Annotated in this window: 54 protein-coding genes (2 of these 54 only partly in view); 21 read left to right on the forward strand and 33 right to left on the reverse strand. The window is 65.6% G+C overall.

The window, feature by feature from the left end:
• The 5 genes from KW836_RS26510 to KW836_RS26530 form a co-directional block, all read left to right on the forward strand.
• Positions 1-553, forward strand: partial view of a UDP-2,3-diacylglucosamine diphosphatase gene (locus KW836_RS26510; protein WP_175122903.1) — the 3' portion only. 320 nt of this gene lie to the left of the window's left edge; the window shows 553 of its 873 coding nt (coding positions 321-873); its start codon lies off the left edge, out of view; the stop codon is at positions 551-553.
• 125 nt (positions 554-678) lie between these two features.
• Complete coding sequence (locus tag KW836_RS26515) at positions 679-2,394, forward strand: acyl-CoA synthetase (RefSeq protein WP_218345200.1); 1,716 nt, start codon at positions 679-681, stop codon at positions 2,392-2,394.
• Between the two features lie 2 nt (positions 2,395-2,396).
• On the forward strand, positions 2,397-2,918 hold the full coding sequence (locus tag KW836_RS26520; RefSeq protein WP_175122905.1) for a gamma carbonic anhydrase family protein: 522 nt from the start codon (positions 2,397-2,399) through the stop codon (positions 2,916-2,918).
• An 85-nt stretch (positions 2,919-3,003) separates the two neighbouring features.
• Positions 3,004-3,936 carry an Hsp33 family molecular chaperone HslO gene (gene hslO, locus KW836_RS26525; protein ID WP_218345201.1) on the forward strand — a complete coding sequence of 311 codons (933 nt, stop codon included), beginning with the start codon at positions 3,004-3,006 and terminating at the stop codon, positions 3,934-3,936.
• 98 nt (positions 3,937-4,034) lie between these two features.
• A complete protein-coding gene (locus KW836_RS26530; protein WP_370633078.1) occupies positions 4,035-4,787 on the forward strand; it encodes a TadE/TadG family type IV pilus assembly protein in 753 nt (250 codons plus the stop codon).
• 37 nt (positions 4,788-4,824) lie between these two features.
• On the opposite strand, the gene ftsB is transcribed toward KW836_RS26530, so the two are convergent.
• The 4 genes from ftsB to KW836_RS26550 form a co-directional block, all read right to left on the reverse strand.
• A complete protein-coding gene (ftsB, locus tag KW836_RS26535) occupies positions 4,825-5,322 on the reverse strand; it encodes a cell division protein FtsB (RefSeq protein WP_175122908.1) in 498 nt (165 codons plus the stop codon).
• 66 nt (positions 5,323-5,388) lie between these two features.
• Positions 5,389-6,675 (reverse strand): phosphopyruvate hydratase, encoded by a 1,287-nt coding sequence (gene eno / locus KW836_RS26540; protein WP_054429546.1) that lies wholly within the window; start codon positions 6,673-6,675, stop codon positions 5,389-5,391.
• A gap of 4 nt (positions 6,676-6,679) precedes the next feature.
• Complete coding sequence (locus KW836_RS26545) at positions 6,680-6,964, reverse strand: DUF1330 domain-containing protein (RefSeq protein ID WP_056322046.1); 285 nt, start codon at positions 6,962-6,964, stop codon at positions 6,680-6,682.
• A gap of 203 nt (positions 6,965-7,167) precedes the next feature.
• Positions 7,168-8,820 carry a CTP synthase gene (locus tag KW836_RS26550; RefSeq protein ID WP_175122909.1) on the reverse strand — a complete coding sequence of 551 codons (1,653 nt, stop codon included), beginning with the start codon at positions 8,818-8,820 and terminating at the stop codon, positions 7,168-7,170.
• 220 nt (positions 8,821-9,040) lie between these two features.
• Here KW836_RS26550 and KW836_RS26555 point away from each other — a divergent pair, with 220 nt between their 5' ends.
• Positions 9,041-10,039 carry a hypothetical protein gene (locus KW836_RS26555; RefSeq protein ID WP_218345203.1) on the forward strand — a complete coding sequence of 333 codons (999 nt, stop codon included), beginning with the start codon at positions 9,041-9,043 and terminating at the stop codon, positions 10,037-10,039.
• Between the two features lie 90 nt (positions 10,040-10,129).
• Here the strand turns inward: KW836_RS26555 and KW836_RS26560 are convergent, their stop codons facing one another.
• The 9 genes from KW836_RS26560 to KW836_RS26600 form a co-directional block, all read right to left on the reverse strand.
• Positions 10,130-11,920: an aminopeptidase P family protein gene (locus KW836_RS26560; RefSeq protein WP_218345204.1), complete on the reverse strand. Its 1,791-nt coding sequence runs from the start codon at positions 11,918-11,920 to the stop codon at positions 10,130-10,132.
• 14 nt (positions 11,921-11,934) lie between these two features.
• A complete protein-coding gene (locus KW836_RS26565; protein ID WP_218345205.1) occupies positions 11,935-12,768 on the reverse strand; it encodes a M55 family metallopeptidase in 834 nt (277 codons plus the stop codon).
• Between the two features lie 19 nt (positions 12,769-12,787).
• Complete coding sequence (locus KW836_RS26570) at positions 12,788-13,882, reverse strand: P1 family peptidase (RefSeq protein WP_218345206.1); 1,095 nt, start codon at positions 13,880-13,882, stop codon at positions 12,788-12,790.
• 145 nt (positions 13,883-14,027) lie between these two features.
• Entirely contained in the window at positions 14,028-14,927 is a 900-nt protein-coding gene (gene gsiD / locus KW836_RS26575; protein WP_218345207.1) for a glutathione ABC transporter permease GsiD, read from the reverse strand.
• Positions 14,928-14,934: 7 nt separating this feature from the next.
• Positions 14,935-15,855 carry a glutathione ABC transporter permease GsiC gene (gene gsiC / locus KW836_RS26580; RefSeq protein ID WP_056322028.1) on the reverse strand — a complete coding sequence of 307 codons (921 nt, stop codon included), beginning with the start codon at positions 15,853-15,855 and terminating at the stop codon, positions 14,935-14,937.
• 89 nt (positions 15,856-15,944) lie between these two features.
• Positions 15,945-17,498 (reverse strand): glutathione ABC transporter substrate-binding protein GsiB, encoded by a 1,554-nt coding sequence (gsiB, locus tag KW836_RS26585; RefSeq protein WP_191576724.1) that lies wholly within the window; start codon positions 17,496-17,498, stop codon positions 15,945-15,947.
• 37 nt (positions 17,499-17,535) lie between these two features.
• Positions 17,536-19,422 carry a dipeptide ABC transporter ATP-binding protein gene (locus KW836_RS26590; RefSeq protein WP_175122916.1) on the reverse strand — a complete coding sequence of 629 codons (1,887 nt, stop codon included), beginning with the start codon at positions 19,420-19,422 and terminating at the stop codon, positions 17,536-17,538.
• A gap of 44 nt (positions 19,423-19,466) precedes the next feature.
• Positions 19,467-20,447 (reverse strand): isoaspartyl peptidase/L-asparaginase family protein, encoded by a 981-nt coding sequence (locus tag KW836_RS26595; protein WP_175122917.1) that lies wholly within the window; start codon positions 20,445-20,447, stop codon positions 19,467-19,469.
• The gene (locus tag KW836_RS26600; protein ID WP_218345208.1) at positions 20,444-21,319 is read right to left on the reverse strand and encodes a MurR/RpiR family transcriptional regulator; all 876 of its coding nucleotides are present in this window, start codon (positions 21,317-21,319) and stop codon (positions 20,444-20,446) included. Before KW836_RS26600 ends, KW836_RS26595 begins: the two co-directional genes overlap by 4 nt.
• Before the next feature lie 202 nt (positions 21,320-21,521).
• On the opposite strand from KW836_RS26600, the gene KW836_RS26605 reads away from it, so the two are divergent.
• Positions 21,522-21,983 carry a GNAT family N-acetyltransferase gene (locus KW836_RS26605; protein WP_175122919.1) on the forward strand — a complete coding sequence of 154 codons (462 nt, stop codon included), beginning with the start codon at positions 21,522-21,524 and terminating at the stop codon, positions 21,981-21,983.
• 30 nt (positions 21,984-22,013) lie between these two features.
• Here the strand turns inward: KW836_RS26605 and KW836_RS26610 are convergent, their stop codons facing one another.
• The 5 genes from KW836_RS26610 to KW836_RS26630 form a co-directional block, all read right to left on the reverse strand.
• On the reverse strand, positions 22,014-22,421 hold the full coding sequence (locus KW836_RS26610; protein ID WP_175122920.1) for a hypothetical protein: 408 nt from the start codon (positions 22,419-22,421) through the stop codon (positions 22,014-22,016).
• Positions 22,397-23,413: a PAAR domain-containing protein gene (locus KW836_RS26615; protein WP_218345209.1), complete on the reverse strand. Its 1,017-nt coding sequence runs from the start codon at positions 23,411-23,413 to the stop codon at positions 22,397-22,399. The genes KW836_RS26610 and KW836_RS26615 overlap by 25 nt, the downstream gene beginning before the upstream one ends.
• 216 nt (positions 23,414-23,629) lie before the next feature.
• Complete coding sequence (locus KW836_RS26620) at positions 23,630-24,283, reverse strand: CoA transferase subunit B (protein ID WP_056567942.1); 654 nt, start codon at positions 24,281-24,283, stop codon at positions 23,630-23,632.
• Positions 24,284-24,295: 12 nt separating this feature from the next.
• The gene (locus KW836_RS26625; protein WP_175122922.1) at positions 24,296-24,994 is read right to left on the reverse strand and encodes a CoA transferase subunit A; all 699 of its coding nucleotides are present in this window, start codon (positions 24,992-24,994) and stop codon (positions 24,296-24,298) included.
• Positions 24,995-25,279: 285 nt separating this feature from the next.
• Complete coding sequence (locus tag KW836_RS26630; RefSeq protein ID WP_255596284.1) at positions 25,280-25,732, reverse strand: thioesterase family protein; 453 nt, start codon at positions 25,730-25,732, stop codon at positions 25,280-25,282.
• A gap of 109 nt (positions 25,733-25,841) precedes the next feature.
• On the opposite strand from KW836_RS26630, the gene KW836_RS26635 reads away from it, so the two are divergent.
• The 3 genes from KW836_RS26635 (at position 25,842) to KW836_RS26645 (ending at position 28,932) form a co-directional block, all read left to right on the forward strand.
• Complete coding sequence (locus tag KW836_RS26635; protein ID WP_175122924.1) at positions 25,842-27,488, forward strand: electron transfer flavoprotein-ubiquinone oxidoreductase; 1,647 nt, start codon at positions 25,842-25,844, stop codon at positions 27,486-27,488.
• A gap of 76 nt (positions 27,489-27,564) precedes the next feature.
• A complete protein-coding gene (locus KW836_RS26640) occupies positions 27,565-28,416 on the forward strand; it encodes an NAD-dependent epimerase/dehydratase family protein (protein ID WP_218345210.1) in 852 nt (283 codons plus the stop codon).
• A 171-nt stretch (positions 28,417-28,587) separates the two neighbouring features.
• Entirely contained in the window at positions 28,588-28,932 is a 345-nt protein-coding gene (locus KW836_RS26645; RefSeq protein WP_175122926.1) for an antibiotic biosynthesis monooxygenase, read from the forward strand.
• A gap of 38 nt (positions 28,933-28,970) precedes the next feature.
• On the opposite strand, the gene ltaE is transcribed toward KW836_RS26645, so the two are convergent.
• The 6 genes from ltaE to KW836_RS26675 form a co-directional block, all read right to left on the reverse strand.
• A complete protein-coding gene (ltaE, locus tag KW836_RS26650) occupies positions 28,971-29,981 on the reverse strand; it encodes a low-specificity L-threonine aldolase (RefSeq protein WP_218345211.1) in 1,011 nt (336 codons plus the stop codon).
• 42 nt (positions 29,982-30,023) lie between these two features.
• Positions 30,024-30,872 carry a DMT family transporter gene (locus KW836_RS26655; protein ID WP_218345257.1) on the reverse strand — a complete coding sequence of 283 codons (849 nt, stop codon included), beginning with the start codon at positions 30,870-30,872 and terminating at the stop codon, positions 30,024-30,026.
• A 167-nt stretch (positions 30,873-31,039) separates the two neighbouring features.
• Positions 31,040-33,019 carry an acetate--CoA ligase gene (gene acs / locus KW836_RS26660; RefSeq protein ID WP_218345212.1) on the reverse strand — a complete coding sequence of 660 codons (1,980 nt, stop codon included), beginning with the start codon at positions 33,017-33,019 and terminating at the stop codon, positions 31,040-31,042.
• A 327-nt stretch (positions 33,020-33,346) separates the two neighbouring features.
• Positions 33,347-34,687, reverse strand: coding sequence for an MFS transporter (locus KW836_RS26665; RefSeq protein WP_175122929.1), 1,341 nt, complete (start codon positions 34,685-34,687; stop codon positions 33,347-33,349).
• A complete protein-coding gene (locus tag KW836_RS26670) occupies positions 34,684-35,091 on the reverse strand; it encodes a heme-binding protein (protein ID WP_218345213.1) in 408 nt (135 codons plus the stop codon). Before KW836_RS26670 ends, KW836_RS26665 begins: the two co-directional genes overlap by 4 nt.
• Positions 35,088-36,977 carry a propionate--CoA ligase gene (locus KW836_RS26675; protein ID WP_218345214.1) on the reverse strand — a complete coding sequence of 630 codons (1,890 nt, stop codon included), beginning with the start codon at positions 36,975-36,977 and terminating at the stop codon, positions 35,088-35,090. The genes KW836_RS26670 and KW836_RS26675 overlap by 4 nt, the downstream gene beginning before the upstream one ends.
• A 287-nt stretch (positions 36,978-37,264) precedes the next feature.
• Here KW836_RS26675 and KW836_RS26680 point away from each other — a divergent pair, with 287 nt between their 5' ends.
• Positions 37,265-37,924: a C40 family peptidase gene (locus tag KW836_RS26680; protein WP_175122931.1), complete on the forward strand. Its 660-nt coding sequence runs from the start codon at positions 37,265-37,267 to the stop codon at positions 37,922-37,924.
• A gap of 189 nt (positions 37,925-38,113) precedes the next feature.
• Here KW836_RS26680 and KW836_RS26685 read toward each other — a convergent pair whose 3' ends face one another.
• The 4 genes from KW836_RS26685 to KW836_RS26700 form a co-directional block, all read right to left on the reverse strand.
• On the reverse strand, positions 38,114-38,437 hold the full coding sequence (locus tag KW836_RS26685; RefSeq protein WP_035212827.1) for a DUF2325 domain-containing protein: 324 nt from the start codon (positions 38,435-38,437) through the stop codon (positions 38,114-38,116).
• Positions 38,438-38,651: 214 nt separating this feature from the next.
• Positions 38,652-39,596: a CysB family HTH-type transcriptional regulator gene (locus tag KW836_RS26690; protein WP_008161940.1), complete on the reverse strand. Its 945-nt coding sequence runs from the start codon at positions 39,594-39,596 to the stop codon at positions 38,652-38,654.
• 95 nt (positions 39,597-39,691) lie between these two features.
• The gene (locus KW836_RS26695) at positions 39,692-41,185 is read right to left on the reverse strand and encodes a CoA-acylating methylmalonate-semialdehyde dehydrogenase (RefSeq protein WP_218345215.1); all 1,494 of its coding nucleotides are present in this window, start codon (positions 41,183-41,185) and stop codon (positions 39,692-39,694) included.
• A gap of 93 nt (positions 41,186-41,278) precedes the next feature.
• The gene (locus KW836_RS26700; protein WP_175137348.1) at positions 41,279-42,496 is read right to left on the reverse strand and encodes an ABC transporter substrate-binding protein; all 1,218 of its coding nucleotides are present in this window, start codon (positions 42,494-42,496) and stop codon (positions 41,279-41,281) included.
• Positions 42,497-42,710: 214 nt separating this feature from the next.
• Between KW836_RS26700 and KW836_RS26705 the strand changes: the two genes are divergently transcribed.
• Positions 42,711-43,631 (forward strand): LysR family transcriptional regulator, encoded by a 921-nt coding sequence (locus tag KW836_RS26705; RefSeq protein WP_175122934.1) that lies wholly within the window; start codon positions 42,711-42,713, stop codon positions 43,629-43,631.
• A gap of 27 nt (positions 43,632-43,658) precedes the next feature.
• Here the strand turns inward: KW836_RS26705 and lptF are convergent, their stop codons facing one another.
• Entirely contained in the window at positions 43,659-44,762 is a 1,104-nt protein-coding gene (gene lptF / locus KW836_RS26710) for an LPS export ABC transporter permease LptF (RefSeq protein ID WP_175122935.1), read from the reverse strand.
• Positions 44,763-44,819: 57 nt separating this feature from the next.
• Between lptF and KW836_RS26715 the strand changes: the two genes are divergently transcribed.
• The 9 genes from KW836_RS26715 to KW836_RS26755 all read left to right on the forward strand — a co-directional run bounded on the left by KW836_RS26715 (position 44,820) and on the right by KW836_RS26755 (position 53,702).
• Complete coding sequence (locus tag KW836_RS26715) at positions 44,820-46,328, forward strand: leucyl aminopeptidase (RefSeq protein ID WP_218345216.1); 1,509 nt, start codon at positions 44,820-44,822, stop codon at positions 46,326-46,328.
• Positions 46,329-46,350: 22 nt separating this feature from the next.
• Positions 46,351-46,812 carry a DNA polymerase III subunit chi gene (locus KW836_RS26720; protein WP_218345217.1) on the forward strand — a complete coding sequence of 154 codons (462 nt, stop codon included), beginning with the start codon at positions 46,351-46,353 and terminating at the stop codon, positions 46,810-46,812.
• A 52-nt stretch (positions 46,813-46,864) separates the two neighbouring features.
• Positions 46,865-47,332, forward strand: a complete 468-nt coding sequence (locus KW836_RS26725) for a hypothetical protein (protein WP_218345218.1) — start codon at positions 46,865-46,867, stop codon at positions 47,330-47,332.
• Between the two features lie 145 nt (positions 47,333-47,477).
• Complete coding sequence (locus tag KW836_RS26730) at positions 47,478-48,188, forward strand: Bax inhibitor-1/YccA family protein (protein WP_175122939.1); 711 nt, start codon at positions 47,478-47,480, stop codon at positions 48,186-48,188.
• A gap of 130 nt (positions 48,189-48,318) precedes the next feature.
• Positions 48,319-49,236 (forward strand): aldo/keto reductase, encoded by a 918-nt coding sequence (locus tag KW836_RS26735; RefSeq protein WP_218345219.1) that lies wholly within the window; start codon positions 48,319-48,321, stop codon positions 49,234-49,236.
• A 4-nt stretch (positions 49,237-49,240) separates the two neighbouring features.
• Positions 49,241-50,530: an NTP/NDP exchange transporter gene (locus KW836_RS26740; protein ID WP_218345220.1), complete on the forward strand. Its 1,290-nt coding sequence runs from the start codon at positions 49,241-49,243 to the stop codon at positions 50,528-50,530.
• 90 nt (positions 50,531-50,620) lie between these two features.
• Positions 50,621-51,577: a tripartite tricarboxylate transporter substrate binding protein gene (locus KW836_RS26745; protein ID WP_218345221.1), complete on the forward strand. Its 957-nt coding sequence runs from the start codon at positions 50,621-50,623 to the stop codon at positions 51,575-51,577.
• A gap of 31 nt (positions 51,578-51,608) precedes the next feature.
• Complete coding sequence (locus KW836_RS26750) at positions 51,609-52,598, forward strand: succinylglutamate desuccinylase/aspartoacylase family protein (RefSeq protein WP_218345222.1); 990 nt, start codon at positions 51,609-51,611, stop codon at positions 52,596-52,598.
• A 3-nt stretch (positions 52,599-52,601) separates the two neighbouring features.
• The gene (locus KW836_RS26755; RefSeq protein WP_218345223.1) at positions 52,602-53,702 is read left to right on the forward strand and encodes a pyridoxal-phosphate dependent enzyme; all 1,101 of its coding nucleotides are present in this window, start codon (positions 52,602-52,604) and stop codon (positions 53,700-53,702) included.
• 8 nt (positions 53,703-53,710) lie between these two features.
• On the opposite strand, the gene KW836_RS26760 is transcribed toward KW836_RS26755, so the two are convergent.
• The 4 genes in view from KW836_RS26760 to rnc are tightly spaced (at most 16 nt apart) and all read right to left on the reverse strand, a layout consistent with a single transcriptional unit that may run on beyond the window.
• The gene (locus KW836_RS26760) at positions 53,711-54,619 is read right to left on the reverse strand and encodes a LysR family transcriptional regulator (protein WP_218345224.1); all 909 of its coding nucleotides are present in this window, start codon (positions 54,617-54,619) and stop codon (positions 53,711-53,713) included.
• A gap of 16 nt (positions 54,620-54,635) precedes the next feature.
• The gene (recO, locus tag KW836_RS26765; RefSeq protein ID WP_175122946.1) at positions 54,636-55,223 is read right to left on the reverse strand and encodes a DNA repair protein RecO; all 588 of its coding nucleotides are present in this window, start codon (positions 55,221-55,223) and stop codon (positions 54,636-54,638) included.
• The gene (gene era / locus KW836_RS26770; RefSeq protein WP_056321933.1) at positions 55,216-56,106 is read right to left on the reverse strand and encodes a GTPase Era; all 891 of its coding nucleotides are present in this window, start codon (positions 56,104-56,106) and stop codon (positions 55,216-55,218) included. The genes recO and era overlap by 8 nt, the downstream gene beginning before the upstream one ends.
• Positions 56,103-56,734, reverse strand: partial view of a ribonuclease III gene (rnc, locus tag KW836_RS26775; protein ID WP_175122947.1) — the 3' portion only. 130 nt of this gene lie beyond the right edge of the window; the window shows 632 of its 762 coding nt (coding positions 131-762); its start codon lies beyond the right edge, outside the window; the stop codon is at positions 56,103-56,105. The genes era and rnc overlap by 4 nt, the downstream gene beginning before the upstream one ends.

The following is a 56,734-nucleotide window of genomic DNA, read 5'->3' on the forward strand; positions in this document are numbered from 1 at the left end:
CTTTGGCGACATCGAGGTCCTGGACGAGGACGTGCACGTCACGGCCAAGGGGCTGCGGCTGCTGGTGCTGCACGGGGACCAGTTCGACGGCGTCATCCAGCACAGCCGCTGGCTGGCGCACCTGGGCGATGGGCTCTACCAGTTTGCGTTGTGGGTCAACCACCATTTCAACCGCCTGCGCCACCGGCTGGGCATGCATTACTGGTCGCTGTCCCAGTACCTGAAGCACAAGGTCAAGAACGCGGTGTCGTTCATCACCGACTTCGAGGAGGCGCTGGCCGGCGAAGCCCGGCGGCGTGGGCTGGACGGCGTGGTCTGCGGCCACATCCACAAGCCCGAACTGCGCGACGTGAGCGGCATCCTGTACTGCAACGACGGCGACTGGGTCGAAAGCCTGTCGGCGCTGGCAGAAACGCACGATGGCCAGCTCCAGCTTCTGGACTGGGCGGTGCTGCAGGCCGAACGCCAGCGCGACCCGGCCAACCGCCCGCCGCGGTCCCTGACGCTGCCCGCCCTGCCCTCCGCACTGCGCCGGCAAGGCAAGCATCCGTGATAACCCGTATGCGTCCCCGTTACGCAACGGGGATATTGCAGTTCACGCCCCTCTAGGTCATGCTTGCACCTGAGTAACGGGCGATATGACCCGTTCACGCCGCAACATGCTTACAACATAGGGCCATGAACGACCAATATCAGGCGCTCTACCAATCATTCCGCTGGCTGGTGCCCACCCAGTTCAACATTGCGGAAGCGTGCTGCCACCGCTGGGCATCCAGCAGTCCGGATGCGCGGCGCATTGCCATCTACTACGAAGATGAGTCCGGCAACCGCGAGGTCTGGACCTTCGCCCGCCTGGCGGAAGCCGCCAATCAGCTCGCCAACGGCCTGGTGAAAATGGGCGTGGGCAAGGGCGACCGGGTCGGTGTGGTTTTGGGGCAACGCCCGGAAACCGTGGTCGCTCATATGGCCATCTACAGCGTCGGCGCGGTGGTCCTGCCCCTGTCGGCGCTCTTCGGCCCCGAAGCGCTGCAAAGCCGCCTGTGCGATGCCGAAGCCCGCGTCGCCATCGTCGACCACGCCTCCAGCGCCAATTTGCTGGCCGTCACCGAACACTGTCCCGCCCTGCAGCAGGTCATCGGCATCGGCTTCGCCGACGAACGTGTGCTGCCATGGCGCAGCCTGCTGGCCCGCCAACCCAACAAATTCAAGGCCGTGCAGACCCGTTCGTCGGATCCGGCCATCCTGCTTTACACCTCCGGCACCACCGGCGCCCCGAAGGGCGCGCTGCTGCCCCACAGCGTGCTGATCGGCAACCTGCCGGGCTTTGTCGCCTCGCAGGACTGGTTTCCCAAGCCCGCCGACGTGTTCTGGTCGCCAGCCGACTGGGCCTGGACAGGCGGCATGATGGACGCCCTGCTGCCCACGCTGTATTTCGGCCACCCCATCGTAGGCACGCGCGGACGCTTCTCCGTGGAACGCGCCTTCGAGCTGCTGGAACGTTATCAGGTCACCAATACGTTCCTCTTCCCCACCGCGCTGAAGATGATGATGAAAGCGGTGCCAGAGCCCCGCCAGCGTTACCAGCTTGCCTTGCGCTCCATCATGAGCGCCGGCGAAAGCGTGGGCGAGACGGTGTTCGATTGGTGCCGAACGGCGCTGGGCGTGACGCCCAACGAAATGTTCGGCCAGACCGAAATGAACTACGTGGTGGGCAACAGCAACAAACGCTGGCCCGCCAAACCCGGCTCGATGGGCCGCCCGTATCCCGGCCACAACGTGGCGGTGCTGGACGACGACGGCACGCCGGTCGCGCCGGGCGCCACGGGCGAGATCGCGGTCAACCGGCTGGACATCCACGGCTTTCCGGACCCGGTCATGTTCCTGGGTTACTGGCGCAACGAGGCCGCCACGCTGGCCAAGTTCAAGGGCGACTGGTGCCTGACGGGCGACCTCGCCACCGTCGATGAGGACGGCTACCTTTGGTATGCGGGCCGCGCCGACGACGTTTTCAAGTCGGCCGGCTACCGGATCGGCCCGGGTGAAATCGAAAGCTGCCTGGTTGGCCACCCGGCCGTGGCCAATGCCGCCGTGGTGCCCAAGCCGGACGCCGAGCGCGGGGCGGTGGTCAAGGCCTTTGTGGTGCTGACGCCGGAATTTGCCCTCCGGGACAGAGGCGAAATCACCGAAAACCTTCAGGAGCACGTGCGCGAGCGCCTGGCGCCGTACGAATACCCGAAGGAAATCGAATACGTGGACGAACTGCCCATGACCACCACGGGCAAGATCCAGCGGCGCATCCTGCGCGAGCGTGAAGCAGAACGCGCGCAGGCCAGCGCGCCCCAGACCGACGTTGGCGCGCCCGTTGCCGCCCCGGCGCGGCAAACGGAGACCTAGGCATGGCCATTTACCAGCTCAACGACCTGATCCCCCGCATCGACCCGCAGGCCTACGTGGCCGACAGCGCCGACCTCATCGGCAACGTCACGCTGGAAGCCGGCGTCAGCATCTGGTCGCATGTATCGATCCGCGCCGACAACGACGCCATCCTGATCCGCGAAGGCACCAACATCCAGGAATCCAGCGTCCTGCACGTCGACGCGGGCTGTCCCATGACCATCGGCCCGAACGTCACCGTCGGCCACCAGGCCATGCTGCACGGCTGCACCATCCACGAAGGGGCGCTGGTCGGCATGCAGGCGATCGTCCTGAACAACGCCGTCATCGGCCGCAACTGCCTGATCGGCGCCGGGGCGATCATCCCCGAAGACCGGGTCATTCCGGACAATTCGCTGGTCATCGGCATTGGCAAGATCGTGCGGGAGCTTTCCGCCGAGGAAATCGCCAACATGCACAAGAACACCGCCCATTACGTGGCGCGCGGCCAACAGTACAAGACGGCCCTGAAACGCATCGGCTGACGGCTCCCCCGAGGGCCCCCGCAAGTGCCCCAACCCCTGCTGCCAGCAGGGGGAATACCCCCCCGCGATCGGCTAACATTCCGCTATGACCGATCAGCTCAAAAAATACCTTACCGAAGACCGCAGCGTCCGCGTCCAAGCGGTGCGCCTGTCTGACACGTGGAAGGCCGTCCAGGCCAACCACGATTACCCGCCCGCCATCACCGATCTGCTGGGTGAATTGGTGGCGGCATCCACCCTGCTCGCCGCCAACATCAAGTTCGATGGCTCGCTGGTGCTGCAGATCCAGGGCGACGGCCCCATCGCCCTGCTGGTGGTGGAATGCCGCTCGGACCTCAGCCTGCGCGCCACCGTCAAGATGCGCGAAGGCCACGACGTGCCCAGCACCGGCGACATGCAAAGCCTATTGAACCCCGGCGGCAATGGACGCTTCATCGTGGTGCTGGACCCGCAGCGCAAGCTGCCCGGCCAGCAGGCCTACCAAGGCATCGTGCCGCTCGAAGGCGATACCGTCGCCGAAGCCCTGCAACACTACATGAAGGCCTCGGAGCAACTGGATACGCGCCTGTGGCTGTCGGCCGACGCCGACCACGCGGCCGGCATGCTGCTGCAGCGCCTGCCGCACCACGGCGGCGGCGAGACCGACCGCGCCCTGACCGAACAGGTGGCCGCCGAGACCTGGGAACGCATCAACGCCCTGGCCGGCACGCTTAAGCGCGACGAGATCCTGGCCACCGACATCGACACGCTCATCCATCGCCTGTTCTGGGAAGAAACGCTCATCGCCTTCGACCCCCAGCCGGTGAGCTGGCACTGTCCCTGCACTCGCGAGCGCGTGGCGAACATGCTGCGTTCGCTGGGCGAAGCAGAGGTCAACAGCATCCTGGAAGAGCGCGGCCAGGTCGACGTCGCCTGCGATTTCTGCGGCAAGCCTTACAAGTTCGATACGGTCGACTGCGCGGCGCTGTTCTCGGCGAGCCAGACGTCCTCCGGAGATGAGCCTCCCACCGTGCATTGATGATTGATGCGTCCCGGCGGCAAGCCCGCCGGAACGTTTTTGTCACGCCGGATTGTCCTTATCGACAGGCGGTCATGGGCGCGCCACACTGCGCAGCCATGACCGCCTTAATTTTTTCTTGCCACTTACGCGCCGTACGCCGGCAACACGGGGCCGCCGCCCTCGAGTTCGCCGTGGCAGGCGCCATCGTGCTGCTGCTGGGCCTGCTGTGCGTCGAGGCCGCGCGGTGGCACGGCGCGCGCCAGATGGCGCACCTGGCGCTGATGGAAGCGGCGCGCGCCGGCGCCACGGGCCATGGCGACCCGGCCCGGCTGCGAGCTGCCTTTCTGCAGGCGCTGCTGCCGCTGCATGCGAGCGCCAGCGGCCCGGCCGGCGCCATTGAACGGCGGGATGGCGCGATGGCAGCACTGAAGGCATTGATGGGGGCCCCGCCCTGGCGCATTGAAGTGCTGCGGCCCGACGACCAGTCGTTCCGCGAGCACGGGCGGCCGGACTTGCAGGTGGCTGGCGCGCCGGGCCTACGGACCATCGACAACGGCTACCAGGATCTGCAGCATGCCCGCCGCCCGCCACGCCCGGGCGGCCAGGACATCTTCCTGGCCAACACGCTCAAGCTGCGGCTGACGTATCTGCACAAGCCGCTGCTGCCGCCGTTGCGGGCGCTGCTGGCCGTGTCAGGCCGGCGGGATGGCACCTACACCGGCCACGCGCTGACCCGCGGCCTGCTGCCCATCGTGGTGGAGCTGGAACACGAAATGCACACGCATCCGGTCGACTGGGCGCGCAAGCGGCCCCATCCGGAAGGCGTGGTGTACGGGGAGTGCCGGCAGTTGCGCTGCGGCTCAGGATAGGCGGGGACGCCGCCCGGTCAAAAAAAACCGCCGGGCATCACTGCCGGGCGGTGGAATTGGAATTGTTGGCGCCGGTCGTGGCGGCGGGTCTGGCAGGCGTTGCCGACGCGGGCCGGGGCGTGGCCGTCGTCGAAGCAGGCCGGGTCGTGGGCGCGGCCGACGCAGGCCGGGCAGCCGGCGCATTTGCGCGCGCCGGGGTGCCGGTTACGGCAGGTTTGGGCGGCGCTTCGGCGGAAAGCGAGGCGCCGGCGGGCGGCTGGGTATTCTGGGGCAGGATGTGCACGAACACTTCGCCGTCCCGCATCATGCCCAGCTCTCCGCGCGCCCGCTCCTCGATGGCTCCCGATCCGCCTTCCAGATCGCGCACTTCGGCCTCAAGCGCGGCATTGCGCGCGCGCAGGCCTTCGTTGGTCTCGCGCTGCTCCGCCACCTGGCGTTGCAGATCCCAGACCTTGAACCAGCCGCCCTTACCCAGCCACAGCGGGTATTGGATCAAGCCTAGCAGCACGAACAGCACCAGGAACAACAGGCGCATACGCGGGAACCTCAACTGTCGTGGCGTGGATGCGGCCCTGGCAAGACGCCGGGGCCGCGCTTCTTATCAACGCAGGTTGTAGAAAGCTTCCAGGCCGGGGTACGACGCCACTTCAGCCAGCTCTTCTTCGATGCGCAGGAGCTGGTTGTACTTGGCCATGCGATCCGAGCGCGACAGCGAGCCGGTCTTGATCTGCATCGCGTTGGTCGCCACGGCGATGTCGGCGATGGTCGAGTCTTCGGTTTCGCCCGAACGGTGCGAGACGACGGCGGTGTAACCGGCGCGCTTGGCCATTTCGATGGCGGCAAACGTTTCGGTCAGCGTGCCGATCTGGTTGATCTTGATGAGGATCGAGTTGGCGACGCCCTTCTGGATGCCTTCACGCAGGATCTTGGTGTTGGTGACGAACAGGTCGTCGCCCACCAGCTGAACCTTCTTGCCGAGCTGGTCGGTCAGGAGCTTCCAGCCTTCCCAGTCGTTTTCGGCCATGCCGTCTTCGATCGAGATGATCGGGTACTTGTCGCACCACGTGGCCAACAGGTTCGTGAACTCTTGCGAGGACAGCGAGATGCCGCCTTCGCCGGCCAGCGTGTACTTGCCGTCGCGGTAGAACTCGGAGCTGGCGCAGTCCAGGCCCAGGGCGATCTGCGTGCCCGGCTCGTAGCCGGCTTCGGTGATGGCCTTCAGGATGAGCTGGATGGCGGCTTCGTGGCTGGGAACGTTGGGCGCAAAACCGCCCTCGTCGCCCACGGCGGTGGACATGCCCTGGCCGTGGATCAGCTTCTTGAGCATGTGGAAGACTTCAGCGCCCCAACGCAGGGCTTCGCGGAAGCTGCCGGCGCCCACCGGCAGGATCATCAGCTCCTGCAGGTCCAGCGTGTTGTTGGCGTGCGCGCCGCCGTTGATGACGTTCATCATCGGGACGGGCATGCTCATGGGGCCGCTGCCGCCGAAATAGCGGTACAGGGACAGGCCCGATTCGTCGGCGGCGGCGCGGGCCACGGCCATGCTGGCTGCCAGGATGGCGTTCGCGCCCAGACGCTCCTTGGACTCGGTGCCGTCCAGTTCGATCAGGGTGCGATCGACGAACGTCTGTTCCTGCGCGTCCAGACCCATCAGGGCTTCGGAGATTTCGGTGTTGAGGTTTTCAACGGCGCGCAGCACGCCCTTGCCCAGATAACGGCCCTTGTCGCCGTCACGAAGTTCGATGGCTTCGCGGGCGCCGGTGGAGGCGCCCGACGGCACGGCCGCACGGCCCATGGCGCCGGATTCCAGCAGCACATCGCATTCCACGGTGGGGTTGCCGCGCGAATCCAGAATCTCGCGGCCGATGATGTCGACGATTGCACTCATGACTTTACATTCCCTGAACGATAAACATATTCATGACGGCCGCGCCTTCGCGGGCATTGCGGGCACGGCGGTACTGCCAGGAATCGTAGAACGCCTGCGCCGCGGCCATGGACGGAAATTCCATGACGACGGTACGGCCGGGTTCACGCCCCTCAAGGTGCTTGGATTCGCCGCCGCGCACCAGGATCTTGGCATCGTACGCGCGCATCGCGAGCGTGGACAGACGCTTGTAGTCCTCGTACTGCGCAGGCTTGGTCACTTTGACGTCGGCGATGAGATAAGCACTCATGGGGTTCCTTCAGAGCAGTTGCGTTGGTTGGGGGCTGACGCCGGATACGACGCCGCCGCCAGTGTCGCGCAAGGCGCACGGGCGACGCATATCCGATGCTAATCGGTTGTATCCGAAAGAAGCGCCGCCGTATAGGGCGGCGCTGGGGAAACGGCCCGCGGCCCCGAGGATCCGCTTACGGAACTCAGGACCGCGGACGCGCATCAGGCCTCCTGGCCGCGGCGAGCCTTCTGCTCGATGGCGGCGCGGATGTAGCTGGAGAACAGCGGATGGCCGTCGCGCGGGGTGGACGTGAACTCCGGGTGGAACTGGACACCGACGAACCACGGGTGGTTGGGCAGTTCCATCATTTCGGGCAGGTTCTCGGTCGGCGTGCGGGCGCTGATCACCATGCCGGCTTCTTCCAGGCGCGGCACGTAGACGTTGTTGACCTCGTAGCGGTGACGGTGACGTTCGTTCACTTCGTCGCCATAGATGGTCTGCGCGCGGGTGCCGGCCTTGATCGGCACGCGCTGCGCGCCCTTGCGCATGGTGCCGCCCAGGTCGGACGAGTTGTCGCGCTTTTCGACCTTGCCTTCGCGGTCCATCCATTCGGTGATGAGTGCAACCACCGGGTGCGGTGCGGAGGGATCGAATTCGGTGCTGTTGGCGCCGCCCAGGCCGGCGACGTGACGGGCGAATTCGATGACCGCCAGCTGCATGCCCAGGCAGATGCCCAGGTACGGCACGCCGTTTTCACGGGCGTAGCGGATGGCGGCGATCTTGCCTTCGGTGCCGCGCTTGCCGAAGCCGCCCGGAACCAGAATGGCGTCCAGGTGCTTCAACTGGTCGGTGCCGCGGGTTTCGATGTCTTCCGAGTCGATGTACTCGATGTTGATCTTCGAGCGCGTGTGGATGCCGGCGTGAACCAGGGCTTCCGTCAGCGACTTGTACGACTCGGTCAGGTCGACGTACTTGCCGACCATGCCGATGGTGAGCTGGTGCTCGGGGTGTTCCAGCGCTTCGACCAGGTTGTCCCACATGGACAGGTCGGCCGGCGGCGGGGTCAGGCCCAGGGCTTCGCAGACGATGTTGTCCACGCCTTGCTTGTGCAGCATGGCGGGGATCTTGTAGATGGAGTCGGCGTCCCAGACGGAAATGACCGCGTCCAGGGGCACGTTCGAGAACATCGAGATCTTGGCGCGCTCGTCGTCCGGAATACGGCGGTCGGCGCGGCACAGCAGCGCGTTCGGGTAGATGCCGATTTCGCGCAGCTTCTGCACCGAGTGCTGCGTGGGCTTGGTCTTCAGTTCGCCGGCGGAGGCGATGAAGGGCACCAGCGTCAGGTGCACGAAGGCCGCGTTGTTGCGGCCCATGCGCAGGCTCATCTGGCGGGCGGCCTCGAGGAACGGCAGCGATTCGATGTCGCCGACCGTGCCGCCGATTTCGACGATGGCAACATCGGTGTTGCCATTCCAGCCGGCTTCGGCGCCACGGGCGATGAAGTCCTGGATTTCGTTCGTGATGTGGGGAATCACCTGGACGGTCTTGCCCAGGTAGTCGCCACGGCGCTCCTTGCGCAGCACGGATTCGTAGATCTGGCCGGTGGTGAAGTTGTTCACCTTGTGCATGCGAGCGGAAATGAAGCGCTCGTAGTGGCCCAGGTCCAGGTCGGTTTCGGCGCCGTCTTCAGTGACGAACACTTCACCGTGCTGGAAGGGGCTCATCGTGCCCGGATCGACGTTGATGTAGGGGTCGAGCTTCAGCATGGTGACCTGCAAACCACGCGACTCGAGAATGGCAGCAAGCGACGCAGCGGCGATGCCCTTGCCCAGGGAAGACACCACACCGCCGGTGACAAATACGTATTTGGTCATCGTAATGAGCACCCGGGACGAGCGGGCGCGTGCGGGAAATTTGGATTATAGCCGGGCGACGCGACTTGTTTGGGTTTTCCCCTAGCGCCGTGCGGGTAACAATTGGCTGCACTCGGCAAGGCAACGCTGCGAGCCGCGCCACGCGCACGTGCTATGGTCGCTCCCTATTTTTCGACCGCTGCCTTCCCGGCAGCGCCCTCCGTTCTTCACCCTCGCGCTGATGACCGACTCCACCCGTCCTGCCTATTCCCTTGCCTGGCGCATCGCTGTCGCCGCCGTTCTGCTGCGGCTGGCTTATTCCGTGCTGGTGCAGGCCTACACGTTGATGACGCCGTTGCCCTACGGCGACCAGATCCGCGCGAGCTACATGCAGCCGCCGGTGCTGGCCCCGCTGCTGGCCACCCTGGTGTCGACCCTCCTGGTCGTGGGCCTGACCGCCTGGTGCGCGACGCGCCAGTGGCTCGCCCGGCACGATGCCGCGACCGTGAATCAGCCCGGCAGGATGCTGGCTACGTTCCTGGCCCTGCAGGCGCTCTACACGCTGTGCCTGTCCAGCGGCGTCGGCATCGCACAGAACGTGCTCATGATCGGCACGTTCAAGAGCGGCTCCTGGCTCGAGGAAGCATTCGGCCTGGGCATCGTGGGCCGGTCCATCGCCATCAACCTGATGATCCGCGCCGTCACCATCGTGCTCGAAGTCATCGGCATCTGGGTGGCGTTGCGCATTGCCGCATGGACGGCGGGGCCCACCGGCCCGGGCGCCGGTCTTACGCTGACGCGGCGGCATGTGGCATGGATTTGCGGCCTGACCGTCCTGATCTGGCAGACCAGCTTCTCCATCATGCTCGGCGGCTTTCTGCAGATGCAGACGCTGGAAGCGGGTTGGGCCGAGTACGCGCTGGGCTATTGGGTATTGCCCGTCGCGCTGCTGGCGCTGGTCACGATCGTGTGCCTGAAGCTGCTACCCCGCGCCTTTGAATACGCCGGCACCGGCCGGGCCGTGGCGCTGGGCAGCCTTGCGTTCTGGTTCGCGCAGGTGCTGGGCCTGGGCGCCGGTCTCATCATCCTCAAGTCCATGACCTGGGAGCAGTTGGCATGGGCCGCCCAATCACCGGCGTCCGCCGCGCTGGTGCTGCTGGCCTACGGCGCATTGCTGTCGCTGGGTTGCCTGGTGGCCACGCGCCTGCTCTACCGCAATCAAGGCGGGTCCGTGCGATAGCCTCAACCGCGCGCCATGAAAAAAAGGCCACGGCGTCATGCGTCGTGGCCTTTCTGCTTTGCGCCGGGCGCCGCCGGCATCAATGCAACGTCAGATCGCTGCGCAACGCAGCGTCAACCACGCCAGCGCCTCACCCTCGACCAGCGGCGACAGGCGTTCGAACACCGTCTTGTGATAGTCGTTCAGCCAGTCGATCTCGTCCTCGCGCATCAGCGAAGGCTCGATGCAGCGCGTGTCGATCGGGCACATCGTCAGCGTTTCGAAGCACAGGAATTCGCCCAGCTCCGAGGTCAGCCAGCTGCGGTTGGCGACCAGGTTCTCGATGCGCACGCCCCAGCGGCCCGGACGGTAGATGCCCGGCTCGTTGGATGTGATCATGCCCGGTTCCATGGCCGTGTGCGGGCCCGGCATCGCGCGGTACGAGATGACCTGCGGGCCTTCGTGCACGTTCAGGAAATAGCCCACGCCGTGACCCGTGCCGTGGCCGTATTCCGCGCCGCCTTCCCAGATGGGCGCACGCGCGATGGCGTCCAGCATGGGCGACGGCGTGCCGCGCGGGAACGATGCGCGCGACAGCGCGATCATGCCCTTGAGCACCAGCGTGAAGTCGACCTTCTGGTCCGCGCTGGGCGTGCCCACCGCCACCACGCGAGTGATGTCGGTGGTGCCGCCCCGGTACTGGCCGCCCGAGTCGATGAGCAACAGGCCGTCGCCCTCGATCGTGGCGTGCGATTCGGGCGTGGCGCGGTAATGCGGCATCGCGCCGTTGGCATTGAAGCCCGCGATGGTGGCGAAGCTGGGGCAGACGTAGGCGGGACGGCGCGCGCGGGCGGCCGTGATCTGCTCGTCGATGGTCAGTTCGGTAATGGTTTCCTTGCCCAGCGCGCCTTCGAACCAGGCGAAGAATTCGCACAGCGCGGCGCCGTCCTGCGCCATCGCCTGGCGCACGTTGGCCAGCTCTGCGTCGGTCTTGCGCGACTTGAGCAGCGTGGACGGGTTGATGGCTTCCACGCGCGGCACGGCCGGGTCCATGGCATGGAACACGCCGCAGGTGACGCGGGCCGGATCGATCAGCAGCTTCTGATCCTGTTCCAGCGAAGCCAGCGCATCCGCCGCCTGGGCATAGTCCGCCACTTCGACGCCGTCCGCGGCCAGGATGGCGCGCAGGTCGTCGTCGATCTTGCCATCGGCCACGAACAGCGTGGCGTGATCCAGGCCGATCAGCGCATGGCCGACGAAGACGGGGTTGTAGTCCACGTCCGCGCCGCGCAGGTTGAACAGCCAGGCGATGTCGTCGAGCGTGCAGACGAAATGCACGTCCGCGCCGTGCTTGCGCATCGCGTCGCGCACCTGCGCCAGCTTGTCTGCGCGCGTCACGCAGGCTTCGGGCGCCACGTGTTCATAAATTTTGGCGTCCGGCAGGCCGGCGCGATCGTTCCAGACTTCGTCCAGCAGGTCTTCGCGGATTTCCAGCACGGCGCCGGACGTTGCCGCTGCAGCCGACAAGGCCCGGAAGGCGCCCAGGCCCAGCACCGCGCCGTCCACGCCGATGACGTCGCCCGCGCCGGTATTGGCGGCCAGCCAGTCGACATGGCCCGGCGTCGATGCCAGCGCGATCTTCATCAGCTGCACGCCGGTGCCGGCGAGCTGCGCTTCGGCCTGCACCCAGTAGCGGCTGTCTACCCACAGACCAGCGAAGTCCGCCGTGACCACCAGCGTGCCCACCGAGCCCGTGAAGCCCGACAGCCAGCGCCGCCCTTGCCAGCGGGCCGGCAGGTATTCGGACAGGTGCGGGTCCGAGGAAGGTACGACGTAGGCGGTCAGACCGCGGCGGCTCATGGCCTGCCGCAATTGGGCAATACGGGCGTCGGTGCTAGACATGGGAGATGGGATCCTTAGCGCAACATGAAAGACATGGCGCCCAGGCTGTTCAGCGTACGGATGGCGGACTGCATGCTATCCGTGGTGAATCGCAAGGTGACGCCGTCCACGCGTTCGAGCGTGGGCCACATGCAGAACAGGTCGGCCAATGCCGCGCTCTGCGTCTGCAACCGGCATTCTATAGGCGCGGGAATGACGAAAGGAACGGCTTTCTTGTCGCCGCCGCGCTTGAAGTTGCGCACGGCGGTTTCGGCGGCCGCGGCAATCGCGCGGCGGGACGCTGTGGGCGACAACGTGACGCCGCTGCCCTGCCCGTGCGCGACCTTGGTCTGCACCCATTCGGCGCCGGGGAAGGTGTCGCGCGTTTCCGCGATGAACACATCGTCGCCGGTGCCCAGGATGACGGGCACGCCCAGTTCGCCGGCAAGCGCGCCGTACAGGCCCGCTTCACCCAGCTCCATGCCGTTGATGATGACGCGCGCAAACGCGAAGCTGTTGATGGTGTGGGCCAGGATGCCGCGGCCCTGCGAGCGCGAGTGGTAGCCGATCATGAAGACGGCGTCGCACGCTTCTTCCAGCCCGCCCATCATGCCCAGGTAGCGCGGCTTGCCCAGCACCAGTCGGGCGCGCTCGTCCAGGCCGTCCGGCAGCAGGTTGCGAAAGCCGCCGTGCGAGTCGTTGACCAGAATCTCTTCGGCGCCGCCCGCAATGGCGCCCTGCACGGCCGCGTTGGCCTCGGCGGTCATCCAGGCGCGCGCGCGCTCGTATTCGCCATTGCCGGCGCGGACCTGCTCGGGGTGGAAGACGCCGGCGACGCCTTCGATATCGGTTGAAATCAGGATCTTCATGAGTTGGCCTTCAGGATATTCAGAATTCGGTAGCGGACAGCCACTGGCGCCAATCGGGCGCGGCATGGCGGATGGAATCGCGGTGATTGCCGTCGCGGCCGGTCACGCTTTCTGCGTGCCACAGCGCGGCAATGATGGCCTGCTCGCAGGACTCGGCGGCGGCTTCGAACAGCGGATCGATGCGGGCCTCGTGCAGCATGGCAATCGCGGGCATGGGCGACTCGGCCAATTGCGGAATCGTGTATGCCGTGGAAAACGCCAGCGCGATGTCGCCGCTGCCGTGCCCGAACACCGAGCCGGTTCGCGCCAGGCCCGCGCCGGCGCGCAGCGACAGACGGCGCAACTGGCGCGAATCCAGCGGCGCGTCGGTGGCCACCAGCAGGATGATCGAGCCCTTCTCGGGCGCGATCACGGCGTTCTCGCCCTGCTGCGCAAGCCCTTGGTCAAGCTGGCTCGCCAGACGGCGGCCGAACGGCCTGCCCGCCACCGTCAGGTTGGGCAGGCGGCCGAAGTTCGACAGCACCAGCGCGCCCACGGTGTACTGCGGGCCGTCCTTGATCTGCGCCACGCGCGAGGCCGAGCCGATGCCGCCCTTGAACGAGAAACTGGACATGCCGCGGCCGGCGCCCACGGCGCCCTGCGCGAACTGTTTACCGGCGGCGGCCAGCGCCGCGGCGTAATGGGATTCCTGGACTGCCAGCGCCTGGATGTCGTTCAGGTAGCCGTCGTTGCACTCGAAGACCAACGGATTGACGGTGGCCATGCCGCGGCCGATGGCGGGGTTGGCGGCGACCGCCGCGCGGATCTGCGCATTGGCCACAGTGCCCACGCCGAACGTGTTGGTCAGCCCGATCGGCGTTTCCAGCACGCCCAGTTCCTGCACCTGAACCAGGCCGGTGCTCTTGCCGAAGCCGTTCAGCACGGTGGCCGCGGCCGGCGTCTTGTCCAGAAAGGCATCCCCGCCATGCGTGCGCACGACGGTCACGCCGGTCTGCAGCGGGCCCTCGGCCAGCGTGCAATGGCCAACGGTGACGTCGCCCACGTCGCAGATCGAGTCCAGCGGCCCCGACGGCAGTACGCCGATACGCGGAATGTCCAGCGCTTGTTTGTCCATGTTCGTCTACGTGTCGCCACGCTCCAGAATGCAAAACGCCGCCACCCTGGGTCCGGGGCACGCGCTGGCAAGCGCGTGGCGGACGGAGGCGGCGGCGGAAAAATCGCCCTCCACGCCGGCCCTCGCAAGAGGCCCGGCGGCAGGTTTACTTGCGGTCGATCTTGGGATCGAGCGCGTCGCGCAGGCCGTCGCCCAGCAGGTTGAACGCCAGCACCGTCAGGAAGATCGCCAGCGCCGGGAAGATCGCGACGTGCGGTGCGATGACCATGTCGGCGCGTGCTTCGTTCAGCATCGCGCCCCACTCCGGCGTGGGAGGCGAAGCGCCCATGCCCAGGAACGACAGGCTGGCGGCGGTGATGATCGAGGTGCCGATCCGCATCGTGCCGTACACCACGATCGGCGAGATCGTGCCGGGCAGGATGTGGCGCATGATGATCGTCCAGTCGGACGCGCCCACGCTCTTGACGGCTTCGACGTACGTCATCTGCTTGATCGACAGCGTGTTGCCGCGCACGAGGCGGGCAAACGCGGGCACGCTGAACACGGCCACGGCCACGATCACGTTGACCATGCTGGAACCCAGGATGGCGACCACGCCGATGGCCAGCAGCATGCCGGGGAACGCCAGCAGCACGTCGGAGATACGCATCGTGATGCGTTCCCACCAGCCTTCGTAGTAGCCGGCCATCAGACCCATGAAGGTGCCGACGATGGCGCCCATGGCGACCGACAGGAAGCCTGCGGCCAGCGAGATGCGCGCGCCCATGACGATGCGGCTGAAGATGTCGCGACCCAGCGAATCCACGCCCAGCCAGTGCGTCAGCGACGGACCGGCGTTCAGCGCGTCATAGTCGAAGAAGTTCTCCGGGTCGAACGGCACGATCCACGGCGCGAAGGCCGCGACAATGACCAGCAGCATGACGAAGAGGCCGGCGCCGACGGCAAGCTTCTGCTTCTTGAACTTGCGCCAGAACTCGGTGGCGGGCGTGCGCACGTCGTTCTTGGGGACGGCGGCGATGGTCGCGGCGGGTGTCGTATTGCTCATGGCCGCCTCACTTGTAACGGATGCTGGGATTGATGACGCCATAGAGCACGTCGACAATCAGGTTGATCAGGATGAATTCCAGCGAGAACAGCAGCACGAGGCCCTGGATCACCGGATAGTCGCGCTGGGTCACGGCGTCCACCAGCAGGCGGCCAAGGCCGGGCCAGTTGAACACGGTCTCGACCACGATCGAGCCGCCCAGGAGGAAGCCGAACTGCAGGCCCATCATGGTCACGACGGGAATCAGCGCATTGCGCAGCGCGTGCTTGATGATCACGCGGCGCTCGGACAAGCCCTTGGCGCGGGCGGTGCGCACGAAGTCTTCCTGTACGACTTCGACGAACGAGGCCCGCGTGAAACGCGCCATCACGGCAGCCACCGCGGCGCCCAGCGTGATGGAAGGAAGAATGTAGTGTTGCCAGGTCGATGCGCCCACGGTGGGGAGCCAGCCCAGGTTCACCGAGAAGATCTGCATCAGCATCATGCCCAGCGCGAACGCGGGGAACGAGATGCCGGACACCGCCAGCGTCATGCCGAGACGGTCAGGCCAGCGATTGCGCCATACCGCCGACACGATGCCGATGATCATGCCGAAGCCGACTGACCACACCATGCTCGCAAGGGTGAGCCACAGGGTGGGCATGAAACGGTCGGCGATTTCGGTCGAGACGGGGCGCTTGGTGCGCAGCGAGGTCCCGAGGTCGCCCTGCAGCATGTGGCTGAAGTAGCGCACGAACTGCTGCGGCAGGGGCAGATCCAGCCCAAGTTCCTTGCGCACGAGCTCGACGGTTTGCTGGTCGGCCTCGGGGCCAGCGGCCAGCCGTGCCGGGTCGCCCGGAAGCATGTGCACAAACAGGAACACGACCACCGCTACCAGCAGCAGCGTGGGGATCATGCCCAGAAGACGTTTGACGATGTAGGTCAGCATTGAAATTCCTGCAACATCGGCGGGGACACCGCGTCCCCGCCGTATGTGGCCTTACAAGGGCCCGAAGGCCCCAAGAGTTACTGCTTGGTTTACTGCTTCAGGTCGATGTCGCCGAACCAGAACGAGGTGTCCGGCTCAACGTACACGCCCGACAGGTTCTTCGACTTGACGTACAGGTTGTTCTGGGTCACCAGGAAGGCCCACGGGGCGTCCTTCCAGATGGTTTCCTGAACGTTCTTGTAGATCTCGGTCTTCTTCTCGCGGTCCGTGGTGGCCAGCGCTTGCTGGACGCCTTCGTCAACCGACTTGTTCGAGTAGTACGACACGTTGTTCAGCACCGGCGGGAACGCGGCGGTGGTCAGCAGCGGACGCAGGCCCCAGTCGGCTTCACCGGTCGAGGACGACCAGCCGGCGTAGTACATGCGGACCTTGGCGTCTTCAGGCTTTTGCACCTGTTGGACGCGCTGCACGCGCTGGCCGGATTCCAGGACTTCCACGGAAACCTTGATGCCGACCTGGGCGAGCTGCTGCTGCAGGAACTGAACGACCTTCACCGAGGTGCCGTCGTTATAGGCGGACCAGAGCGTGCTTTCGAAGCCGTTGGGGTAGCCGGCTTCGGCCAGCAGGGCCTTGGCCTTCTTGATGTCGTAGGGCCATGCGCCGATCTTGTGCGCGTAGTCCACGCCTTGCGGCACGACGCCGTCGATGACGGTGGCGTAGCCCGAGAACGCGACCTTGGCCAGGGCGTCCTTGTTGATGGCGTAGTTGATGGCTTCACGCACCTTGACGTTGTCGAACGGCTTTTGCTGCGTGTTCATCGACAGGTAGCGGGCCATGATCGAGTTCTTGTGATCGACCACGTCCAGCTTGTCGTTCTTCTTCAGCACGGCGGCCTGCTCGAACGGCACCGGGAAGGCAAAGTGCGCTTCACCCGTCTGCACCACGGCGGCGCGGGTGTTGTTGTCGGTCACCGTGCGGAAGGTCAGCGTGTCGACCTTCGGGTAGCCTTGCTTCCAGTAGCCGGCGAACTTCTTGACCTTCAGGTACTCAGCCGGCTTCCATTCGACGAATTCGAACGGGCCCGTGCCAACCGGGTGGAAACCGATTTCCTTGCCGTACTTGGCCAGGGCGGCCGGCGAGATCATCATGGCGGCCGGGTGAGCCAGCGCGTTGATGAAGGCCGAGAACGGCTTCTTCAGCGTGATCTTGACGGTCATCGGGTCGACCACTTCGGTCTTCTCGATAACGCTGAACTGGATGTAGCGCGACAGGCGGTTGTCCGGATTGGCCGGACGGTCGAAGTTGACCTTGACCGCTTCGGCGTTGAAGTCGGTGCCGTCATGGAACTTCACGCCGGGACGCAGCTTGAAGGTGTAGACCAGGCCGTCTTCGCTGACCGTGTAATCGGTCGCCAGCACCTTCTGAACCTTCAGGTCCTTGTCGAATTCGAACAGGCCTTCGTAGTAGGCCTTGCCAGCCGCCTGGTTCAGCGTGCTGTTCGTGTTGTACGGGTCCAGCGTTTCCAGCGCGATGGAAACGGCAAACGTCACGTCCTTGGCGGCGTGGGCCATCGGCGCGGTGAGCACGCCGAAGGCCAGCGCGGCAGCGGCCATCAGCTTGGTGGGGCGCAGAACTTTCATCATTGCAACTCCTGGTTCCAAAAAAAGGTCAACTACTGAGTCAATACGCGCCGCCGACGGGATGGCGGGCTACAAAATGATCCGTACCGACCTGAACCAGCGGCTGCACCACCGGTTCGTCGTTCAGTTTGCGGATCGGGCTGGGGATTTCATCGGACAGCAAGGTGCGCTTCAGGTGACGGCGCGCCGGATCGGCGATCGGCACGGCGGACATCAGCTTCTTGGTGTACGGGTGCTGCGGATTCTCGAAGATGGCACGGCGCGGGCCGATTTCGACGATCTGGCCCAGGTACATCACCGCCACGCGGTGGCTGACGCGTTCGACCACGGCCATGTCGTGCGAGATGAACAGGAACGAGATGCCCATGTCGCGCTGCAGGTCGATCAGCAGGTTCACGATCTGCGCCTGGATCGACACGTCCAGTGCCGACACCGATTCGTCCGCGATCACGACTTTCGGGTTCAGGGCCAGGGCACGTGCGATGCAGATGCGCTGGCGCTGGCCGCCCGAGAACTCGTGCGGGTAGCGCTGCGCCATTTCCGGCGGCAGGCCCACGCGCTCGAGCAGTTCGGCGACGCGGCGCTCGGCATCCTTGCCCTTGGCCACGCCGTGCACGAGCAGCGGCTCCATGATCGAGAAGCCCACGGTCACGCGCGGATCCAGCGACGCAAACGGGTCCTGGAACACGAACTGGATGTCGCGGCGCAGGGATTGCAGTTCGTTGTTCTTCAGGCGCACGATGTCGCGGCCGCCGAAGCGGATCTCGCCGCCCTGGCTTTCCACCAGGCGCAGCAGCGAGCGGCCCGTCGTGGACTTGCCGCAGCCGGACTCGCCGACCAGCGACAGCGTCTCGCCGGGGTACAGGTCGAAGCTGACCTTTTCCACGGCGTGCACGCGGCGCTGCACGCGGCTCATGATGCCGCCGCGCAGGTCAAAACGCGTCACCAGGTTGCGCACGCTCAGGATGGGTTCGCGCTTGGCGTTGGGCACTTCCTGCGTGCTGACGGCGCCGGGCTCGGCCACCGGCTGGGCCTGGCCTTCCACCTGCAGCAGCGGGAAGCGCGCGGGCAGGTCCGTGCCCTGCATGGCGCCCAGCTTCGGCACGGCCGACAGCAGCGCCTTGGTGTAGCTGTGCTGGGGCGCGGCGAACACCTGGTCCGACGGGCCTTCCTCGACCTTGTCGCCGCGGAACATCACCAGCACGCGGTCGGCCACTTCGGCCACCACGCCCATGTCGTGGGTGATGAACACCACGCCCATGTGCATCTCTTCCTGAAGCTGACGGATCAGTTGCAGGATCTGCGCCTGGATGGTCACGTCCAGTGCGGTGGTCGGCTCGTCGGCGATCAATAGCGCCGGCTTGCAGGCCAGCGCCATGGCGATCATGACGCGCTGGCGCATGCCGCCCGACAGTTGATGCGGGTAGCGGTCCAGCACCGATTTGGCTTCGGGAATGCGGACCTGTTCCAGCATGCGCAGCGCTTCGGCGCGCGCCGAGGCGCCGTCCATGCCCTGGTGCTCGCGGATCGATTCGGCGATCTGGTCGCCGGCCGTGAACACCGGGTTCAAGGAGGTCATCGGCTCCTGGAAAATCATCGCCATGTCGGCGCCGCGCACGTCACGCATGACGCGCTGGCTGGAATTGGCCAGGTCGATCACGGAACCGTTGCGGCGGCGCAGGGCCATGCGACCCTGGGCGATGCGGCCGCCGCCGTGTTCCACCAGACGCATCAGCGCCAGCGACGTCACCGATTTGCCCGAACCCGATTCGCCCACGATGGCCAGGGTTTCGCCCCGGTCCACATGGAACGACAGGTTGCGCACGGCTTCGACCGTGCGCTCGGAGCCCACGAAGCGCACCGTCAGGTCGTCGACCTGGACCACGCGGTTATCCGGCAGCGCCAGGCTGTTTGCGCGATCAACCATCTCTTCTCATTCCCAAAATAAACCTACTGATCCAAACCCGCCGCTCATCGGTAGATGGCGGTCACCGGCTTTTCGCCAACGCGGGCGTAACCCCGGTACATGCCTTCCGTGTTGAACGGCAAGGCCACATTGCCCTGGGCGTCGACGGCCACGAGGCCGCCCTTGCCGCCGATGGTGGGCAGTTTTTCCATCACGACGCGGTCCGCCGCCGTTTCCAGCGAGGCGCCGCAATACTCCATCTGGGCCGCCACGTCGTACGCGGCAACCATGCGGATGAACATTTCGCCCGTGCCCGTCGTGGACACGGCGCAGGTCTTGTTGCTGGCGTAGGTGCCGGCGCCGATCAGCGGCGCATCGCCCACGCGGCCGACCTGTTTGTTGGTGATGCCGCCGGTGGAGGTGGCAGCCGCCAGGTTGCCCTGCGCATCGACGGCCACGGCGCCCACGGTGCCGAACTTCTTGTCGGCGTCCAGCGGATCGGCCGGTGCAGGCTGGCCGCGCGCGACCATGGCCTGGCCGTCGTGATCCAGCACGGCGGCGTCCGGCGTTTCGCGCTGCACGCGCAGCAGCTGCTCGCGGCGGGCTTCGGTCGAAAAATACGACGGGTCGACGAGTTCCACGCCTTCCTGAGTGGCGAAGGCTTCGGCGCCCTCGCCCACGAAGAAGACGTGCTTGCTGTTTTCCATGACCTTGCGCGCGGCAAAGATCGGATTGCGCACGCGGTTCACATTGGCGATGGCGCCGGAACGCAGCGTCGCGCCGTCCATGATGGCGGCGTCCAGCTCATGGGTGCCGGCGCTGGTGAACACGGCGCCGTGGCCGGCGTTGAACAGCGGGCAATCCTCGAGCAGGCGCACGGCCTCGGTGACGGCGTCCAGGGCGCTGCCGCCCTTGGCCAGCACGGCTTGGCCGGCGGTCAGGATGGACTCCAGGGCCGCCAGGTATTCCTGTTCTTTCTCGGGAGACATGGCCGCGCGGGACATCGCGCCGGCGCCGCCGTGAATGGCAATCACGGGCTGAATCATCGTTTACCTACTCCATGTATGAGCCACGGCATGACGGACTGGGTCACCCCAGCGGCGGCCGCGACGGAATTTTTGGCGCGATAGGCCACCGCCGCGGACAAGGCTTCAATGAGCCCGAGCGCGGCGGTTTCGGAATTGGGAATGAGCTGGCGTGCCGAGAAGGCATACAGCACGACGGAGGCCGTGGGCGCCAGCGGCGACGTGGGCTTGTCCGTCAGCACCAGCACCGGCACGCCGGCCTGCTTGGCCGCGCCGGCCAGCGTCACGGTGTCAGCCAGATAGCGCGGAAAGCCGATGGCGATCACCAGGTCTTTGCTGGTCATGCGCGACATCTGCCGCGCCGCGTGCGACACGCCGCCGGGACCGGCCAGCGACTCGACGGAATGCAGGTGCATGCACAGGCCGCGCTGCAAGAGGCCCGCGAGGAACCCGCTGGCGCCGAAACCGATGATGAAAACGCGTTCGGCGGCCAGGATCGTGTCGACCGCCTTTTCACAGGCGTCCGAATCCAGGGCCTGCAGGTTGCGCTGCGCGTTGCGGATATCTTCTTCAAGCGTCGCGGCGAAGATCTGGACGGCGCTGGCCGAGTGGGCCAGTTCGGTGCGCAGTTTTTCGACCGGTTCCAGCGCGGCTTCAAAGCCCCGCGCCAGCTCGGCACGGAATTGCGGGTAACCCGGCAGATCCAGGGCACGCGCAAACCGGTTGGCGGTGGCCACCGACACGCCCACTGCCGCTGCGAACTCGTCGATGGTCATGGTGGCGACGCGGAATTGATGCGCCAGCACGTACTCGGCCATCTTGTGCTGGGTCCGGCTCAGCGCGGGCTGGGCCCGGGCGATCCGATCAGCGATCGTAATGGCGGACTTGGTCATCGAACAGCGTGGTGGAAATCAGGCGGCGGGTTTATGTAAATCTGTTTACACACAAATTTTAGTTAAGAAAATAGATTTTCATACTAAGGGTATACCCGTGAATAGATGTAACAGTCCGGCTCTAAAAATCGGGGCCGGGTTGCGTTACGCTTAGTGCCCTTACAGAATTGCCCACCTTGTCCCGATATCTGGAATGACACGCATGACGCCCGCCTGGACCTGCAAGCCCCACGCCGATCTGACCCCCGCCGAGCTTTACGCCATCCTGCGGCTACGTTCCGAGGTATTCGTGGTGGAACAGAATTGCGTGTTTCTGGACATGGACGGCAAGGATCTCAAGGGGCAGACCGAACACCTCATGGCGTGGCACGAGGGCGAACTGGTGGCCTATTGCCGCCTGCTGGAGCCGGCCCTGAATGACGGCCGCGCCATCATCGGCCGCGTGATCACCGCCCCGGCCGCGCGTGGAACAGGGTTGGGGCATGAGCTGATGCGCCGCGCAAAGGAAGAAGTGCAGCGGTTGTGGCCGGGTCAGCCGGTTTATTTGGGTGCGCAGGCGCGGCTCAAAGGCTATTACGGCGGCCACGGCTTTGTGCCGGTGACTGAGGAATACATGGAGGACGGCATCCCGCATGTGGGGATGCTGCTGAGCGAATCGGCCTGAACCGCCGAAACACATTCTGCGGTCATCGCATCAGCCGCCGGGCTCAAGAAACCGCGCAAAGAAGCCATGGCGAATTTCCGTACGATCGATTTTTCCGCCCGTGGCGAAGTAAACGTCGATTCTGCTAAACGGTTTGGTGATCTCCAAGGTGTCGCCCTTCTCGCGTGGGGTTGAGATCAGCATCCACATATCAGATGCCGGGAACATCGCGGTCGGTGATGACACAGACTGCCCGGGAGCCAGGAGAAATCGGGTCGTGTCGTGATTGTCATTGAAAAAGACAAGAAGGTCGGCCTGGGCATCCTCCGCGTAGTGCAAAGCGACCACGGGCCTGCAAAAGTACAGGAAAAGCACCCAGAAAATCGGCGCTGCACACAGAAGTATTGCAGCCAATCTGACGCCACGGGGCGCCGTTAATTTTTTGGCTCTCTTCTGCATGTGTGCGGTTCTTTGGCGACATCATTTCCATACCCCCAGGGTAGAGGCACGGCGCTGACACGGTGGAGAAGCATGTTGGCCGTCAGTTCATGAGGCTTGGCTGCCCCATATAGATCGATTCCCAGCTTGATGGAAATGTGATCCGTCACGTCGTCCGCGCTTGCCGGCCACGGGCCATTCTGCGGGTGATTCTGTTGCGGTTTCCGCTTCCAGACATCAAGTGCGGCCTGCGCCAAGCCCGCCCCCTTGATCAGCTCGGCAGCGGTAAATCCTAGTGCAATTCCCACGTATCCGAAGTGGATGTTGGACCAGATGTCAAAGTAGTAGTCGAAGTCGCCGTACTTTTGCCAGCCGATATTGAAGTGTTCGCCCAGCATTTGTCGCAGTGCAGGCTTGTGGTCCCAGGGGCGGTTCGGCCCGATGATATCCGCGAAAAGCGCGTAAGCGTGCAGCTTCTTCTCGGCCAGCATTTGCGCGTAGGTATTCCGTCCTGAGAGCTTCGTGTACCACGCAGCACGCTCCCAGTCTTCGTTGTACGCCTTGAAGTCGTAGTGGTTGGCATCATGGATCTCGCGTCCCTGCCTGGAGAAGGGATTGGTCTTCATCTCCCGTACGATGAACTCGGCCAGCGGCACAGCCGTGTCGGCATGGGTGCAGCCGGGCTCGCGCAGGCTATTAGCCAACAGACCGGTATTGGACGATGTCCGCGCGATATCACCCGGTCCGGGATCCAGCACCGCTATGTCCTGACTGGCGATCAGCGTGGCGCCGCAGGCTGTCTTCATGCCTTCAATTGCCACAAGACCATCATCGACGATGAAGCTGGAAACACCTTCGACGATGGGATACGTGCCCTTGCACTGCGGACAGGCCACCAGGTGGCCCATTCCCGCAGCGGCCCTGCCCTCGATCGTGTACTGGGGGAACCCCTGCGTCACGGTCCCCCCGTGCGATGTCTTGTCGCCGATTCGAACAACGGCGCGTCCTGCCATGCTGCGGCTCCTGACATTTTTCGGGTGCGCTTGAGTCTACGTATCGCAGACCACCAATCAATCAGAAAAGTCGGAAACCACAGTCGTGAAATAGCCCAGCCTTTGACGGTGCGGGGAGATTGGCGGACAGTCGCCTCGCCACGCAAAAAGACCCCCGAAGGCCGGATCTCGTCCAACCTTCGGGGGTCAGTTCATGCAAGGTGAAGCGGGTGCGGCCTACTGCACCGCCGACACGTCCAGCTTCGCCGCCGTCTTGGACTTGATCTCGTCCACCGTCACGCCGGGCGCCGTTTCCAGCAGCTTCAGGCCGTTTTCGGTGACTTCCATCACGCCCAGGTCGGTGATGATGAGGTCAACCACGCCTACGCCGGTCAGCGGGAGGTTGCATTCGGGCAGCAGCTTGATGTCTTCCGAGCCGTCCTTCTTCTTGGCGACGTGCTCCATCAGCACGACCACGCGGCCGACGCCGGCCACCAGGTCCATTGCGCCGCCCATGCCCTTGACCATCTTGCCCGGGATCATCCAGTTGGCCAGATCGCCTTTTTCGGAGACCTGCATCGCGCCCAGGATCGCCAGGTTGATCTTGCCGCCGCGGATCATCGCGAACGAGTCGGCCGACGAGAAGATCGACGAGCCGGGCAGCGTCGTGACCGTCTGCTTGCCGGCGTTGATGAGGTCGGCGTCGACCTGATCGTCGGTGGGGAACGGGCCGATGCCCAGCAGGCCGTTTTCGGATTGCAGCCACACTTCCACGCCTGCGGGGACGTGGTTGGCGACCAGCGTGGGCAGGCCGATGCCCAGGTTCACATAAAAGCCGTCTTGCAGCTCGCGCGCGGCGCGTGCCGCCATTTCATCGCGGGACCATGCCATGTCGTCTTCTCCTTAGGCCGGGCGAGTGGTGCGTTGTTCGATGCGCTTTTCGGGCGTGGCGTTCACCACGATCCGTTGCACATAGATGCCGGGCAGATGGATCTGATCCGGGTCCAGGCTGCCGGTGTCGACGATCTGCTCGACCTCGACGACCGTGAACTTGCCCGCCATGGCGACGTTCGGATTGAAGTTGCGCGCGGTCTTGCGGAACACCAGGTTGCCGCTGCGGTCGGCGATGTGCGCCTTGACCAGCGACACGTCCGGCACCAGCGAACGCTCCATCACGTACTGATGGCCGTCGAACTCGCGGATTTCCTTGCCCTCGGCCACGATGGTGCCCACGCCGGTGCGGGTGAAGAACGCCGGAATGCCGGCGCCGCCGGCGCGCAGCTTTTCGGCCAGCGTGCCCTGCGGCGTGAATTCAAGCTCGAGTTCGCCCGACAGATACTGGCGTTCGAATTCCTTGTTCTCGCCGACGTAGGACGCGATCATCTTGCGCACCTGGCGCGTGTTGAGCAGCTGGCCCAGGCCAAAACCGTCGACGCCCGCGTTGTTGCTGATGCAGGTGAGATCCTTGACGCCCGAATCGCGCAGTGCGGCGATCAGCGCCTCGGGAATACCGCACAGGCCGAAACCGCCCACGGCGATCATCTGACCGTCCTTGACGATGCCTGCCAGCGCCTCCTGGGCGCTTGCATAAACCTTGTCCATCGCTCCAACTCCTAGTTAAGGTCTAACCAAAGTGAGCCCGCCCCGCCGCTACCCGCGCACGGGTCCCGGAAAAATTGGGGAATCGGGACAAGCCCAGTCGTTCCTTGGGGCGCGGCTGTTGGCGCAGGCTACGCGGGCATCGCGGCGAGGCCCGATTTCCGTGAAGCGGTGGCGCCGAGGGTGGCGCGCCCTCATTGCTTTTCTGATTTTGCGCTAGATTTTACCGACATGACCGGTCAAAGCACGCGCTATTTTGGCCGGTGCGCGGCCCGCGGCCGCGCATGCTCATTGGGCCGGCGTGAACTGCGTGGCCATTTGGGCCAGGACTTCAGGCGGCCACGGCGCGGACGTATTGGCCACGTAATCCATCCATACCAGCACATTCCGGCCGCGCGCATAGGGGCCCGCGTCGTCACCGACCTTCTCGAGCAGCAGCTCGAATTCGGCGCTGGAGCGGCCGATGCGCGTCACCTTATGCGTCACACGGACGGTGGCCGGATACGTCAGCGGACGCAGGAAATCGCACGACGCGTGCGCCAGGATCGCGCCATCGTCGGCCGGCAGCTTGAAGCCCGCGTTATACAGAATCTGCATGCGAGCCTCTTCCATGAGGCGGAAATACAGCGTGTTGTTCAGATGGTTCAAGGCGTCTGAATCGCCCCAGCGCAAGGGCAATTCGAGCTGATGGGTGTCGCCCACCGAAAGCAGCCGCGCAGACAGGTTGTCCGGGTTCACCAATAACTCCTGAAGGCTAAAAGAAATGCGAAGGGGTACAGGACCCTCGCCTGCAATACAATCGCCGATAATACTTCCAGCCATATATGGAATACATACGGGGAGCTTTGCAATGTCTGAACGCGAGTCGATGGAATATGACGTGGTCGTGGTTGGCGGTGGTCCCGCCGGCCTGGCCACAGCAATCCGTCTGAAGCAGCTGGCCGCTGAGAAGAATCAGGAGATCGGTGTCTGCGTACTGGAGAAAGGCGCGGAACTTGGCGCGCACATCCTGTCCGGCGCCGTCATGGACCCGCTGGCGCTGACCGAACTCATCCCCGACTGGAAAGAGAAAGGCGCGCCGCTGAACGTGCCCGTCACGCAGGACAAGTTCCTGTTCCTGTCCGAGACCGGCGCGCGCGCCACGCCGAACTGGCTGCTGCCCCCGTGCTTCCACAACGAAGGCAACTACATCGTCCGTCTGGGCGACGTCGTCAAGTGGATGGGCGAACAGGCCGAAGCGCTGGGCGTGGACATCTTCCCCGGCTTTGCGGCCGTTGAAGTGCTGTACGACGAAAACGGCGCCGTCCGCGGCGTGGCCACCGGCGACATGGGCGTGGCCCGCGACGGCAGCCACACCGACCACTACCAGCCCGGCATGGAACTGCATGCCCGCTACACGGTGTTCAGCGAAGGCTCGCGCGGCCAGCTCGGCCGTCAGCTCATCGAACGCTTCAAGCTGGACGATGGCCGCAACCCGCAGTCCTACGGCATCGGCATCAAGGAAATGTGGGAAGTCGATCCGGCCCAATCCAAGCCTGGCCTGGTGGTCCACACCGCCGGCTGGCCGCTGGATGCCGACACCTACGGCGGCTCGTTCCTCTATCACCTGGACAACAACCTGGTGGCCGTGGGCATGATCGTCGGCCTGGATTACGCCAATCCGTGGCTGTCGCCCTTCGACGAATTCCAGCGCTACAAGACCCACCCGGCCATCCGCGGCACGTTCGAAGGCGGCAAGCGCATCGCCTACGGCGCGCGCGCGATCACCGCCGGCGGCCTGCTGGCGCTGCCCAAGCTCACGTTCCCGGGCGGCGTGCTGGTCGGCTGCGAAGCCGGTTTCCTGAACGCCTCGCGCATCAAGGGCAGCCACGCCGCCATCAAGTCGGGCAAGCTGGCCGCCGAAGCCGCCTTCGACGCCCTCGTTGCCGACCGCCGCCAGGACGAACTGACCGCCTACCCCAAGGCCTTCGAAGCCTCCTGGCTGCACGAAGAACTGAACAAGGCGCGCAACTTCAAGCAGTGGTTCAAGAAGGGCCGCACGGTCGCCACGCTGATGACCGGCATCGAACAGCTGCTGCTCAAGGGCAAGATGCCCTGGACACTGCGTCACAACAAGCCCGACCACGCCTGTCTGCAACCGGCGTCGCAATGCGCGCGCATCGACTACCCCAAGCCTGACGGCAAGCTCACGTTCGACAAGTTGAGCTCGGTGTTCATTTCCAACACCAACCACGACGAGAACGAGCCCGTCCACCTGACCCTCAAGGATCCGTCCGTGCCGGTGAAGGTGAACCTGGCCAAGTACGGCGGCCCCGAGTCGCGCTACTGCCCGGCCGGCGTGTACGAGTTCGTCAAGGACGACCACGGCGAGGACCGCCTGCAGATCAACGCGCAGAACTGTGTGCACTGCAAGACCTGCGACATCAAGGACCCCACGCAGAATATCGTCTGGGTGGCGCCGCAAGGCGGCGAAGGACCGGTCTACAGCGGCATGTGACACTAAGGGCGCACCGCGCCCGCCCGGAAGGCGCCCTGCGGGGCGCCTTTTTTTTCCGACTGCCTGGAGCGACAACATGAGCGAACGCGTACTTCTGATCGGCTGCGGTGACCTGGGCATGCGCGCGGCACAGCGCTTTCTGGCGCGCGGCGACGAGGTCCATGCGCTGCGCCGCCACCCGCCCGCCGGCGATGCCAGCGGCGTTCAATGGCTGCAAGGCGACATCACGCGCCCGGACACGCTTGCCTCGCTACCGCGAGGCGTCACGCGGCTCGTCCACCTGCCCTCGCCCGGTGCGCGCGATCCGCAGGCGTACCGCGGCGTGTTTGTGGATGGCCTGGCCAACGTATTGAAGGCGCTGGACACGTCCAGCCTGAAGCGCATCGTGTTCGTATCTTCCAGCGCCGTGTACGGCGAACATCACGGCGGCTGGGTGGACGAAGACACGCCGCCCGCGCCGCAAGGTTTCAATGGGAAAGTGTTGCTCGAAGCCGAGGCCGCGCTCGCCGCACAGCCGGTTTCCTCGGCGGCGCTGCGGCTCGCGGGCCTGTACGGGCCGGGTCGAATGCAGCTCATCGAGCGCCTGCGCAGCGGCGCGGCAGGGGCGCCCGTGCAGCCCGAGCATTGGGCCAACCGCATCCACATCGACGACGCGGCCGCCGCGGTGGTGCACCTGGCGCTGCTGCCAGAGGTTGCGCCGGTGTACATCGGCTGTGACGACACACCTCTGCCTTTGCACGTCCTGTATGCCGAACTGGCCCGGATGATCGGCGCCCTGGCCCCGCGCGAGGCGCCTGCGCCCGCCAACGTGGGCAGCAAGAAGCTCAGCAATGCGCGCCTGCGCGCCAGCGGCCTGTCGCTGCAATGGCCCGATTCACGGCAGGGCTACGCGGCGTTGCTGGCCGACGGCGACGCGGCGCAGGCATAGTTCGGCTCACACCGAATCGTTGCCTGCGGGGCTGGCGGATACTGGCGACCGAATCCCCCATCGGTCACCGCCCACCCGCCATGCCGCCACGCGTCCCGATCCACGCGATTCCGCTATCGCGCGCTTCCTGACGCGCGTGTCCCAGTTTGATTTTCAAAAGGACAGCAACCCATGATTGCCGTGATATTCGAAGTCGAGCCCGCCCACGGCGACCCCGCCCCGTATCTGGAGATTGCGGCCGGCCTGATCGACGAACTGCGCACCATCGACGGCTTCATCTCCGTCGAACGCTTTCAAAGCCTGTCCACGCCCGGCAAGCTGCTGTCGCTGTCATTCTGGCGCGACGAGGCCGCGGTGCTGCGCTGGCGCTCGCTGGAATCGCACCGCCGCGCACAAGAGGCCGGGCGCGGCGGCGTGTTCCAGAACTACCGTCTACGCGTGGCCCAGGTGCTGCGCGACTACGGCATGCAGGAGCGCGACGAAGCACCCTCCGACAGCCGCGCGCGCCACGGCTGAACTCGCGGCGACGGCGCGATTGCGATCGCCGAGGCGGCTCAACGCAACAACCGCCCCACCGCCTCGACCACGCGCCGCACGTCGTCTGCCGACACGTTCAGATGCGTGACCAGGCGCGTCGGACCGCCATAGACGGCGCGCATCAGGATGTCTTCCTTGCCCAGCGCTGCCGTCAGCGCATCGCAGCGTGACGGCTCGAATTCCACGAACACCATGTTGGTGTCCTGGCTCAGCACCTTGACGCCGGCAATGCCCCGCAGGCCTTCGGCCAACAGGCGCGCATTCTCGTGGTCCTGCGCCAGCCGTTCCACGTTGTGCTCCAGCGCGTACAGGCACGCGGCCGCGAGGACGCCAGACTGGCGCAGGCCGCCCCCCAGCATCTTGCGCCAGCGATGCGCGCGGCCGATCAATTCCTCGCTGCCGACCAGCACCGACCCGACCGGCGCGCCCAAACCCTTTGAAAAGCAGATGGACACCGAGTCGAAGGGCTGGCAAAGGTCGGCCACGGGTTTGCCGCTGGCGACGGCCGCGTTGAACACGCGCGCCCCGTCCAGGTGCGTGGCAAGGCCCTGCTCGCGCGCCCAGGACGTCGCGGCCTGGATGTACGCGGCCGGAATCAGCTTGCCGTGGAAGGTGTTTTCCAGCGCCAGCAGGCGCGTGCGCGCGAAGTGCGGGTCGCCCTTGGGCTTGAGCGCCGCGGCAAGCTTTTCCAGCGGCAACGATCCATCCGGCGCGTGTTCGATGGGCTGGGGCTGGATGCTGCCCAGCACCGCTGCGCCGCCGCCCTCGTATTTGTAGGTATGCGCAAGCTGGCCGACAAGGTACTCGTCGCCGCGGTCGCAATGCGCCATGAGCGCGGCCAGGTTGCTTTGCGTGCCCGACGGGAAGAACAGGCCGGCAGCCTTGCCGGTGCGCTCGGCCAACGTCTTTTGCAGGCGGATCACGGTGGGATCGTCGCCCATCACGTCATCGCCCAGCGGGGCATTGGCCATCGCCTGCAGCATGGCCGCATCGGGACGGGTGACGGTATCGCTACGCAGATCAATCATGAAAGTTTCCAGGGGATTGGAGAGGACAGGAATTCGGAAAGGTCATTCGGCGCGCGCGGCCGGCGCGGCACGGCTCACCACAAAGATGCCAGTCAGGATCAGCACCATCCCGCCTACCTCGACGGGCGTGGGACGCTCGGACAGAATGGCCCATGCCAGCAGCATGGCCACCACGGGCACGCCCAGGCTCGACAGTCCCGCGATCGACGCGGGCACGCGGCGCACGACCTGCAGCCACAGCAGCCAGCCCGCCGCGGTGGCGATCAGCACAATGTAGGTCATGCCGGTCCAGAGCGGCCAGCCCCATTGGGGGGTCATCTGCGGCACCAGATAGGCGATGGGCACCATGACCAGGCCGCCGAACAGCATCTGCCACGCGGTGAACGTCATCACGTCCGGCGCATGGCGGTCGAACATGCGCTTGGACAGCACCGTGCCCACGCCCCAGCACAGGCCGCTTCCAAGGCCCAGCAACACGGGGCGGATGTCGCCCAGCCCGTTCCAGGGTTCGACGAAACAGATCAGGCCGACGGCGGCCAGCGCGATGCCGGCCGCGTGCCGGGCCGTGGGCCGCTCGCCCAGCAACCACCACGCAAACAGCACGACCCAGAACGGCATGGTGTAGGCCATGAGGGACACCTTGCCCACGCCCCCGTCCACCAGCGCGGTCTGGACGAAGCCCTGAAAGCCCGCCGTCTGGGTCAGGCCGATCAAGAGGGTCAGTTTCCAGGGCGGCATCGCCAGCGGCCGGCGCGTGGCGAACGCGAGCGCGAAAAGCACCAGGCTGCCCGTCACGTAGCGCAGGGCCACGAAGTCGAACGGTCCGATGTAGGGCACGATCAGCTTCATCGCGATCCAGCTTCCCGCCCAGACCAGGATGGTGCTGAACATCAGGGCAAGCCCTGCGCGATCGAAACTGCTGCTCACGGGTGCGGCTCCATGCGAAGAAATTTGGCAATCCAGGAATGACGACGCCCGTGCCGCTACATGCCGGCACGGGCGTCGTCATTATGCGCCTGTCGCGCTGCAAACGGCCGGTGTAATCCGGCCGTTTGCATTTACAGCGGCTTGGCGAGCTGCTCCAGGATAGCGGGGTTTTCCAGCGTGGACACGTCCTGCGTCACTTCCTCGCCCTTGGCGACCACGCGCAGCAGGCGGCGCATGATCTTGCCCGAACGGGTCTTGGGCAGGTTGTCGCCGAAACGGATGTCCTTGGGCTTGGCGATGGGGCCGATCTCGCGGGCCACCCAGTCGCGCAACTGCTTGGCGATGGCCTGGGCCTCTTCGCCTTCCGGACGCGAGCGCTTGAGCACCACGAAGGCCACGACGGCCTCGCCGGTCGTGTCGTCGGGACGGCCCACGACGGCGGCCTCGGCCACCATTTCGTGCGCCACCAGCGCCGACTCGACCTCCATCGTGCCCAGGCGGTGGCCCGAGACATTCAGCACGTCATCGATACGGCCCATGATCCAGAAGTAGCCGTCCGCGTCGCGCTGCGCACCGTCGCCCGCAAGGTAATAGCCACGCAGTTCGGACGGGAAGTAGCTCTTCTTGAAGCGTTCCGGATCGCCCCAGATGTTCCGGATCATGGCGGGCCACGGACGCTTGATGACCAGGAAGCCGCCATTGCCCTTGTCCACGTCGCCGCCGGTCTCGTCGACGATGGCTGCGGCAATGCCCGGCAGGGGTAGCGTGCACGAACCCGGCTTGGTGGGCGTGGCGCCCGGCAGCGGCGTGATCATGTGCCCGCCGGTTTCGGTCTGCCACCAGGTATCCACAATGGGGCAGCGCTCGCGGCCGACGTTCTTGTGATACCACATCCAGGCTTCGGGGTTGATGGGCTCGCCCACCGTGCCGATGATGCGCAGCGAGTCCAGATCGTAGTTCTTGGGATGCGCGTCGGGCGTGGCTTCAGACGCCTTGATCAGCGAGCGGATCGCGGTCGGCGCCGTATAGAACGTGGTGACCTTGTGGCGCGCGATCATGTCCCAGAAGCGGCCGGCGTTGGGGAACGTGGGCACGCCTTCGAAGACGATCTGCGTCAGGCCAGCAGCAAGCGGGCCGTAGGTGATGTACGTGTGACCGGTAACCCAGCCCACGTCGGCGGTGCACCAGTAGACGTCGTCCTTGCGCGCGTCGAAGGTCCACTTCACGGTCAGGAGCGCCCACAACAGGTAGCCGGCGGACGAATGCTGCACGCCCTTGGGCTTGCCCGTGGAACCTGAGGTGTACAGGATGAAGAGCGGGTGTTCGGCGTTGACCGGCACCGGTTCGCAGGTATCGGGCTGGCCGGCCTCGACGTCCTGCATCCAGACGTCGCGGCCTTCGTTCCATTGCACCTTGCCACCCGTGCGGCGGTACACCACGACCTTGGTGACGGCCTCGCAGCCGCCCATGGCGATGGCGTCTTCAACGGCGGGCTTGAGCGGAATGGTCTTGCCGCCGCGCACCTGTTCGTCGGCCGTGATGACGAGCGATGCGCCCACGTCGACGATGCGTTCCTGCAGGCTCTTGGCCGAGAAACCGCCGAACACCACCGAGTGCGTCACACCCAGGCGCGCGCAGGCCTGCATGGCGACCACAGCTTCGATGGACATGGGCATGTAGATGATGGCGCGATCGCCTTTCTTGTAGCCCAGCGCCGCCAGCCCATTGGCGAAGCGGCAGACGCGCGCCAGCAGTTCGCGATAGGTGACCTTGTCGACCTTGCCATCGTCGGATTCGAAGATGATGGCGGTCTTGTCGGCGTTGCCGTTGGTCAGGTGGACGTCCAGGCAATTGGCCGAGACGTTCAGTTCGCCGTCGCCGAACCAGCGGTAGAACGGGGCATCGGACTCGTCAAGCACCTGCGTGAAGGGCTTGGTCCACTGCAGATTGTCGCGGGCCTGTCCGGCCCAGAATCCGTCGAAGTCGTTCTCGACCTGCGCGCACAGCGCGTTGTAGGCGTCCATGCTGGAAATCGCGGCGCCCTGCGCGGCGCGCTCGGGCGGCGGAAACACGCGGTTTTCCACCAGTACGGACTCAATAGCGTTCGACATGATCTTGTCTCCAATCGGTGATTCTGTTGTTTATGCTGCTTTTTTATTACCCACCTGCAACCGTATCGCCGCGCTCTTACGGGCACCTTACGCAAAATGCGGGCCGGAGCCCGCAGATTGACGAGGCCCAAGGCGATGCGTCTGCGCCGGATCTGGGCAGGAAGACGCCGCAAGGCGCCAACCGGGCAGCATGCACAAGCCAACGACGCGCCGCACTGCGGCGCGCCAACAATGCCAAGCAATCAGCATGCGCCGCCGCATCGGGACGCGGCGGCACAAGGCAGTCCATAAGGATAGCAGTCGCTTCCCGCTTGGCGTATACCGCATTCAGGCGGCCTGCCGGGCGAGGCCGCGCTTCATGTCCACCCGCGACAACAGGACCAGTCCGCCGACGAAGAACAGCCCCGTCACGAGGATGGCCAGCCGATGATTGCCTTCCGTGGCCCACGTCACCAGCCCGTACGTCAACGGGCCGATCACGGCGGCCAACTGCACGGAAAAGGTCCACAGCGAATAGAACTCGGCCAGCCGGCCCGCCGGCGCCAGCGCGCCGGTCATGGCGCGGCCCGCGCTCTGCGTCGTGCCCATGCACAGGCCGGCCAGCACCGCCGCCACCCAGAACACCGGCGCGGTCACGGCCGCGTAAGCCGTCAGCACCATCACGATCCATCCGACCAGCGTGATGGCCAGCGCCGGCTTGTGGCCGATGCGGTCTTGCACGTAGCCGAACGAAAACGCCCCGGCCGCCGCGCCGATGTTCACGGTGAACACCAGCAGCATGATCTGCGGCGTAGTGAAACCCATGACTTCCGAGGCATACACCGCGGCCAGCGTGATCACGACCGAGATGCCGGCCTGGTAGCAGGCAATGCACATCAACAGGCGGCGAAATTCCGGGAAGTGCAGGCCCGTTTCGCGCCAGGCATAGGCCAGGCGCTTGAGCATGTGCAGTGCGGGCGGATTGCCCTGCTGCGGCTTGGCGCGCTCGCGCAGCATGAAGAACGACGGCAGCGCGGCCAGCGCAAATACCGAGGCTGTCACCACAATGACCCAGGGCACGAACTGCTCGGCGGTCTCGCCTCGCCCTTCGGCCAGCGTCACCACGACAAGCGACAACCCCAGCGTCAGCATGCCGCCGAAATAGCCAAAGCTCCATCCCCAACCCGAGACGCGGCCTAACGCCTGCGGCTTGGCCAGTTCAGGCAGGAACGCCGCGACCACGGATTCGCCAACGCAATAGCAGTAGTTGGACACGACGATGGCGGCCAGCGCCAGCCAGACGTCGCCCGGCCCCGCTTGCGTCAGGACCAGCGTGCCCGCCACGCAGCCGGCCGTGCTGGTGTAGAGCAGCCGCCGCTTGCTGGCCCGGGCATCGGCGCGAGCGCCCAGCGTAGGCATGGTCAGCATGATGACGAGGTACGACAGCGACAGCGCGGACGTCCACGCGAGCGTGGCCCATGTGGCACGCCCGGCGACGACACCGACGAAATAGGTGCTGAAAACCGCCGTGAGGATCACGGTGGTGTATCCGGAGTTCGCGAAGTCGTACATGGCCCAGGCCCAGACTTCGCGCCGTTTCACGCCGGGGTTCAGCGGACCGCTGTCCGCCCCCCGGGTGTCCTGCGCGGAAACGCCAGCCGGCGTTTCCGGCGGCAGCGCCTGGCTCATAGGCCCAGCGCGGCGATGCCTGCTTGCGCGATCTGCACGTCTTCGGTCGACTTGACGCCCGAGACGCCCACCGCGCCGACGACCTGGCCGTCAACGACGACCGGCACGCCGCCCTCGAGCATGCCTTCGATCAGCGGCGCCGACAGGAACGAGTAGCGGCCGTTGTTGATCAGTTCTTCGTAGATGCGCGATTCGCGGCGGCCCAGCGCGGCCGTCTTGGCCTTGGCGGGCGCGATGTGCGACGAGATCGGCGCCGCATCGTCCAGGCGCAGCATGCCCAGCAGATGGCCGCCATCGTCGGTCACGGCGATGGTGACGGCCCACTTGTTCTGCGAGGCGTGTGCTTCGGCCGCGGCCAGGATCTTTTTGACGTCGTCGGCGCTCAGCACGGGTTTGGTTTTCATTGCAGTGACTCCTTGATCTGTTCGAGGGCGTTAGGGTCTTCCATGGTGGTCAGGTCGCCGGGATCGCGCGACTCGCATACCGCGACGATCGCGCGGCGCAGCACCTTGCCGGAACGGGTTTTGGGCAGGGCGCCCACGAACCGGATCCTGGCCGGCCTTGCCACCGCCCCAAGCTGTTCTTCCACCAGCCGCATGATATCCGCTTCCAGCGCCTTTGCCGCTTCCGGCGTGTCGGCGCCGGCGGGATTCTTCAGCACGGCAAACGCCATGGCGACCTGCCCCTTGAGGGGGTCGGACACACCCACCACCGCGCATTCCGCGATGCCGGTGTGGCTGTTGACCGACTCCTCGATCTCGCGCGTGCCCAACCGGTGGCCCGCCACATTGATCACGTCGTCCGTGCGGCCCAGGATGAACCAGTAGCCATCGGCGTCCACCCGCCCCCAGTCGAAGGTCGAATACACCTGCCGGCCAGGAATCGACGTGAAGTAGGTTTCGACGAAGCGCGCGTCGTCGCCCCAGATGGTGGACATGGCGCCGGGCGGCAGCGGCGGCACGATGGCGACCACGCCCTTCTCGTCCGGACCCAGGTCTTCGCCGGTGGATTCGCTGACGATGCGCGCGTCAAAGCCGTAGACCGGGAACGACGGGCTGCCGAACCGGGTGGCGACCTTTTCCACGCCCGGCTGCGCCGACAGGATCGGCCAGCCGGATTCCGTCTGCCAGTAGTTGTCGATGATGGGTTTGCCCAGGCCTTCCGAGATCCATTGCGCCGTGGGCTCGTCGAGCGGTTCGCCGGCCAGATAGACGGCGCGCAGCGTGGACAGATCGTGCCGCCGCAAGAGATCGGGATCCTGGCGCTTGAGCACGCGCACCGCCGTCGGCGCCGAAAACAGCGTGTTCACGCCGAATTGCTCGACCAGCTTCCAGAGAATCGCGCCGTCCGGGCGCACGGGTGTTCCCTCGTACAGGATGGTCGATTGCCCGCCGATGAGCGGTCCGTAGACGATGTAGGAATGCCCCACCACCCAGCCGATGTCGCTGGTGCAGAAATAGGTGTCGCCGGGCTTGCCATCGAACAGGTATTCCATGGACGACGCCAGCGCCACGGCGTATCCGCCCGTGTCGCGCTGCACGCCCTTGGGGCGGCCGGTGGTTCCGGAGGTGTAGAGGATGTAGCTGGGCTCGGACGATTCCAGCCACTCGACGGGCACCCGCGCGCCGCGGTGGCGTTCACGCAGCGTCGCGTAATCCAGGTCGCGACCCGCCACCGGTTCGAACGGGGCCAGGCCGCGGTCGAACACCACCACCGAGGCCGGCGGCGACTTGGTCAGGCTCAAGGCGCGATCCAAGAGCGGCTTGTACGGCACGACCTTGCCGGCCCGCGAGCCGCCGTCCGTGCACACCACTACCTTGGGCGACGCATCGTCGATGCGCTGCGCGAGGTTCACGGATGCAAACCCGCCGAACACCACCGAATGCACTGCCCCGATGCGCGCGCAGGCGAGCATGGTGAACACGGCTTCCGGCACCATCGGCATGTAAAGCAGCACGCGGTCGCCGCGCCCCACGCCCAACTCGCGCAGCATGGCGGCTGCCGCGTTCACTTCCTCGAAGACGTCCTGCCGCGTGTACACCTGCTCACGGTCCACCTCGGTGGACACCCAGATCAGCGCCGGCTTGTCCGCCTGAGTCGGCAGCCAGCGGTCCACGGCGTTGTAGCAAAGATTGGTGCGCCCGCCCACGAACCACCTGGCGAAAGGCGGACGCGAGAAGTCCAGCACATTGTCAAAAGGCGTTTCCCAGTGGATGCGCGTGGCCTCTTCACGCCAGAAGGCGTCGCGGTCATTCACCGAGCGATAGTGGAAATCCCGGGTTCTTTGCATGTCTGTCTCCTGGTATTGTTCATAGGCCTTAAGGCTGATTGATTTTTTGTCTAATCATTTCGGTCATTCTGGTAGGCAAACCTTGCACGAGACTTGCCGCACGTCAAAAAATTCTTCCAGATGTCCACGCTGCATGGATATTTAGGGCCGATACGTAACGAACCGGCACTAAAAGTTTGGTAGAATCCCCGCGAAGTTGCACATAATTGTTGAATTTGCTGACATCTCGGCCCCAACCGCGGCTAATGCGCGGTTTTTGCTGTGTTCAGTGAATCATCCCCAGGCGAATGCATCGACACTCCATACCCGCGCGATTCAATTCAACCACTGGCCTTGCAAAGCGCGGTCTGCGCATGCTCGCGTTGGTTGCTTGCTTTGCGGGTCTGGCGGGTTGTGCAAGCACTAGCCAAAAGTCAACCGCCCATACGTCCGAGATCGATCCTTACGAAACGGAGTGGGTTGCCACCGCCGATGATCCCATCGGCATGCTGGTGGTCCAGAAATTCAAGCGTGAACGCCAGCGCACCCATTCGGGTGTCGGCACCGACAACGGCATGGTCAGCGAAGCCCTGAATCACCTGGGCATCCGCTACCGCTTCGGCGGCAGTTCCCCCGACACCGGCTTTGACTGCAGCGGCCTCGTCGCTTACTCGGCCGAACGTGGCCTGGGGCTCAAGCTTCCCCGCAATGCCGCCGAAATCGCCCAGCAAGGCGTGGCCGTCGCCAAGAACGAACTGCAGGCCGGCGACCTCGTCTTCTTCAACACCATGGGCCGCCGTTATTCCCACGTTGGCATCTACCTGGGCGACGACCGCTTCGTGCATTCCCCCAGCGCCGGCGGCGTGGTGCGTGTCGAAAACATGACCATGGCCTACTGGTCCAAGCGCTACAACGGCGCCCGCCGCCTCGACAACACCCTGATGGCATCGGCCCGCGCGGCAAACTGACCGCCCTGCCCTGCCCAGACTCAAGGCAACATAGTCGCACGCAGGCCTACCCGCCGCCATCGTCCAAAATGCAAAACGCCGCCAGACTTTCGTCCGGCGGCGTTTTTGTTTGTTCTCTTCGCGGCGTTCAGACCGCAGGCCGTATCGGCCTCCCCAGTTTGTCGTGGATGCGCGGCAAGACGCGTCCCATCAATGAACGGTGCCGGCGCGCGGGCACAGGCCGCATTGCTGCAGCGCCTGCTGCATGCTGCACACGGAACGGCGACAAGCGACGACCCGGATGCCACCGCGCTGCGCGGCGTTGCGGAACGTCTTCATGACGTTGTGGCCAAGAAAATCGGTAAGCAGGATGACCAGTTGCGTGCCCGAGGGCAGTTGCAGGGTCTTCTTCTGATGTGAAGGATCGCGCCCGCTGATGTGGTGCGTGATCGAGATGTTGTGTCCTTTGAGCAGATCGGGAATATTGCCGAGGCGGTCGGCGCCCACTACCACTGCACTAAGTCCTGCCGTCATGATTTACCTCACTGGGTCGTTGAGCCTGGATGTAATGATAATGATTCCTATTTTTTCGTCAACTCAAATGAGATCGGTTCTTATTTAATTATTTTTATGAGCTTAGGGAAAGGGATAGCCGTCTCACGCTTTCCACAGGGTCATCGGGCAAAAAAAACGCGACGTCGAAAGGACGTCGCGTGTTGTCGAGGCAGGCGCCGGCAGCCGGCAGAGGCTATTTCGGCGCGCCCTGCACCGCATCGGTCACCACCGCCCGGGTCAGCGACGGCGCCAGCATTTCCAGGAAGGTGTAGACGTAGTCGCGCAGGAACACACCCGCCTTCACGCCCACGCGGGTCGTATGCGTGCCGAACAGGTGTCCCACCGGCAGGCCGACCAGATTGGAATCACGTCGCGGGTCATAGGCGACGCCCGCGATGATGCCGATGCCCAGGCCCACGTCCACATAGGTCTTGATCACGTCGGCGTCGATGGCTTCGAGCACGATGTCCGGATGAATGCCCTGGTTGGCAAAGATCTCGTCGATCGTGCTGCGGCCGGTGAAGGCGCGATCGTAGGTCACGATGGGATACTCGGCCAGTTGCGCCAGCGACAGCCGCTTGGCGGCGCTGGAGGTCAGTTCGGCCAGCGGATGATCGGGCCGCACCACCACGGTGTGCTCCCACGCATAGACCGGCAAGGTGGCCAGGCCCGGCGTCAACGCCAGCGATTCGGTGGCCAGCGCCAGATCGGCCTGTTCATGCAGGACCATTTCAGCAAGCTGGGCGGGGCTGCCCTCGGCCAGCGACAGGTGGACCTTGGGGAATTGCTTGCGGAACGCGGGAATGACGCGCGGCAGCAGATAGCGCGCCTGCGTGTGGGTGCAGGCAATGACCAGGCCGCCTTCATCGCGGCGCGCAAATTCGTCGCTGACTTTCTTCAGGTTGTCGACTTCGCGCATGATGCGGTCGATCACCTGCGACACGGCAAGACCCGGCTTGGTCAGCCCCTTGATGCGCTTGCCGTGGCGTTCGAAGATCTTGATGCCCAGCTCGTCTTCGAACTCGATGATGGCCTTGGAAACGCCGGGCTGCGACGTGTAGAGCATCCGGGCGGCTTCGGTCAGGTTGAAGTCGCGCCGGATGGTTTCACGCACGAAACGAAATTGCTGGAGGTTCATTAATTGGCCCCTGATAGACGGGCCAATTATAAGTAATAAGAACGCCTTGTTATATGAATTATTCGTATAAGCTTAGGAGCAAGGCGTCCCCTCTTTTAGCGCATCGAGATCGTGGTGTTGACGGTCTTGGCGTGCGCCGACCAGCGTGCGGTGACCGTCTTGGTCTGCGTCCAGAACTGCACAGCCTGCTTGCCGTTGGGGCCCAGGTCGCCCAGCTTGGAACCGCGCGAACCCGTGAAGCTGAACCACGCCACCGGCACCGGAATCGGCACGTTGATGCCGACCTGGCCCACGTCGATGTTGTTCTGGAAGTAGCGCGCGGCGCCCCCGTCCTGCGTGAACAGGGCGACGCCGTTGCCGTTGGGGTTGCGGTTGATGAATTCCACCGCGTCTTCCAGCGTCTCGACGCCAACGCAGCACAGGACCGGTCCGAAGATCTCCTCGGTGTAGATCGTCATGTTCTCGGCAACGCCGTCGAACACGGTCGGGCCGACGAAGTTGCCTTCCTCGAAACCCGCCACCTTCAGGTTGCGGCCGTCGAGCAGCAGCTTGGCGCCTTCGTCCACGCCCTTCTGGATCAGGCTTTCCACGCGCTTTTTCGCATTGGGCGACACCAGCGGACCCAGGTCGGCCTGGCGGTCCGTGCCGGCGTTGACCTTGAGCTTCTTGGCGCGTTCGACGAAATCGGGCAGCCAGTTGCGGGCCTCGCCCACCAGCACGGCCACGGACGACGCCATGCAGCGTTGGCCGGCCGCACCGAAGGCGGCCCCGAGCAGTTGGTTCAATGCGACTTCCGGATCAGCGTCCGGCAGAACCACGCAGTGGTTCTTGGCGCCCATCATCGACTGGCAGCGCTTGCCGGCAGCCGATGCACGGTTGTAGATCTCGGTGCCCACGCGCGTCGAGCCGATGAACGACACCGCCTTGATGTCCGGATGCTCGCACAGGCCATTGGCCGTTTCCGGGCCGCCGTGCACCACGTTGAGCACACCGGGCGGCAGGCCGGCTTCCAGCGCCAGTTCCGCCAGGAACAGCGACGAGGTCGGATCCTGCTCGGAGGGCTTGAGCACGAACGTATTGCCGCAGGCCACGGCGATGGGGAACATGAAGCACGGCAGCATCACCGGGAAATTGAACGCAGTGATGCCCGCGCACACGCCCAGCGGCTGGATCAGCGTGTAGACGTCGATCCCGGACGCCGCGTTTTCCGCGTATTCGCCCAATTGCAGGTTGGCGATCGAGCAGGCGTGCTCGACCACTTCCAGACCGCGGCCGACTTCACCCTCGGCGTCCGGCAGCGTCTTGCCGTGTTCGCGGGTAATCATCTCGGCCAGCTTGCCGGTATTGGCGCGCAGCAGCTCCTGGAACTTGAGCATGACGCGCATGCGTGCGCCCTGCCCGGCGTTGCGCCAGGTCTTGAAAGCCTCCTTGGCGTTGGAGACGGCCAGGTCCAGTTCTTCGCGCGTGGCGAAGGGCACCTTGGCGACGACCTCCTGGGTGGCGGGGTTGATCACGTCTCGCCATTCGGTGGTTTTGGACTGCACAAGCTTGCCGCCGATCAGTAGCGGAACGCGCGGGACTTCACTCATTTTGATGCTCCTCACACTGCGTAGTCGATGCGGATGGTCATCCGCGTTCTTGGATCGAACCGGGCCCGCGGGACAACGCCCGCGTGCCTCGGATTATTTCTTCACCAGCGGGCAGCTCGAATCGGCCAGGGGCTGGAAGGCTTCGGCCGCCGGAATGGTGGCCACCAGCTTCGAATAGTCCCAGCCGCCCTTGGAGTCCGCGGGCTTCTTGACTTCGTACAGGTACATATCGTGGATCACGCGGCCGTCCGGGCGGATCGACGCGTTGCGCATGATGGGATCCTTGATGGGAATCTCGCGCATCTTGTCGGCCACGACCTTGCCATCCGTACTGTTGGCGGCGGCCACGGCGCGCAGGTAATGCAGCACGCTGGAATACACGCCGGCCTGCGTCATGGTGGGCTTCAGGCCGCGGAAGGCCTTCTCGAAACGGCCGGACCACTCGCGCGTGGCGTCGTCGTAGTCCCAGTAAAAGCCGTCCACGTAGGACAACCCTTGGGCGTTCTCCAGGCCGAGCGCACGCAGGTCGGACAGGAAGATCAGCAGCGAAACCAGGCGCTGGCCGCCGGCCACGATGCCGAACTCGCGCGCCTGCTTGACCGCGTTGACGGTGTCCTGGCCGCCGTTGGCCAGCGCCACCACCTGCGCCTTGGAGCTTTGCGCCTGCAAGAGATAGGACGCGAAGTCGGGTGCGTTCAGCGGATGCCGCACACTGCCGGCCACCGTGCCGCCCAACGCTTTCACCGCCTTGGCCGTGTCGGCTTCCAGCGAGTGCCCAAACGCATAGTCGACGGTGATGAAGAACCAGGACTTGCCCCCCTCGCGCACGGTGGCTTTGGCGCCGCCCGCAGACTGCGAATAGGTGTCGAACATCCAGTGAAAGCCGACCGGCGAGCATTCCTTGTTGGTCAGGGCCGTGGTGGCCGGACCGGAGAACATCACGACCTTGTTCTTTTCGCGGGCGATGCCCTGCACGGCCAGCGCCACGGCGGAGTTGGTGAGGTCGGCGATCGCGGTGACGCCGTCGCGGTCGAACCATTCGCGGGCGCGCGCGGCGCCGACGTCCGCCTTGTTCTGGTTGTCCGCGGACACCAGGTCGATCTTCATGCCTTTGCATTCCGCCGCAAGGCAGTCGTCGATGGCCAACTGCGCCGCGGCGACCGAACCTGCGCCCCCCATGCCGGCGTAGGTGCCCGACATATCCGTCAGAATGCCGATCTTCACTGGCGGCTTATCCGCCGCATGGGCCTGCCCAAGCAAACCGGCGCCCAGACACAAGCCTGCGGCGAGCCCGCGTGCGTGCAATTTCATGGATTTGTCTCCTGAGTTTTTATGCGCTGAGTGTTAGCGTTGTGGCGCCGTCTTCGCGGCCTGCAGTCCCAGGGCATAGCCCAAGGCCAGCCGATCCAGTGTAGATGTGTGAAAATCAACAAGCAACACCAGAAATGCACATTCCTTGTGCATTCATGCACACACAAAAAATCCCGCGTTGCAGCGTGCTGCCGGGGCCTTGGAGCGATGGATCTTGCTTGATTGGGACAGCCTGCGGTATTTCCTGGAAGTGGCGCGCACGCAGCGCGTCAGCGCAGCGGCGCGCAAGCTGGGCGTGGAACACACCACGGTCTCGCGCCGCATCCGGGCGCTGGAAACGGAACTGGACACCCTGCTCTTTGAAAAATCCCGCAGCGCGGGCTTCGTGCTGACGGACGACGGCCAGCGGCTGTTCGTCCATGCCGAGCAGATGGAAAGCGTCGTGCACACCGCGCGCGAGAACCTGTCCGGCATCGGGCAGGCGCTGTCGGGGCATCTGCGCATCGGCGCCACCGAAGGCTTCGGCAGCTATGTGCTCACCCCGCTTGCCGCAGACTTCCAGCGGCGCTATCCGCACATCACGCTGGATATCCTGCCCGTGCCGCGCTTTGTCAGCCTGTCCAAGCGCGAGGCCGATCTGGCCATCACCATCGAGCGCCCGCAGCGCGGTCCGTATGTGTGCAGCAAGCTGTGCGATTACACGCTGCGGCTGTACGGCACACCTGGCTATCTGGCGAACCATGCGCCCATCACGCGCCGCGAGGACCTCGCGGATCACACGTTCATTGGCTATGTGGACGAGCTGCTGTTCAGCGAGCGCCTGCGCTATCTGGAAGACGTGCTGCCGGCAAGCAAGGTGGTGTTGCGCAGCACGAGCGTCGTGGCCCAGTACCACGCGGCGCTGCAGGGCCAGTCGCTCGCCATCCTGCCGTGCTTCATCGCTGCCCAGGATCCGCGGCTGAAACCCGTGCTGCAGGACGAGATCGCCATCACGCGCTCGTTCTGGATGTACTGCCACGAAGACCTGCGCAAGCTCAAGCGCGTGACGGTGCTGTGGGAGTTCATCCGCAAATCGGTATTGAAAAACGCCGACCTGTTGGCAGGCCGGCGTGGAACGATGAAGTATCTGCCCTGAGCGCGCCGGCCGGCGGCGCCCACTACGCTAAGCGCTGTTCTTCGGCGCCTTCACGCGCAGGCGGCGCATCAGCAGGAAGGCGGTCAGCAGCGCGACGGCGCCGTGGATGAGCCACACGCCCAGACCAAAACTGAGCTTGCCGTTGGAGATCCAGGCGCGCGACAGGTTGATCAGGTTCATATAGAGCAGGCCGACCAGACCGGCGATGAGCAGGTCGCCCGAACGCCCAAGCCGCGGATTTACCGCGCCCAGCGGAATGGCCAGCAGCGCAAGATTCAGCGCGGCGAGCGGCAGCGAAATCCGCCACATGACCTGCGACCAGCTGCTGTTGGTGTTGTCTTCAACCAGCTGCGGCGTGCTGCGCGCCTTGGAGGACCGCTCTGCCGCCGCACGGGCCTCGGCGACAGGGTCGCCGCCTGACTTGCTTTCGAGGCGCAGGCCGTATTTTTCGAAGTGCACCAGCCGAAGCTCGGGGGTACCCGGCTTCAGGTCGTAACGATGACCCTCGCCCAGCACCAGGAAGCGGTCGCCGTTGGGCAGGGTTTCGCTGTGCGCGCTGCTTGCGGTCAGCACGCTGAGCCATTCAGGACCGATCTCGCGCGCGAAGACGTTGCCGAGTTCGTCGCTGGGATTGACGGGGTCTTCAGCAAAGAACACGCGGCTGCCGCCGGAGGATTCAGCGAATTGGCCGGCCGTGACCTTGGACAGGTCGGAGCGTTGTTCGAAGCGTTCGTGGTATTCGCCGATCTGGCGGTAGGCCCAGGGCGACGCGACCAGCGTCAGGCCTGCCACGGCAATCGCGACGGGGACCGCCACGCGCAGCACGGGCTTGAGCCAGTCAGCCAGCGACAGGCCGCTGGCGAACCACACAACCATTTCGGATTCGCGGTAGTTTCGCGTGACCGTGGTCAGCACCGCGATGAAGATCGAGACCGCCAGAATGGTCGGCAGCGCGGTGATGGTCGACAGCGCGGCAAGCACGACCACCACGTCCGCTCCGATGTTGCCTCCCGCGGCTTCACCGAGCAGGCGCACGAGAAGCACGCTGAGCCACACGACGAGCAACGTGGAAAAGACAACGCCAGCGTGACTGGTGATCTCGCTGACGACAGAGCGTTTGAATAGAGACATGGGAGAATATGCGGGATAATCGACCGCATCATACACAGACGCACACGGGAAACCCTCATGGAATTTAGCACACAGACCACTGCTTCCCTGCACCAGGTCAAAACCGCGGCCCTCGCCGTCGGCGTGTTCGCGGACGGCGTGTTGAGCCCCGCCGCCGACATCATCGACCGCGCTTCCAACGGCGCCGTGCGTGCGGTGGTCAAAAGCGAATTCCGCGGCCGCGCCGGCGCGACGCTGACCCTGCGTACCCTGCCGGGTGTCGCCGCGCAGCGTGTGGTCCTGGTCGGTCTGGGCAAGCAGGAAGAATACTCGGCCCGCACCCACGCGTCGGCCGAGCAGGCATTCGCCGCTTCCTGCGTCGCCGCCCAGCTTGCCGAAGGCGTGTCCACGCTGCTCGCCAATCCCATCGCCGACACCGACCTCATTGCGCGCGCCCGCAGCGCCGCGATCGCGGCCGGCAGCGCGGTCTACCACTACGACGCCAGCTTCGGCAAACCCGACCGCGACGCGCGCCCCAAGCTCAAGAAGATCGTGCAGGTCGTCGAGCGCGCCGACGCGGCACAGGCCCAGAAGGGCCTGCGCGAAGGCAGCGCCATCGCCAACGGCATGGAGCTGACCCGCACGCTGGGCAACCTGCCGGGCAACATCTGCACGCCGACCTACCTGGGCGACACCGCCAAGCGCCTGGCGCGCGAATTCAAGTCCCTGAAGGTCGAGGTCCTGGACCGCAAGCAGGTCGAGGCGCTGGGCATGGGCTCGTTCCTGTCGGTTGCGCGCGGCTCCGAGGAGGCGCTGCGCTTCATCGTGCTGCGCCACGCCGGCGCCAAGGCTGCCAAGAAGGGCGCCAAGGCCGCGCAGGGTCCGATCGTGCTGGTCGGCAAGGGCATCACGTTCGACGCGGGCGGCATCTCGCTCAAGCCCGCGGCCACCATGGACGAAATGAAGTACGACATGTGCGGCGCCGCCAGCGTGCTCGGCTCGTTCCGCGCCCTGGCCGAACTGGAATTGCCGCTGGATGTCGTCGGCCTCATTCCCGCATGCGAGAACCTGCCCAGCGGCAAGGCCAACAAGCCGGGCGACGTGGTCACCAGCATGGCTGGCCTGACCATCGAAATCCTGAACACCGACGCCGAAGGCCGACTGGTCCTGTGCGACGCCCTCACCTACGCCGAACGCTTCAAGCCGTCGGCCGTGATCGACATCGCCACGCTGACCGGCGCCTGCGTCGTCGCGCTGGGCAACGTCAACACCGGTCTGTTCTCCAAGGACGACGCGCTGGCGGACGCTCTGGCCTCGGCCGGCCGCCGTTCGCTCGACACCGCATGGCGCATGCCCATGGACGACGCCTACCAGGAACAGCTCAAGTCCAACTTCGCTGACCTCGCCAACATCGGCGGTCCTCCGGCCGGCGCCGTCACGGCGGCTTGCTTCCTGTCCCGCTTCGCCAAGGCATACCCCTGGGCGCACCTGGACATCGCCGGCACCGCCTGGCGCGGCGGCAAGGACAAGGGCGCAACGGGCCGTCCGGTGCCGCTCCTGATGCAATACCTGCTGGACCAGGCTTGAAGCGCTGGACGCCGACAGCGCCATGACGCGCATCGACTTCGCCTTCGGCGCGCCCGACCGCCTGCGCATGGCCTGCCAGGTCGTGCGCAAGCGCGTCCTGGCCGGGCAGCGGCTGGTGGTGTACTGTAAAGACGGTTCGCGCCTGTCCGCCTTCGACCGGATGCTGTGGGCGTTCGACGACACGGCCTTCGTGCCGCACGTGCTGGCAAATGATTCGCTGGCCGCTGAAACTCCGGTGGTGCTCACCGCCGGGGATCCGCTGCAGGCCCTGCAGGCGGCGGGGCAGCCCGGCCAGCCCCAGCCCTGGCTGCTGAACCTCGACGACGATTGTCCGCCCGGGTTCGATGCTTTCGAGCGCCTGCTGGAAATCGTCTCGGACGACCCCGACGACAAGCAGGCGGCCCGGCAGCGCTGGCGAACCTACCTTACGGCCGGTCATACGCCGCAAAGCCACGACCTGAGCCGCAAGGCCCAGGGCGGCTGAACCGTCCCACGCGCGCCCGCGCGCCGCGTTCCACCAGACTACGGGAGTTTCCATGCCCGCTCGCCCATCCGACCCCGGCATCCCCACCCTGACCCATCGGGCCGAACCCTCGTTCCACGACCCGGCCGACGACGACGCCGATGCGCCGCTCTTGACCGAACTGGCCGACGAGGCGGGTCCGGTGTACGAAAACGACCCATATGAACATGACCCGTTTCCCGTCCTGACGGACGTGGCCGGCGACGACCAGCCGCCGGTGTTGCCGGTCTCGCGGACGTCCGAGCCGGCTGCCCCACTTGCAGCGCCAACGCCCCCCCCGGCGGCGCCTTCGCCAGCGGCCGCCCCCGCGCGCCCCGCCCCGCTGCCCGACGCCACCGTGCTCGCCGCGCGCCTGCAGGCCGAGGTCGAACAGCTCATGCAGCAGGCGCTTGCCGATGCGGTCAAGCAGCTTCAGGCGCGCATGGATGCGGAATTGCCTGCTATTGTTTCCCGCGTGCTCAACGAGGTTCGGCGAGGGTGATCCTCCGCCATGCGCAGGATCAATTTGCCCTGCAACGGGCAGACCTACTTCTTTCTCAAACTGGATTCTTCAGGGAACTGTAAGGTATCCTTCGCATCTAAGCCTTCTAGGCAATCACCATATTTGCCGTATACAGGAGTTCTCCATGAACGAATATCGTCCGTCCCCTTTTAACCGTTCCGGCTCTGTCGCCGGCGCGCCGGGCGAGGTCGCTCGCAACCAGGTCCTGCGCAACACGTACTGGCTTCTGGCCCTGTCGCTGATCCCGACGGTGCTGGGCGCGGCGGTCGGCCTCTACACCGGCATCAACCGCGTCATGGGCGCCAGCCCCGGCCTGTCGGCCATCGTCTTCCTGGTCGGCGCCTTCGGCCTGATGTTCGCCATTGAAAAGAACAAGAACAGCTCGCTGGGCGTCGTCCTGCTGCTGGCCTTCACGTTCTTCATGGGCGTCATGCTGTCGCGCCTGCTGGGCTTCGTGATGGGCATGAGCAACGGCTCGCAACTCGTCATGACGGCGTTCGGCGGCACCGCAATCGTGTTTGGCACCATGGCCACGCTGGCCACGACCATCAAGCGCGATCTGTCGGGTTTGCAGAAATTCCTGTTCATCGGCGCCGTCGTGATCCTGGTTGCCGCGCTGGCCAACATCTTCCTGCAACTGCCGGCCCTGATGCTGACCATCTCGGTGCTCGCCATCGTGATCTTCTCGGCATTCATGCTGGTTGACCTGCAGCGCGTGGTCAACGGCGGCGAGACCAACTACGTCTCCGCCACCCTGGCCATCTACCTGGACGTCTACAACGTCTTCTCGAACCTGCTGATGCTGCTGGGCATCTTCGGCGGCAACCGCGAGTAACGCGCCGTCGCCAGACCAGCACCGAAAGGGCCTGCATGCACAACATGTAGGCCCTTTTTCTTTGGCCAGCTTTGTTTGGCCCTCTTCCTTTGGCCCGCCTGTTCACCTTTTTCCTGCCCGGAGCTACGCCATGCCCGATCGCCGCCGCTTCCTCCAGACCACCGCCAGCGCCGCCTTCCTCGGAACCGTGTGGCCGGCATGGGCGGCTGAGCCGGCGCAAGCCATGCTCAAACGCCCGATCCCGTCGACGGGCGAAATGCTGCCCGTCGTGGGACTGGGCACCGCGGACACCTTCAACGTATCGCCGAGCGACGCGTCGGCCATGGCGCCGCTGGCCCAGGTGCTTGAAACGATGCTGAAGGCGGGCGGCACGCTGATCGACACGGCACCCAGCTACGGCGAGGCCGAGGCTGTCACAGGCGCGTTGCTGGCTCGCGAGGGCGGCCTGCGCAAGCGCGTGTTCCTGGCCACCAAGATCAGCACGCGCGGCCACGAATCCGCGATGCGCCAGGTGCGGCAGTCGCAAGAGGCGCTGCGCAGCGACAAGCTGGACCTGATCCAGGTGCACAATCTGATCGACACGCGCAACCAGCTCGCGCTGCTGCGCGACCTGAAACAGCAGGGCGTGACGCGCTACATCGGCATCACGCATTACACGGACCATGCCCACGACGATCTGACCGAGCTGGTTGAAAAGGAAAAGCCCGACTTCCTGCAGGTGAACCTGTCGATCGCCTCGCGCAGCGCTGAAAAGCGGCTGCTGCCCGCGTGCCAGGCCAATGGCGTCGCCGTGCTGATCAACCGGCCGTTCGAGGACGGCGCGCTGTTCCGCCAGGTCAAGGGGGTGGCGCTGCCCAAGCTGGCCGCCGAGATCGACTGCACTTCCTGGGCGCAGATCTTCCTGAAGTTCATCATCGGCCACCCCGCCGTCACGGCCGTCATCCCCGCCACGTCCAAGCCCGCCAACATGGCGGACAACGCGCGCGCCGGCTTTGGCCGACAGCCCGATGCCGCGCTGCGCGACCGCATCGCCGCGCTGCTCGCCTGACGCCATGGCGCCCGCCCCCCTGTCCTGGCGCGCCCGCATGTCGCGGGCGCTGGGCATCCAGAAGGACGAACTCGCTCCCGCCGCCTGCGGCTTCGCGTTTTTCTTCTTCCTCTTTTGCGGCTATTTCATACTGCGCCCGATCCGCGAGACGATGGGGATCCAGGCGGGCGTAAACCAGTTGCAATGGCTGTTCACCGCCACGTTTCTTGCCACCCTGGCCGTCGTGCCGCTGTTTGGCTGGATCTCCACCCGCGTGCTGCGCGCGACGCTGGTGACCTGGGTCTATGCCATCTTCGCGCTGACCATGGTGGGCTTTGCCGCCCTGCTCCACCAGCAGCCCGGTAGCGTCTGGGCGGCGCGCGCGTTCTATGTGTGGCTGTCGGTGTTCAACCTGTTCGTCGTGTCCATCGCCTGGAGCCTGATGGCCGATGTGTTTCGCATGGAATCGGCCAAGCGGCTCTTCGCGCTGATCGCGGCGGGCGCCAGCGCGGGCGGCCTGTGCGGCCCCCTGCTCGGCGCGCTGCTCGCTGGCGTGTTGGGTCCGGCGGGCCTGCTGGTGTTGTCGGCCCTGCTGCTGACCGCCACGCTGCCGCTCAAGCAATGGCTGCTGGCGTGGCGCGCCGCTTCCCGGCCGGAAGTGGGCCTGCAGGACATGCAGCGTCCCATCGAAGGCGGCATTCTGGCCGGGCTGGCGCGCATCTTCCAGTCCCGCTACCTGTTGGGCATTTCGCTGCTGGTCGTGCTGCTAGCCACGCTAAACACGTTTCTGTACATGGAACAGGCGCGGCTGGTTGCCGATGCGTTCCCCGACACTGCCCAGCGCATCCGGGTTTTCAGCGCCCTGGATTTCACCGTGCAGACGCTGGCATTGCTGTCGCAGATCTTCATCACCGGGCGCGTGGCCGCACGCCTGGGTTTGCGGTTCCTGCTGACCGCGGTGCCGCTTGCGGTGGCGCTGGCGTTCCTGGCGCTGGCCGCGTTCCCCGTGTTCGCCGTGCTGGCGGCCGCCATGATCCTGCGCCGCGCCGGCGAGTACGCGCTGATCCGTCCAGGGCGCGAAATGCTGTTCACGGCCGTCACGCCGGAAGACAAGTACAAGACGAAGAACGTCATCGACACCGTGGTCTACCGCGGCGGCGATGCCGCCAGCGGTTGGGTGAAGGCGGGCATCGACATGCTGGGCTACGGCGCGGCGCTGATCGCACTGCTGGGCGCCGTGGTGGCGTTGGGTGCGGCCGCCGTCGGCTATGGACTGGGCAAGCAGGCTGATCGGCGGAACGGCGACATGCCTTAACTTTTTCTGAATAACCATATTATTCATCCAAACGGAAACGCCGATTCCCGGACGCACAATGGCGCAGCCCTCAACGCCTCGGGAATCGTCATGAAACGCTCTGCCTGCCTTGCCGCCCTGTTGCTTTGCCTTGCCGCGCCGCACGCGCACGCCGACTACCCCGAACGCGCCATCACGCTGATCGTGCCGGCCGCCGCGGGCGGCAATGCCGACATCACCGCCCGCCTGATCGGTCAGGAGATGAGCCGGCTGCTCGGCCAGCCAGTCGTCGTCGAGAACCGCGTGGGCGCCGGCGGCCGCATCGGCACGCAGGCCGTGGTCCGGGCCCCCGCGGACGGCTACACCATCGGTTATGCCCACGTCGGCACGCTGGTGCTGCATCGGTACCTGTTCAAGCAGCAGCTCTACGACCTTGACCGTGACCTCAAGCCCATCGGCCTGGTCGCCGAGACCCCGAATGTGATCGTCGTGAATGCCGCGTCGCCGTACCGCGATCTGAAAGGATTCATCGAAGCCAGCCGGGCGCAGCCGGACCGCCTGACCATGACCTCGGCCGATCCGGGCACGACCAGCGAAGTTGGCGTCAAGCTGTTCATCGCCCAGACCGGCGCCGCGGTTCGGCAGATCCCCTACAAGGCCACGGCCGCGCAGCTCTCGGACCTGCTGGGCGGCCACGTGGACGCCATGATGGAAAACCTGCCGCCCTTGATCGGCAACCTGAAGGACGGCCGCCTGCGCGCGCTCGCCGTCACCACCCGCAAGCGGGCCGCGTCCAACCCGGACGTGCCGACGGTGGCCGAACAAGGCTATCCGGAGTACGAGCAGTCCGCGTGGAGCGCCCTGGTTGCACCGGCAGGCACGCCCGTTGCCGCGATCTCGCGGTTGAACGCCGCGATGAATCAGGCGTTGCGCTCGGACGTGGTGAGCCGCGAGTTGCGCAGCCGGTCGCAGGAACCCCTGGGGGGCACGCCGCAGGATGTCCAGGCCCAGATCAAAAAGGAGCTGCCCAAGTGGGAAAGCATCATCAAGGCCGCCACGCTGGATTGAACCGCGCCCGAACACCCAACGGAGCCTGCGCATGGCCAACGTAACCCGCGAGGATTTCTCCGTGGCCGCCGCCACCAACGCGTCGGCTTACCGGCGCGTCACGATCCCGGTGTTGCGGATCGAGGCGGACGCGGGGCCCGCCGTCGCGCTCATCGCAGGCGTGCACGGCGACGAATGGGAAGGCCAGGCCGCCATTCTGGATCTGTGGCATCGGTTGCCGGAGATTCTGCAACGCGGCACGGTCTATCTGCTTCCCGCCGTCAATGCGGAAGCGTCGCTGGCCGGCACGCGGCTGTCGCCATCTGATGGCGGCAACCTGAACCGCGCTTTTTTGGGCGAACCGGCGCGCGGCTACACCGAAAGCATCGCGGCGGCCTTGGAGGCTCGGCTGCTTCCCCGGGTGCAGGCCATGGTGGACGTGCACAGCGGCGGCGCGTCGCTGCGCTACCTGCCGTCATCGGTCATCACCCGCTACGGCAACGATGCGTATGACGAGCGTCTGCCGGCGCTCGCGCGGGCATTCGGACTGCCCGACTGCGTGTTCTTTCGCGGCGGCGAGGCCGGTTCCATGCCGGCGGCGGCCAGCCGTCACGGCGTGCTGCGGCTTTCAGCCGAGATCGGCGGCGGCCGGGAAACGAGCCAATCGCTGGCGGACAGCTGCCGCGACGGGCTGCTGGGCTGCCTGGCAGAGTTGGGGTTGCTGTCCCGTCCCGAGTCTGCACACCCCGCCCAGGATGCGCAGGTCCGCCTCTACGACCTGGACACCCCCGCCGCGACGCTGCGTGCCCGCGAGTCCGGCGTATTCGTTCCCGCCGTGGAGCTGGGACAATCCGTGGCCGCGCAGCAGCCCATCGGCCGCCTGATCGAACCGGCACGGCCCGACGTCCCTCCGCGCCCATTGCTCAGCCCACAGGCGGGCACCGTAGTCTGCCTGCGTCCCATCGCGCGCAGTGACGACGGCGATTGCCTGCTGCAGGTCGCGCCCCCTCTTTCCTTGGACTCTCTTGCTTCAAGATACTGACCCATGCAGATGAACCCCAGATTGTCCGGCCTGCGCTGCATCCGCTGCGCAACCCTCTGGCCCGCGGGCGACTATCCCGAAGGCTGCCCTTCGTGCCTGGCGGCTGGGCACCCCGCCACCCTGGAGTGCCAATACGACGCGCCGTCGCAGGACGGCGCCATACCCCTGCCGGTGCTGTCGGCCGTGACGTTGGGCGAAGGCGGCACCCCATGCCTGTCCGCGCCCGACCTGGCACACGAAGAAGGCGTGGGCGCGCTGTGGCTCAAGTGCGAAAGCGCCAATCCCACCGGCAGCCACAAGGACCGCATGTCGGCGCAACTGGTCTCGCGTGCGCGCCTGGCCGGCGCCACGCGCGTCGCGGCGGCCTCCAGCGGCAATGCGGGCGTGTCGCTGGCCGCCTACTGCGCGGCGGCCGGTTTGCAGGCCGACATCGCCATCACCCACAACTGCCCGCCGCTGCAGCGCGAAGCGATGGAGCGCTTCGGCGCACGGCTGCGCGCCTTCGAAGACAGCCTGGGCCGCTGGCCGTACGTGGCCGACCTGTGCCGCAACCACGGCGCGTTCGCGGGCACCAATTACCTCAATCCGCCGGTGGGCACGCATCCGTACGGCGTCGAGGGCTACAAGCCGATTGCTCAGGAAATCCTGGACGACTGCGGCCTGCCCACGGACATCATCGTCCCGACCGCGCGCGGCGACCTGCTGTGGGGCATCTTCCTGGGCTGGCAGCACCTGCTTCAGACCGGACGCATCGCCCGACTGCCCCGGCTGCACGCCGTGGAACCCTACGCCCGCCTGTCGCGCGCGCTGGAAACCGGCGACGCCCGTGGCCAATGGGAAAGCGCGACCCAGCAGTATTCCATTGCGGGCGGCACGTGCACGCTGCAAGCATTGGAAGCCCTGTCGCGGTCGGAAGGCATACCGGTGGAGACCTCCGACGCGCAAGCCGGGCAGGCCCGGCAACGCCTAGAGCGCATGGGACTGGGCGCGGAACTGTCGTCGGCCGCCGCGCTGGCGGCCGTCGCCCGGCTCAGGCGGGCCGGAAAGCTGGATGCGGAATCCAACGTGGTGCTGATGCTGACGTCCGACGGTCGCCGGGGCTGATCCCCGGGCTACACACCAAACCGTTCGACCAGCGGCGCCAGTGCGCCGCGCAGGCACGTCGCCCAGAACCTGCCGGCTTCGGACAACGGGCGGCTGCCGTGCACGATCATGTGGCATTCGAAATGCACGGGCGCCTCGAGCGGCCGGTAGGTAAGGCCCATGGCCTCCATGCCCAGCGCCGTAGCCGGGTTGGCGATTCCCACCCCATGCCCGGCCAGCGCAAGCTGACACACGGTGCTGGAATACGGCGTCTCGATCGCCACGCGCAGGCTTTGACCGGCCTGGCGCAAGAGCGCATCCAGCCGCTTGCGCGATCCGTCTTCGGCGTTCAGCGCAATCACATCGACTTCGGCCAGATGGGAGAAATTCACCGATTCCAGGCGCGCCAGCGCATGGCTGGCGGGAAACACGGCCACCGCGCGCAAGCTGGCCAGACGATGCCCGCGCAGCCCTTCGAGTTCGGATTCATCGGCCACCGCCGCCAGATCCAATTCCCCGGACACCACCATGTCGCGCAGCGTGTTGGAATCTCGGATCTGCAGGTATAGCGGCGTATCCCGATAGCGCACGCGAAAACGCGATATCGCATCGCTGACGATCGCGCCGCTGTAGGCGTGGATGCAGCCGATGCGCAGCCGCGGCTGCGCCGCGCCGCGGATCGCCCGGATCTTGCGTCCCAGGCTTTCCAGGCCCACATTCAAGCGGCGGATCTCTTCATACAGCAGCGTAGCCTCGGGCGTGCGCTGCATGCGCTGGCGCACGCGCTCGAACAGGCGCAGCTCGATGCTGGCTTCCAGCGAGGCCAGCGTTGCGCTGACGGTTGCAGGCGACACGTCCAGGCGCCGTGCGGCGGCGGTGACGCTTTCCGTCTCGTAGACGGTGCGGAAGGTTTCGACCTGTTTGAGCGTGAACGTCATGAGGCCGGCGGGGGGATCAGATGCGTTGCAGGTCCAGCAGCACGCGCCGCGTGGACAGCGGACGGCCCGCCAGAATCTCGGCCAGGCGCGCGCGCAAGTCGGTGCGCAAGGCGGGCTCGATGGCAGGGTCGTCGAAATCGGGCGGCGCCTCGTCGACGCCGTAGCCCGTTTCGCGCAGCAAGGTCCATTCGAAGCGGCGCAGCGCCCCGGCCGCGCGAGTGCCGGCAGACAGTTGCTGCAAGGCCATGTCGTATGCGTCGAACAACAGCGGATGCGCGTCCTCGCGCGGCAGCAGGCGCAGCAGCAGTTCGTTCATGTACCAGGCGGACATGAGCGCGGCCCCGGCCAGCGGCCGGATGCCGGCAATCTCGGCGCGCGTCAGCGTCTTGACCTCGCCGTTGCCCGTCCAGGACAGCAGCAGCGGCTGGAAAGCCGACAACACGGGGCGCAAAACGGAATAAGGGCGCTTGGCGCCCTTGGCGACCATGGCCACGCAGCCATGATCGCGAGAAAAAGTCTGGACAATCAGGGAGGTTTCACGCCACGCGGTGGCGTGAAGCATGAACCCCGGTCGATCCTGGACGCGTGGCGCCCGTCTACTCATAACCCAAGTCGCGCAGCGCACCCTCGCGGTCGGACCAGCCCTTGCGCACCTTGATGTAGACCTCCAGATGCACGGGTTTGTCCAGCAGCTTGGCAATGTCCTGCCGCGCCTCGGTGGCGATCCGCTTCATGTGCATGCCGCCCGTGCCCAGCAGGATGGGCTTGTGGCTGTCGCGCTCGACGACGACACAGGCGTTGATGGTGGCGCCCTTGGCGGTCTCTTCCCATTGCTCGATGACGACCGTGCAGCCGTAAGGCAGCTCGTCGCCCACCAGGCGGAAGATCTTCTCGCGCACCAGTTCGGCCGCGATGAAGCGCATGGGACGGTCGGTCAGCGTGTCTTCCTCGAACATCGGCTCGCCTTCCGGCAGGCGCGATGCGATTTCGTCAAGCAGCTGGTCCAGTTGCTGATTCTTGGTGGCGCTGACCGGCACCACGGCGCCGAACGGATGCTGCGCCATGATCTTGGACACGAACGCGAACAGATCGTCGCGGTTCTTCAGTGCATCGATCTTGGAGACGACCAGGATCGTGCGTTCGGGGTTGGGCAACAGCGGCAGCAACTTGGCGTCGCCTTCGGACCACTTGCCGGCTTCAACCACATGCACCACCACGTCCACGTCGGCCAGGGCCTGCGTGACGACGCGGTTCATCATGCGGTTCATCGCGCCACCGTGGCGCGTCTGGAAACCGGGGGTATCGACGAACACGAACTGCTCGTGCTCGCGCGTCAGCACACCGTGGATGCGGTGGCGCGTGGTCTGCGCCTTGCGCGACACGATGGAAATCTTGGAACCGATCAGGGCGTTCGTCAGCGTGGACTTGCCCACGTTGGGGCGGCCGACGATGGCAACGAAGCCGGTACGAAAAGGTGTATCGCTCATTTAGTCTCTTGAGCCACTGCCACGGGCAGCGACAATTGCGCGGTTTTGCGCGCCTTGCCCGACTTGCGGGCAGCCTTGGTGGCCGGGCTGACGGCCAGCGCGGCCTCGAGCGCCAGCTTGGCGGCCGACTGCTCAGCGGCGCGGCGGCTGGCGCCGGGCGCCATTACCTTGATATCGAGCGCCGGAATGGCGCACTCGACTTCGAACTGCTGGCTGTGGGCCGCGCCGTGCGTGGCCACCACCGTATACAGCGGCAGGGCCAGCTTGCGGCCCTGCAAAAATTCCTGCAGCAAGGTCTTGGCGTCCTTGCCGAGTGTCTTGGGATCCACGGATGCCAGCACCGGCTGGTATTGGCGCACGATCACACGGCGCGCTGCCTCGAAACCCGCATCCAGGAAGACAGCGCCGAAAATCGCTTCGACCGTGTCGGCCAGAATGGACGGGCGGCGGAATCCGCCGCTCTTGAGTTCGCCTTCGCCCAGACGAAGGTACTGGGACAGTTCCAGCCGCTGGGCGATATCTGCCAGCGACGCCTGCTTGACCAGGTTGGCCCGCAAACGCGACAGATCGCCCTCGTCGATTTTTGAATAGCGTTCGAACAGCATCGCCGCCACGACGAAGTTCAGCA

The organism is Achromobacter sp. ACM05, from assembly GCF_019218915.1.
GTDB lineage: Bacteria > Pseudomonadota > Gammaproteobacteria > Burkholderiales > Burkholderiaceae_B > Achromobacter > Achromobacter animicus.

Coding starts and splice junctions, on each gene's coding strand:
- era (WP_056321933.1), bottom strand. CDS start 56,106: ATGAGCGATACACCTTTTCGTACCGGCTTCGTTGCCATCGTCGGCCGC.
- KW836_RS26720 (WP_218345217.1), top strand. CDS start 46,351: ATGACGCGCATCGACTTCGCCTTCGGCGCGCCCGACCGCCTGCGCATG.
- KW836_RS26760 (WP_218345224.1), bottom strand. CDS start 54,619: ATGACGTTCACGCTCAAACAGGTCGAAACCTTCCGCACCGTCTACGAG.
- lptF (WP_175122935.1), bottom strand. CDS start 44,762: ATGTCTCTATTCAAACGCTCTGTCGTCAGCGAGATCACCAGTCACGCT.
- KW836_RS26555 (WP_218345203.1), top strand. CDS start 9,041: ATGACCGACTCCACCCGTCCTGCCTATTCCCTTGCCTGGCGCATCGCT.
- eno (WP_054429546.1), bottom strand. CDS start 6,675: ATGAGTGCAATCGTCGACATCATCGGCCGCGAGATTCTGGATTCGCGC.
- KW836_RS26550 (WP_175122909.1), bottom strand. CDS start 8,820: ATGACCAAATACGTATTTGTCACCGGCGGTGTGGTGTCTTCCCTGGGC.
- KW836_RS26725 (WP_218345218.1), top strand. CDS start 46,865: ATGCCCGCTCGCCCATCCGACCCCGGCATCCCCACCCTGACCCATCGG.
- KW836_RS26680 (WP_175122931.1), top strand. CDS start 37,265: ATGCATCGACACTCCATACCCGCGCGATTCAATTCAACCACTGGCCTT.
- KW836_RS26515 (WP_218345200.1), top strand. CDS start 679: ATGAACGACCAATATCAGGCGCTCTACCAATCATTCCGCTGGCTGGTG.
- KW836_RS26730 (WP_175122939.1), top strand. CDS start 47,478: ATGAACGAATATCGTCCGTCCCCTTTTAACCGTTCCGGCTCTGTCGCC.
- KW836_RS26640 (WP_218345210.1), top strand. CDS start 27,565: ATGAGCGAACGCGTACTTCTGATCGGCTGCGGTGACCTGGGCATGCGC.
- KW836_RS26715 (WP_218345216.1), top strand. CDS start 44,820: ATGGAATTTAGCACACAGACCACTGCTTCCCTGCACCAGGTCAAAACC.
- KW836_RS26735 (WP_218345219.1), top strand. CDS start 48,319: ATGCCCGATCGCCGCCGCTTCCTCCAGACCACCGCCAGCGCCGCCTTC.
- gsiB (WP_191576724.1), bottom strand. CDS start 17,498: ATGATGAAAGTTCTGCGCCCCACCAAGCTGATGGCCGCTGCCGCGCTG.
- gsiD (WP_218345207.1), bottom strand. CDS start 14,927: ATGAGCAATACGACACCCGCCGCGACCATCGCCGCCGTCCCCAAGAAC.
- KW836_RS26620 (WP_056567942.1), bottom strand. CDS start 24,283: ATGGCATGGTCCCGCGATGAAATGGCGGCACGCGCCGCGCGCGAGCTG.
- acs (WP_218345212.1), bottom strand. CDS start 33,019: ATGTCGAACGCTATTGAGTCCGTACTGGTGGAAAACCGCGTGTTTCCG.
- KW836_RS26570 (WP_218345206.1), bottom strand. CDS start 13,882: ATGGACAAACAAGCGCTGGACATTCCGCGTATCGGCGTACTGCCGTCG.
- KW836_RS26675 (WP_218345214.1), bottom strand. CDS start 36,977: ATGCAAAGAACCCGGGATTTCCACTATCGCTCGGTGAATGACCGCGAC.
- KW836_RS26615 (WP_218345209.1), bottom strand. CDS start 23,413: ATGGCAGGACGCGCCGTTGTTCGAATCGGCGACAAGACATCGCACGGG.
- KW836_RS26695 (WP_218345215.1), bottom strand. CDS start 41,185: ATGAGTGAAGTCCCGCGCGTTCCGCTACTGATCGGCGGCAAGCTTGTG.
- KW836_RS26645 (WP_175122926.1), top strand. CDS start 28,588: ATGATTGCCGTGATATTCGAAGTCGAGCCCGCCCACGGCGACCCCGCC.
- KW836_RS26750 (WP_218345222.1), top strand. CDS start 51,609: ATGGCCAACGTAACCCGCGAGGATTTCTCCGTGGCCGCCGCCACCAAC.
- KW836_RS26655 (WP_218345257.1), bottom strand. CDS start 30,872: ATGTTCAGCACCATCCTGGTCTGGGCGGGAAGCTGGATCGCGATGAAG.
- KW836_RS26690 (WP_008161940.1), bottom strand. CDS start 39,596: ATGAACCTCCAGCAATTTCGTTTCGTGCGTGAAACCATCCGGCGCGAC.
- KW836_RS26755 (WP_218345223.1), top strand. CDS start 52,602: ATGCAGATGAACCCCAGATTGTCCGGCCTGCGCTGCATCCGCTGCGCA.
- KW836_RS26600 (WP_218345208.1), bottom strand. CDS start 21,319: ATGACCAAGTCCGCCATTACGATCGCTGATCGGATCGCCCGGGCCCAG.
- KW836_RS26635 (WP_175122924.1), top strand. CDS start 25,842: ATGTCTGAACGCGAGTCGATGGAATATGACGTGGTCGTGGTTGGCGGT.
- ftsB (WP_175122908.1), bottom strand. CDS start 5,322: ATGCGCCTGTTGTTCCTGGTGCTGTTCGTGCTGCTAGGCTTGATCCAA.
- KW836_RS26545 (WP_056322046.1), bottom strand. CDS start 6,964: ATGAGTGCTTATCTCATCGCCGACGTCAAAGTGACCAAGCCTGCGCAG.
- ltaE (WP_218345211.1), bottom strand. CDS start 29,981: ATGATTGATCTGCGTAGCGATACCGTCACCCGTCCCGATGCGGCCATG.
- KW836_RS26665 (WP_175122929.1), bottom strand. CDS start 34,687: ATGAGCCAGGCGCTGCCGCCGGAAACGCCGGCTGGCGTTTCCGCGCAG.
- KW836_RS26590 (WP_175122916.1), bottom strand. CDS start 19,422: ATGGTTGATCGCGCAAACAGCCTGGCGCTGCCGGATAACCGCGTGGTC.
- KW836_RS26595 (WP_175122917.1), bottom strand. CDS start 20,447: ATGATTCAGCCCGTGATTGCCATTCACGGCGGCGCCGGCGCGATGTCC.
- KW836_RS26670 (WP_218345213.1), bottom strand. CDS start 35,091: ATGAAAACCAAACCCGTGCTGAGCGCCGACGACGTCAAAAAGATCCTG.
- KW836_RS26745 (WP_218345221.1), top strand. CDS start 50,621: ATGAAACGCTCTGCCTGCCTTGCCGCCCTGTTGCTTTGCCTTGCCGCG.
- gsiC (WP_056322028.1), bottom strand. CDS start 15,855: ATGCTGACCTACATCGTCAAACGTCTTCTGGGCATGATCCCCACGCTG.
- KW836_RS26530 (WP_370633078.1), top strand. CDS start 4,035: ATGACCGCCTTAATTTTTTCTTGCCACTTACGCGCCGTACGCCGGCAA.
- recO (WP_175122946.1), bottom strand. CDS start 55,223: ATGAGTAGACGGGCGCCACGCGTCCAGGATCGACCGGGGTTCATGCTT.
- KW836_RS26605 (WP_175122919.1), top strand. CDS start 21,522: ATGACGCCCGCCTGGACCTGCAAGCCCCACGCCGATCTGACCCCCGCC.
- KW836_RS26610 (WP_175122920.1), bottom strand. CDS start 22,421: ATGCAGAAGAGAGCCAAAAAATTAACGGCGCCCCGTGGCGTCAGATTG.
- KW836_RS26625 (WP_175122922.1), bottom strand. CDS start 24,994: ATGGACAAGGTTTATGCAAGCGCCCAGGAGGCGCTGGCAGGCATCGTC.
- KW836_RS26520 (WP_175122905.1), top strand. CDS start 2,397: ATGGCCATTTACCAGCTCAACGACCTGATCCCCCGCATCGACCCGCAG.
- KW836_RS26565 (WP_218345205.1), bottom strand. CDS start 12,768: ATGAAGATCCTGATTTCAACCGATATCGAAGGCGTCGCCGGCGTCTTC.
- KW836_RS26740 (WP_218345220.1), top strand. CDS start 49,241: ATGGCGCCCGCCCCCCTGTCCTGGCGCGCCCGCATGTCGCGGGCGCTG.
- KW836_RS26685 (WP_035212827.1), bottom strand. CDS start 38,437: ATGACGGCAGGACTTAGTGCAGTGGTAGTGGGCGCCGACCGCCTCGGC.
- hslO (WP_218345201.1), top strand. CDS start 3,004: ATGACCGATCAGCTCAAAAAATACCTTACCGAAGACCGCAGCGTCCGC.
- KW836_RS26560 (WP_218345204.1), bottom strand. CDS start 11,920: ATGTCTAGCACCGACGCCCGTATTGCCCAATTGCGGCAGGCCATGAGC.
- KW836_RS26700 (WP_175137348.1), bottom strand. CDS start 42,496: ATGAAATTGCACGCACGCGGGCTCGCCGCAGGCTTGTGTCTGGGCGCC.